The sequence below is a fragment of the Winogradskyella psychrotolerans RS-3 genome, from assembly GCF_000427335.1.
GTDB lineage: Bacteria > Bacteroidota > Bacteroidia > Flavobacteriales > Flavobacteriaceae > Winogradskyella > Winogradskyella psychrotolerans.
Window position 1 is genome coordinate 1 of record NZ_ATMR01000019.1, and the last position, 57671, is coordinate 57671.

Below are 57671 nucleotides of genomic sequence, written 5' to 3' on the forward strand. Positions count from 1 at the left end.
ATTTTTTTGGTTTTAGACGCAACCCTTTTGCGTTTTTCACATCTACAAGGTGAAATTGATTATTTTTAATTATGAAAAGATATGCCCTTTTAGTCTTTATTTTTATCTCAGCGTTTACGTCTTGTAGTCTTGATGATGACACTAATTATATTGGCACAGAAATTATACCAATAGAAAGTGTTGAAATACCAGATTATTTTGTCTTTGGTGAACGTTATGAAATTCTAATAACTTACAATCGCCCTTCTACCTGTTACCAATTTTATAATTTTTTTTACGATATTAATGAAAATGAACGGGTTGTAGCTATAATTAATTCTGTTTACTCAGATAATTCTTGTGTTGAAGAAGAAGAATCGGTTACTGTAACTTTAAATTTTGAAACCAGAGCAAACGAAACATATTTATTTAAATTTTACCAGGGAGTAGATGAGGAAGGAGAAGATCTCTATTATTTGGTAGAGGTGCCTGTTCTCACTGAAAGACCCACTTCTACTAGCACCCAGTTAGACTAATTATTAACTAATCCCTTAACTAATGTGAGTTTAGACAAGCTCATAGAAAATTGCATTAAACAAGATGCACAAGCTCAAAGCCAATTATACAAGCAATATGCAAGTAAATTATTTTCGCTTTGTCTTAAGTACTCTAAAAATTATGCAGAAGCAGAAGATAATCTGCATGATGCATTTTTAACTATTTTTAATAAAATACAGCAGTATAATAATAAAGGTTCTTTTGAAGGTTGGCTAAAACGCATTGCAATTAACACGGCATTGCAACGCTACAGAGAAGATGTTGGCGTATATGATATTGTTAACGAAGGCAATATTGAAGATGTTTCTGTAGATATCAATGATGATAATGTGAGTATTGATTTTTTATTAAAAATCATTCAAGAATTACCAGACAGATATAGATTAGTATTCAATTTATATGTTTTAGATGGCTATTCTCATGTTGAAATTAGTGAATTGATTCAAATTTCGACAGGTACCTCAAAATCTAATTTAGCACGAGCAAGATTGATTTTAAAACAAAAGATAGAAACTTACAACGCGAAGTCAAATTCGCAGAGTTTATAAGAATGAGTGATAAAAAAAACATAGATCGGCTTTTTCAAGAAAAGTTTAAAGACTTTGAAGTGGCACCTAATGATGCCCTTTGGGATCGTGTAAGCGAAAGTCTTCCTAATAAAAAGAAAAAGCGTAGAGTCATTGCACTTTGGTGGCAGATTGGTGGAGTAGCAGCAGCTATTGCGCTATTGTTCACTGTTGGTGTTACTGTTTTTAGTTCAGACGAAACTAATTTTAAAGAACTCCCTATTGTAAATACGGAAGGTGTAGATAACGAATCAGAAAAAGAAAACTCTTATTCTTCACCACTTAAAAATCAGAATAATCTTAAAACAGTAAAAGACCAAAATACCAAGATTGTTGATTCTAATTTAGACTCTGAACAAAAATCAAAAGTAAACGATACTGAAAATGAAACGTCTCACAAAGCGAATCCTTCAAATCAATTAACAACTCCTAAAAATTCGAATCAAAAATCGAATGCTGTTGCTAATAGCCCTAATAAGAACAAAGCAAATACGACTCAGAAGCAAAACAAAACATCAACTATTATTGATAAGACTGATGATGTACGCGTTGCAAATCAAACAAAAACATCTGACTCTAATTTAAAGACGGATACCAAAACACAATTGGCATCTGAAGCGGAACAAAAATCTGCTATTAAAAAGAGTATTGAAGATACTAAAACTATTGTAGCAGAAAACACAAGGCCTAAACTAGAGTCTCAGACGTCTATTTTAGAAACTAATAAAACAAATGGCATTGAACCTGAGAATTTAATAATTGAAAACCCAGAGCTACAAACCATTGAAAATGCTATTGCAGAAAACAACGAAACTATAGATGAAGAAGAAAAAGAAGATGAACGAAGCAGGTGGAGCATTGCACCAAATGTTGCGCCTGTTTATTTTAATTCCTTTGGTAAAGGTTCTTCTTTAGACAAGCAGTTTAATGAAAATAGCAAAAGCTCTGAGGTTAATATGAGCTATGGTATTGCTGGTAGTTATGCGGTGTCTAAAAAACTAAAAATTAGAGCTGGTGTTAATCGTGTTAACCTTAATCAAACAACCTCAGATGTCTTTGCTTTTGTAGGTGCAGAAACAGCCTCTAGAGGTGTTGATGCTTCTTTTAGTAATATCTCTTTTAGTTCAGACGAGCAGCAGGTATCTCTTATGAGTTCTAAATCGTTGAACATGTCTTCTACACCAGAATTATTCAACACTCAAATTACAGGGGAAATAGATCAGCGCTTTGGCTTTATAGAAATTCCTTTAGAATTAGAATATAGATTATTAGATACAAAATTTGGAATTAATGTTATAGGCGGATTTAGTACATTCTTTTTAAGTGAAAATGAAATTTATGCCGATATCAACGGAAGCACAACTTCAATTGGAGAAGCCAACAATATTAATGATACGAGTTTTAGTGCCAATTTTGGTTTAGGTATGGATTACAGTCTTTCAAGACAATGGAATATAAATCTTGAACCCACATTTAAGTATCAAATAAATACCTTCAATAATACAACAGGAGATTTTAAACCTTTCTTTATTGGAGTGTATACAGGATTAAGTTTTAAGTTTTAGGTTAATTTAAGTAAGGTTATTGCTAGTAATACGCTATGAAAAAGCAATGATGACAAAAGCTACTCTTGGTTAGAGTGGCTTTTTTTTGTGATTTGACTCGTCATTAATTCATCCCAAATTAACGTTCGTGCTTTATCATTTAACCCTTTAGTATCTACCGTAGCTAAACCATTTGTTGGTATAAACTGATGTACTTTTGCTCGCATTTTACCAGGACTACCACTAAAAAAAGTATAAGAAAAACGTTTTTTATTATCGTAGAATGTAATTGGCACTATCGGTATTTGGTGATTAATTGCTAAACGAAACGCTCCATCTTTAAATTCATCTAACAAAATATGCTCATCTGGCACTCCTCCTTCAGGAAAAATACAAATACTTACACCTTGTTTTAAACGTCGTTGTGCTCTTAAAAATACAGCTTGCCTACTTTTAGAACTACTTCTATCAACTAATATACAGGTACGCTTATAAAAGAATCCAAATAGTGGAATTTTTGCCAATTCTTGTTTCCCTACAAACACAAATGGGTTTTTAACAGTTACCAACATTAGCATAATATCTGCCATAGAAGTATGATTGGCCACAAACATGTAACTTTTATCAGGATCAGGTGTTTCTTCTCTTGTAATTTTATATCCAAAGCCCATGCCTATCAAAATAAATTTAGACCAAATGCGCGCTAACTTAAAAAAATACGGATACCATTCCTCTCTAGAAATAGAAATAATTAACAAAGGAAACATTATAATAATCGGAATCGCTACCAAAATGTAGAACCAAATACGATATAAAAGCCAGAATGGATATTTAAAAAATGCCATAGCACCAAAACTAGTTAATTAAATTAAGAACTCATTTATACTTTTTCTATTTGCTAAAAAATTGTTTTTTTTAAAATTATATTTTGTCTTTTTTATAATTCCGTAGCGATGCTATGCAATCCAAAAAACTCTTCATTTAACTTTAAAATTTCTAATTTTCGCTTAAACACAAAAAATATAAATGAGTTCAGAATGACTTCTTATAGTTCTACTAAAAAATTTACCTTTGCTTATATTTAAGTTTAATTTAAAGAGATACCTGCTTTCGCAGGTCATGTTATGGCAAGAATACTAACAGGAGTACAAAGTACAGGCACACCACATTTAGGAAATATTTTAGGCGCAATTATGCCTGCAATTGAACTATCTGAAAAAAGTGATAATGAATCGTATTTATTCATTGCGAATATGCACACATTAACTCAGATTAAAGATGCAGATGAATTAAGAAACCACACCTACTCTGTTGCTGCAACTTGGCTCGCTTTTGGATTAGATATTGAAAAAACAGTGTTTTATAGACAAAGTGATATTCCACAAGTCACAGAACTCTCTTGGTATTTAAGTTGTTTCTTTCCCTACCAACGTCTCACATTAGCGCATGGGTTTAAAGATAAGGCAGACCGCTTAGAAGATGTAAATTCTGGATTGTTTACCTACCCAATGTTAATGGCTGCAGATATCTTATTGTATGATGCTGAAATTATTCCGGTTGGAAAAGATCAATTACAACATATTGAAATGACACGTGATGTGGCGTCTCGTTTTCATGCTAAAATGGGTGAAACTTTTGTATTACCTGAAGGAAAAGTACAAGAGAACGGCATGCTAATTCCTGGAACCGATGGTGAAAAAATGAGCAAGAGTCGTGGTAATTTTATCAATATTTTTTTACCTGAAAAACAACTGCGTAAAAAAATAATGTCGATTGAAACTGACAGCACACCTCTCGAAGAACCAAAAGATTGGGCAACTTGTAACTGCTTTGCAGTTTATAGTTTATTAGCTTCTAATGCTCAAATTGCAGAAATGAAAGCCAATTACGAAGGTGGAAATTATGGTTATGGTCACGCTAAACAAGCCTTATATGAATTGGTTATAGAACGTTTTGCTGAACAAAGAGAACGTTACACTTATTATATGAATAATCTTGAAGAAGTTGATAGCGCTTTAGCTAAAGGTGCCGCAAAAGCTAAGCTTGTTGCTGATGCTGTTTTAAAACGTGTTAGAGAAAAAGTGGGGTATTAATTCGTTCTACTTTTTAAAAAATTTCAAAATAAAAAAGACCTCTATTATTTAAATAGAGGTCTTTTTAGTTCAACAATTAAGTGAATTAATCCTTAATTAATAATTTTCTTAGTTACAGTAACATTACCTTCTAAAGTAATCGTTGCTAAATAAACTCCTTTAGAAAACTGGAAGCTTTCACTCAACGTATTATTCTGACTGTTAGACGCATAAGAAATTACTTGTCTTCCGTTGATATCATATACTTTAACGTCTTTAATTACAGTACCAGATCTTACATTTAATGTACCATCTTTTACGTAAGCAAAAGTGTTAGACATTTCATTGTCATCAATTGATAAAGACATTATATAACGCAAGTTAAATCTATCATTAATTTTCCCTTGTACTCCAGAGAAAGCATATGGAGATGTTCTTAAATCATGCTCCGTATTTAAAACCGTATCTTCAAGATAAATACCTACACTAGTATCCGCAAATACACTACCATCTAAATCACCAATAGCAATTTTAAAAATACCATTTTCTGGTAATTCAACTCCTAAAGGCACTACATCAGCATTTTCAAATGGTAAAGGACGACCTTGAATAACCATTTCTTCATTATTAACTACAGAATAGATACGCATTGCGTTGTCATCAGAATAAGCATCAAAAAGTCTATCTTTTCCTAAAGTGGCTCCATCTACATAACCAACTAAAGTACTTGCTGAAACATCTGTAGCATCAATTAAACTTAACCACACGAGGTGCTTTTCTAAATCTTGAGCATCATTTGTTCCTCTGTAAAATTCAGAATTATCATGTGCTACATCAGCATCATTAGAACGCATAGCGTTTGTAAACGTTACTGAACCTTCAGTAGCACTCTCATCAACCTGCACAAAAAATCCTTGTCCAGAACCAATAAAACCATTTGTACTTTCTGGAGGATTCGCTCCTGTAAGGTTATAACTTACATACTGCTCGCCATAGTTGTAATTCAAATCTTGGTAAGCAGAACTCGTTAAAGGAGTTGTCGTATTTGGGATTGCTGTGTTATGCGCCCATAGTTTTACATTACCTTCTAATAACGTGTTATCTGCTAATAACTGATCCGCACTAATTGCAGAAGGATACGGGTTTCCAATAAGGTTTCTATGTCTAGCTTCAACATTAGGCTGATTTCCTGTTGATTTAAAAACATCTACAGAAATATCCCCATTATTAGGTTTTCCTACAAAACTAGCAGTAAATCCGGTTGAAACAAATTCAGTTGGTACATTAACAGCATAGCCTAAACCAGCGCTCATTGTGCCACTTGTAAGCGTCCAATCACCAGTAACACCATTGGTATTAGCTGTATTTACGCTCCAATTAAAAGCATTAGTTGCATGCGGAGCTGTAACATTAGATACATCAAAATTAGCTACAGGTGACGACCACAATACATAATCATTGTCGTGTAAATCTATAACATTACGTTTCACTTTAATTGACCCGCTATTTTCGTTACTTGTTACGATCTTAGTTTGAATTAAACTCGCACCATCTTCAAACGTTAATGACGCACCAGATTCTACTGTGACTTCACCATAAAGTTTAAGTGTAGATCCTGAATCGATGGTTACATTACTACCTGCAGGCACTAAACAATCACAACCTTCTATATCACCAGAGCTATTGTAATTAGAAGAAAACACTAAACCTCTATCTTTCGGCTCAACTACGATCCCTGCATTTTCATAAACTAAAGGTAATTGCCATTCAGAACCATTCCAATATACAGGAGTCCCACCAATTGATAAGCTTACAGGAACTACAACAGATCCAAAAGCATTTGTTACTCTTAATTTATAGCTTCCTAAGCTTTCTGCATCTATGTTACCAGGAATAGTGTAAGTACTACTATTAGCACCAAGAATTGGTTCATTGTATTTAGACCATTGGTAAGATAATGTTTCTTCTGGCGCACCAGTAGCGTTACCAGAAACTTCTGCAACGGCAGAGAATGTAATACTAGAGTCACTTGGTAAATTACATACATATCTCGCTAATGGATATTCTGTAACTACAGGTGTTTTTATATCAAAAGACCCTCTATTATAGGCAAGAAAAGCAAGATCGGCAGTACCACCAGCAACCATATTTATGTTGTTGATATCAATAATATTAGTATCATCAATTTGAAAATCTTCAAATTTAAAGGCTACCATACGTAATGGTCTTTCCTCATTATTAGAAAATGATCTTATTGTAGGTGTCGCAATTCCGTAATTAACACCAGGTAAAAAGCTATATAAGTCTAATCTCCATTTTGCTAATAATGCATCTCCATCATTATCAGTTTCTTCTGTAATGGTTATTTTTATAGGTCTCCCTACAACATTTTTGTCAGCATCTGCATAATAATAAATATCTGTACTACCCGCTGCAGCAATCTGTGAAATTAAGAAATCTGGGATATCATCTTCTAAAGCTCCTAATTGCCCTCCACTACTAAAAAACTCAACATCAGCAGTAGCATTAAAGTTGGTAATACCAGTTCCAATATCTAAACCGTTTACACCATCAGTAATAGCGTCAAACACGGTAGTTCCACTAATTTCTGGAGATGTTATTGCTGCTCCTTCTCCTGCTTGTCCATCAATCATATCTGCCATGGCTAAATAATTGTTGGGGTGTGTTATACCGTCAACACCATTAGTGGTATAAGCATAAAATAACTGTGAACTAAACGCAACACCATTATCTGTAAGTAATTGATCGTTAACACCTGTAGAATAGGTTACTCCATTATAAGTAAAAGCCAATACATCGTGACTTGTATTTGGTTTTAAACTATTATTGGTAGGATCTGCTTTCCATTGTGATGATCTCCAAAACCCATTATAAGTTGTAAAGATTTCAGTTATTTTAGTTACGTTACTCTCCGTACCATTTCTTAAAGTTTTTGGAGTAGGACTTATGTATTCCATGTTTTGCCCTGTTGCAGTACCGGCTAACATAAGTTCACCCGAAGTATCAACTGATCCTGAATGTGAAATTTTAAAAGTCATTTCCGTATCACTAACTAAAGTAATACTCGCATTATTAATACTTATACCACTTATACTAACTGATGTACTTTCTGTAAACCCAGTACCTAATACTGTAATTTGAGAATTTGTTGTAATCCGTGTTGGAAAAACTTGAGATACAAGTTCTGTTTGTGCTATTAAGCCATTTGATACGGTTAATAGCACTAGTAAAGCCGTCAACTTTATGGATTTAAGCATTTTAAAGTTTAAAGTAATTTTTGAGTTCATACATTAAGGTTTGGTTATAAAGCATGTTAGTTGATAGACTAATATGCCTTAAAGGTTAAAATTGTTGTGAAAAATTAAATGAGTTTGTAACTATTAATTAATTAGCTTTTTAGTTATCACACTGCCATTATCTAGTTTTATGGCAGCGATATAAATACCATTTGCGAATGCAAATTGTGTATCGAATGAATTTGTATGGCCTTCTATAGTGTAGTTTATAATTTGTTTACCATTCATATCAAAGATTTCAATAGAGTCTAAGTTACTATTAGACTTTACATGAAACATCGCATTACTAACATAAGCAAATGTCGTTGCCGCAGAATTCTCATTTACAGAAAGCGTTATAGATGGTGTATATCTTAAAACAAAACGATCGTTAAATTCACCTGCTTCTCCTGTAAAACTATAAGGTGCTCTTCTTAAATCATGAGTTACATTTGTATAGGTATCTTCCAAATATATACCTTGTTCTTGATCTACAAATAAGCTTCCTTTTACATTACCAATAGCAATAGTATAAATACCGCTTTCTGTTAACTCAACACCTAAAGGCACTGTGTTTGTATCTACAAATGGTAATGGCAATCCTTGGATGACTAATTTTTCGTCCTCTGTAATTAGAGAATATAAATTAAAGCCTTCATTATTAGTATAGGCATCGTACAGTCTGTCTTTTCCTTCAGTAGCACCTTCCGCATAACCGATTAATGTACTCATAGCATGATTATCTTCATTTGCTAAGCTCAGCCATACTAATTGCTTTTCTTGAGTTCCAGCTTGTTCAGAACTACTTCTGTAAAAATCTGAATTATCATATCCCTTTTCAGCACCATCATGACGCATTGCATTGGTGAAATTCACGGAGGACGTTGAACTTAGTGCCTCGTCATCAACTCTTACAAAAAAGGCCTGCCCTGACGCAATATATCCATCAGTAAATGTAGACGGTTCAGAAGAGCCTATCGCGTTATAGGTAATATATTGGTCCCCGTAATTCACTCCAAAATTATCGTAAAATGGATCGACTGCACCTGTAACATCAAACAGACCTGTATCATGAGTCCATATATCTACACGTCCCTCAAGATTTGTATTAGCAGTTAAAAAGGTTTCTGCATCTATTGCTGAAGGATAAGGATTACCTATCAAATTCCAACTACTATCATGATAATTACCCGTTGATTTAAAAACGTCAACACTAAACGGTCCATTATTTGGTTCTCCATAAAATTCTGTTGTAAAACCACTTAATTGACTATTAGCCACTCTAACAATATAACCTTCTCCTGGAGTCATCATAGAACTAGCCGCAGACACCCAATTTCCTACACCCGTATCATTACTTACGGCATCAACATCCCATTGGTATGTTGGTGTGTTGGAAATTCCTGAGATATTAAAATTTGCTACGGGAGATGCCCAATACACATAATCATATTGGTTAATTTCACTTGCATTCAATGCTCGTTTTACTTTAATTTCTCCGCTATTTACTACGTCATTAATTTGTACTAGACTAGCATCGTCTTCTAAAGTAAAGGTACCAGCATCAACACCCTCAACAATAATAACCACATTTCCATCAACAGTTTCTGTCTTTTCTAAGATTTCTGGCTCTACTGTAATTTCATTATAAATTAACATTGTTTTACCTTCAGGAATAATTACATTAGACCCTGAAGTTACTCGACAATCACATCCTACTAAAAAATCTTCTGATTGAGTTGTATAATTACCTGTATAAACCAAACCTCTTTCTTTCTCTTCTACTGCACCATACGGCGAACTCCAAGCTGTTCCATTCCAATAATAAGGCGTACCTCCTTCACTTAAGGTAACTGGTAATATTATAGTACCTCCATTCTCATTAGATATTTCTATTTTATACGTCGCTAAATCTGTAGATACTACTCCTACAATCTGAAAATCTTCAGTTGTAACTCCTGTATCTGAATTATATTTTTTCCATTTATACTTTAATTTCAAAGTATCATCTCCGGGAGGTGGATTTGTTATACCTCCTGCCCCATCATCTATACCAGCCTCAACACTAAAAGTTACACTTGTAGTCCCATCCGCTTTACAAACAAAACGAGGTAAGATTGGTCTTGCTATAGGCGCTTTAATATCAAAAGCAGATTGATTATAGGCAATAAACGCCATATCTGCCGCTCCACCAGCAACAGAATTTATATTCTTTACTGAACCAATATTTGTACTAGAGATATCAAAATCTTCTAAATTAAAAGCAACAATTTTAATTAACCTAGTTTCATTATTTCTAAATGTTCTAGATTGAGGGTTTGCGGTATTAATATCCGCACCACTAGGAAGTGAGTATAAATCTAGAGCCCACCTACCTAAATTGTTAGTACTATTATCCATATACAATTTTATAGGTGTCCCTATCACATTTCCTCTATCATCTGCGTAATAATAGGTATCCCAACTCCCAGAGTCAGCTATTTGCGTGATTAATAAATCTGGTACATTATCACTAATAGCACCAACTTGCCCGTTTCCACTAAAAAAACGAATAGAGGCTGATTGATTATAATTGGTAACTCCTGTGCCTAAATCTAAACCATTAACTCCATCAATCATTACTTGAAAAACGGTTAAATCGGAAATGTTAGGTGATGTAATAGTAGTACCTTCCCCAACAACACCGTCAACCAGATCACCTGTTGCTATAAAATTAGCTCCATTATTAATAGTTCCCGTAATTCCATTGGTCGAGTAGGCTTTAAAAACTTCCTTACTGTAAGTAAGTCCACTTATAGCATCAAGCAGCTCGTCATCTACTCCCGTAGAATAATAAACTCCATTATATTTAATAGCCAATAATTCATGGCTATCATTTGGATAAGTACTAGAAGTACCATAAGTATAATCTGTAGAAAATCTCCAAAACCCTTGACTATCGTAGTTCCAGTTCGTAATAATGTCTGTTACATGTGTAAAAGACTGATCTCCACTCGTACTATTATTTTTTTTCAATTTAGCACCTACATAATCAATTGTAACTTTGTTAACATCAGGATTCGCTGGATCATATGAACCTTTGTAAACTATTTGTGTACCTATTTTTAATGTACCTGAAGCATCTACTGTAGAGCCCCTAGTTATTTCAAAACTTAATTCTGTACCATCTGGAGTTTCATTAACCGAGCCTGTAGTAATACTTGTGACAGAGACGGTTGTTGCATTTGTAAATCCACTACCACCGGTAATAGTAACAATACTGCTCTGTGTTACTCTTGTTGGAAAAACATCAGTAACAACTATTTGTGCGTAAAAAGACATACTTAACAAAAGTAAAAACGTAGTCATTACTTTTTTAGATGAGACGAAAGATAAAATTGTAGTCATAGGTTATTTTATTATAATTCTTTTGAACTGACATTAACATCAAGACTAAGCCTAGTGATAAATATCAATTCAGTGTAAATTTGGGTTTAACACTGCAAAAATGATGCAGTCTAAGGGATACACAAAAAATATTAGTTGATGTGTAGGTAATTTCCTTTCAAGTGCACTATTTAACATTGTAACTCACACAATCGGTGTGTTTTATGATTAAAAAAATACGTTTTTTAGCCTTTAATTTAATAGTTATTTTTAGATTATTTAATTTTTTTTAGTAGAGCGTTCTCTTTACGCAACACTATAGTATTACTAGTTATAACTTATGTGGGAAATACATTATCAACAATCCTTGCTATTACTGTACATGGTAATATCAGAAATATGGCCAATACAAAAAACTGTAATACACCAAAATGCTCTGAAAGACGTGTAGATTGTAACTTCATAGGTTTTATAATTATTAAGTTTCACTAAAAAATCTAATTTGATGAAACCCTATTATTTAACGTATTTCTTTGAGGGAAGACAAATATTCTTGGAGGGAAGGCGAATATTATAAAATAAACTTGAATTAAAAAAATAAAAACACGATAAAATGTATTTAAAATTCGACAAACAGTAATTTTATGGCAATTTACAGCAATAATAACGAATTTAATAATGGAAATGGATAATAATTTTATCAGCGATAAAAGGAAGAAATTTATAAATAATGAATGGGGTTAAAACGTCTTTCTTTAAACTTGTGGATATAACATAGACCACCAAAAAAAATAGTTAGTGGCAGTATAATCTATACCTTCAAATTCTGTTACCAATAAAGTTTCACCAAAACTAAATGGCTTCAAATAACTTTCCAGGTAAAGGCCTAATGACTCCTTTCAATTCCATATTAAGCAGTAGTCCTGCTAATTTGTAGGTTGGCATTTCACATCTTAAGGCAATAACATCTAACATTGTTTTGTTATTCTCTTTTAGAAAATTATAAATAATTTTCTCATCGGGTTCTAATTCTACAAAGAGCTGCTGTTGTACCGCTGGCTTTTTATCCGAGTCTAATTCCCAATTCAATATATAAGGTACATCTAATGGATTAGATAATAAATGTGCTTTCTGAAATTTAATGAGATTATTACAACCCACACTTTGACTGTCTGTGGTTCTTCCTGGTACGGCAAAGACTTCTCTGTTATAAGAATTCGCTATATCAGCCGTAACCAAACTCCCACCTTTTTCTGCAGATTCTATGACGATTGTAGCTTCGCTTAAACCTGCAATAATTCGGTTTCGTTTTAAAAAATTGTTTCTATCAAATACATCTGTACTCCAGAAATCGGTATAAAAGCCTCCGTGGTTTTCTATATCCGCAACGTACTTTTTGTGCACTTTTGGATAAATCTGATTGAGACCATGAGCTAAACATCCAATAGTTTGCAAATTATGTTTTACAGCAGCCTTTTGAGCTGTAATATCCGTTCCGTATGCAAAACCAGAAACAATTATAGGATTAAATGGAGACATCGCTTCTACAAACTTTTCACAAAAGGCAATTCCACTAGTCGTTATTTTACGAGCTCCAACAATACTTATAATACGTTGATCTTTCAAATTAATATTCCCAGATTGAAATAATACAATAGGACCATCAATACAATGTTTTAAACGTTCGGGATAGCTATCTTCAGTAAAATAATGAGTAACGACGTTGTTGTCCTTAATAAATTTCAACTCCTGTTCGGCTTGTTCGAAATGGGTTTTATCAAAAAGTCCTTGAATCGTAATCGTACCGATACCATCAATTTTTAAAATTTTCGATTTCTTTTCTTTTAAAACTGCTTCAGCAGATCCGCAATGATTAATAAGTTTCTTGGCCGTTGTTGCACCTATTTTGGGTACGTGTTGCAAGGCTAAAGCGTAGATAAGTTGTTGATCTGTCATTGAATACTAAATACTTCAGAAAATTAATGAGCTTTATACGAATATAATTATTTAATTCTGAATGACCTTAAAACCATCTGAAATGAAAAGTACATGGTAGACTACTGAATAAATTTTATTAAAAAAAGACCGCATTATTTCGTAAAAAAATGCATTGTGAATTCCAAGAAAATCAAATACATAGAAAAATTTTTATTTTGATGTTAATAACTAAACCACACTTAATTTCATTCAGAAACAAAAATTTTTAACTTTGCCTTCATATGCAGTTAGAGACTTACATTAGCGACCTTTTATACCGTTACGATTGTGTTACTGTTCCAGAATTTGGAGCCTTTTTAACACGTCGTGTTTCGGCAAAAATACACGAATCCACACATACATTTTATCCTCCAAAAAAAGCTTTGTCTTTTAATGAGCAACTGCAGCAAAACGATGGCTTATTAGCTAATTATATTGCTGAGGTTGAAAAGATACCGTATGGCACAGCTTTAAATAAAATCTCTAAGCAGATAAAGTCTATTAAATCCTATTTAACTGAAGGTGAAACTATTGAACTCAAAAACATAGGAGAATTGGCATTAAATGCTGATGGTAAAATTCAGTTTGACCCATCTCGTCATATCAATTATCTTACGGATTCCTTTGGCTTATCTCACTTTTCATCTTCGGACGTTACGCGCGAAGTTTATAAAGAAACCGTTGAAGTTATTGAAGAAACTGCGCCTATTACATTAACGCCAGAAAAACGTTCTAATCGTAATTGGTTAAAATATGCCGCCGCCGCTGTTATCTTCTTAGGTTTAGGTGGTTTTGGTGCTGCAAATTATTACAATTCTTCTATTGAGGATCACAATCAATTAGCACAAGAGCAAGCCAATGAGCAACTCGATGCTAAAGTGCAAGAAGCGACTTTTATAATCAGCAACCCATTACCTGCTGCTACATTATCTTTAGAAAAGCAAAGCGGTAATTACCATATTGTTGCTGGTGCTTTTAGAGTGGAAGCTAATTCTGAAAAGAAAGTAAATCAATTAAGAGCGCAAGGTTTTAAAGCCCGTCAAATTGGTACGAATCGTTATGGTTTGCATGAAGTTGTCTATGGTAGTTTTGAAACAAGAGCTGAAGCACAAAATGAACTTTATAATATTCGTAGTGAGCACAACCGTGATGCGTGGTTGTTGATTAAGAACCTTAAATAGACTTTTAAGATTCATGTTTTACTAATGCTTGCGTATAGTTTAGCGTTAATTATTATTACACAGAGACTCACGGAGTTTGCGCGGAGATTCACATAGAAATAATTAGACAGACTTTCTATAGAAATTTTAATAGTTTAATCTATCCTTATTTTTCGCCGAGCCTTTTTTCACTTTTCACTTTTCACTTTTCACTTTTCACTTTTCACTTTTCACTTTTCACTTTTCACTTTTCACTTTTCACTTTTTACTTTTACTTTTTACTTATAATAATACTCCTGCATCCTAAAATCGCTCTATCTTTGCACAAATTTTAATATTCTATGCTATCTAGAACCGCATTTCAGTCTAAAACCATTAGTACCGATTTGGTATTACCAAGCGAAACTAACCCTCTCAATAACCTTTTTGGTGGTGAACTATTAGCACGTATGGATAGAGCAGCTAGTATTTCTGCAAGACGACACTCTAGACGTATTGTAGTGACAGCTTCCGTAAATCACGTCGCATTTAACAGAGCTGTTCCTTTAGGAAGTGTGGTAATGATTGAAGCTAAAGTATCACGTGCATTTTCATCTTCTATGGAAGTGTACATGGATGTTTGGATTGAAGACAGAGAGTCTGGTGACCGTGTTAAAGCTAATGAGGCTATTTACACCTTTGTTGCTGTAGATGAAACCGGGCGACCTGTAAAAGTGCCTGAGCTGGTTCCTGAAACTGAATTAGAAATACAACGTTTTGATGCCGCTCTACGTCGTAAACAATTAAGTTTGGTACTAGCTGGAAAAATGAAACCTGCTGATGCTACTGAACTAAAGGCACTTTTTGAGTAATCGTATTCTTTATTATTCTAGTGATAATCTTTGACTGGTTAAAAACAATACTGTTTTAACCCTCTTATTATAACCTAAAATTTAACTAACCAAGGTTCTGGGTTCATTACCTGATCATTTTTATAGATTCTAAAACCTAATAACGATTCTCCTTTTATTTTATTAGTAAATACTTTCCCTATAACTTGACCTGCAACAACTTTATCTCCCGCCTTGACATTAACCTGTGATAAGTTCATGTAAACACTAAAATAAATACCATGTCTAATAAATACTGCTGGATTTCCATTTTTAATTACTAAAATCCTTGAAACCTCGCCACTAAAAACAGATTTAACATCCGATCTTTCTTCTGTTGCAATATAAATACTCTTATAGTTTTGTGTTACTGTATTATCTACTAATGACCGTTGTTTTCCATACTTTACTTTAACAACTCCCCTAGATACTGGCCAACCTAATTTTCCTCTATTAGATTCAAAATTTGATGACAATAACTTTGCTTCAGGCGTTAATACAAATTTACCTTTAGATGATGTTGTTCCTGATTTTTTATTAGCAGCTGCTATTGTTTCTCTAATAATGCGATTGATTTCTTTATCCAATTTATCGGCTTCCTGCTTCTTTTGTTTAATCTGAGATGCAAATTTGCCCATATCAGACTTAATGGAAGCCATTAAAACTTCGCGCTGCTTTAACTCATCTTCTAATTCGCGTTTAGCAATTCGGTTTTCTTCAATTAGATTTTTCTTATTCTCTTTCTGCTTAGACAACTGAATATTTAAGTCTTGTAATTCTTTTGTTTTTGTCTTTATCGCTTCACCTTGCTCTTTTTGGTATTCGCGGTATTGCCTAATATATTGCAGTCTTTTATAAGCTTGTTGAAAATTGCTTGAAGACAACAAAAACATCACCTTGCTTTGTTCCGATTTACTTTTATACGATTTTACAACCATTGCAGAATAGTCATCCTTTAATTCTTGCAACTGGGTTCTTAGACTTGTAATTTCTTGTTGATTCGTATTGATTTCTCGAGTCAATAAATTGGCTTGTTCGTTAGTAATTCTGATTAAGTTTTTTCTAACGTTTACCTTATAATTGATATCTTCAATAAGTGTAATTGCAGATTTTTCCTCTTTCTTTTTGGTAAATAATAACGCATTAATTTGCTTAATCTCCCTCAACTTTTGCTGACGCTGAGCCTCTAACTCTTTTTGTCTGTCGCTTTGCGCGAATAACGAAACGCAAGACATTAAAAGTCCTATAATTAAAGTGATACAAAAACGGTAATTCATTTTATTATTTTCATGTTTTTACAAAAAAACTTTACTTCTCATTTAATTTGATCTGCTTCTCATAAAGTCAAAATCTAGTCTTGATACTTTGTTCCGAAAGCGAAGCGGTCTAATGTCTTATTTTATAACAATCTCTTTATATCCTGAAGGAATATTAAACGGGAAACGCACTTCATCATTCAAAGATACCGATTTAAATTCCATAGTTATAGCAATTTGGTCTGCACCTTCAACCGCTATAATACTTATGTTTTCTGGTATAATTTGTTTCTTCACTTCCTGATACGATGCATAATCTACTTGAAGCATTCGTTTTTTTAGAATTTGTTGCATTTGTAAACTATCCATCTTAAAATGTGAAGGATTAATTAAATAAAATAACTCTATCAATGCATTCTGATCTTTTGGACTAACAGCATAAGAATTATTATTAACAAAAACTTGGTGAGGTGCGTCATTAAGATCATTAATCGCTTGACCTAAAAGGATGTTTTGCACTTTCATAAAATCGAGATCTATGCCAACAACATCACTTAGTAGTTTATAGTCTCCGTCAAAATATTCGTTATCTAATTTATTGTAGAATCTTACTTTATCTGGAGTAATCATCATACGTGCCATACCAATTGGAGCACTCAACCAAATCACTTTGTCTTTTTCCATTCTAAAGCTAAACGTATAACCTTGCTCACTAGCACCTTGTGTTAATTCTATTTTAACCCTAGCATTCATGGTTTTAAAATCAGCATCGCTCTTTTTGTGCTGTTTTATCACTTGCTTAGCCGAAAGCTTATCGCTAGCCACACCTGAGGCTATTACGCTTTTGGCAGAATTACAACTAAAAGCTAAGACGAAAAATATAGCCGTGATTGTAACTTTTGGGTTGATATCTAATTGAAATACTTTCATTGACTATTACAGTTTTAAGGCTTTTGCCTTTTTAGCAAACGCTTCAGATTTGCTAATATTATTTAGGGCTTTGTAGGCAATACTTAGTTCAGAATAAAAATCGGCTTCCATATTAGGATTGTCAATTAAATAATCTAATCCCATTTCTAAATGATCAATAGCTTTTTTAGGTTCGCTCAGATTGTTATTAGCAACAGCATTTACTAAATATAAAATTGGCTGTGCAGGATATAATTCTAAAGCACGTTCGCTATCGACAATAACCGCATTATAATCCTTTATATCTAGTTGAAGCAGTAATACGTCCTTAATTAATTTGAAGTCATTAGAGCTTTGTTTTAAAGCTTCTTTAAAGTTTGATAACGCCTTGGCTTTGTCTCCTGCCTTTAAATAGTATTGTCCTAAATCGCTATGCGTTTGTGCATCTTTGTTGCCGTCTATAAGCGATGTAATATCAATAAGAACCGTTTCGTACTCAGGGTTACTAGCTACAAAGGCCACAAAATCCTTAAGAACTTTAGCCTTAGCGTCTGCATTTATTTCTGGACTTGTTAAAACGGTCTTCACAGAACTGATAGCATCATCCACCTTTTCATCTTGAAGATAAAACTTATACAACGCCAAATGCACAAACTTAGAATCTGGCTTAACTTTCAATAAATTCTGAGCCGCCTTATAAGCTTTTTTTTGATCTCCAGTTTGGCTGTATCTATAAATCAGCTTTAAGTGATTATCTTCATTACTAGGATTGTTGACAATACGTTGTTCTAAGTTTTCTATGCGATCATCGGCATTACCTGTGATACTATAAATATCATTTCGCATCCCGTCTCTAGATTCACTCAACCCATATTCCGCATCTAACTCGTCCAATAAATCCAAAGCGAGTTTGTACTTTTCTTCTCTTACATAAAGCGCTGCCAAATCTTCTTTATAATCCGGATGATATTTCACCAATTGCTTTATAGTTTTTAAAGCATTCTTAATATCATCTTGCTGAAAATACACATCGTAAAGCTCATCTAAAAACCAAACATTATCTGGCTGCATGCTTATAGCTTTTTTTAAATTCTCTTCAGCAGCTCCAAAGTTTTTAAGCTTATTATAGTTTTTACCGAGTTCAAAATAAATAACTGGTTTTTTGCTATCGAGATTCAAACATTTTTGAAGCGCCTCTACAGCACGATCATAATTTTCAATGCCTTTTTGTTTTAAGGCTTCAAAGAAATGCTCTTGAAATTCGTCTTCTACATTCCCCAAATCATCATCTGGTCGCTTATTAAAATCGACTTGGGCATAGGTAGTCTGCGGAACGATTATCATTCCGAAGAGAAAAATCAATATCAAAATCTTTTTTTATTCACTTTGTTCTTGCTTTAACAAGTCTTCAATCATTTCAAATTTATCTAACACCTCAAATTTTTCACAAGACGCCTTCATTGTATCTCTAAAATGATTGGCTTCTTCTGGTAAATTGGCACCAGTAGTATCAAACGTATTTTTATCAGGCCATTGTGCATAAGCAAAGAAGTTTAGTGGATCTTTTTTGTGCAATCTTGATCCTAAACTTCCTTCGTATTTGTAAATCAATGTTGTTAACCCTTTCCAAGCTTCAATAAAGTTGTCTTCTTGATTGGGTTTTATTATGATGTTGTATAATACGATATACATGATTGCTTGATTTATTAGATAGCTTTCAAAAGTTATTCCAAAAATAAGGTTCAAAACAAAATTTGAACTAAAAATCATGAGATTAGCTTCGCTGAATCTTCGATTTCCTGCCTACGCAGGAATTTTACTCAATTATAGTATAATCACCAATACTAATCTTAGTAAACTCACCATTGTATTTAACGTGGTTACCAATCATAGCTTCGTCTAAATTAGCGTTTTTAATAGTCGTTTGGTTTTGTATTAAGCTATTTTTAACGGTTGAGTTTTCAATAACACAATCTTTTCCGATTGATACATGAGGTCCAACAGTTGTATTTCTCAAAACGGTTCCTTTTCCGATATAACAAGGCTCAATAATTTTTGAGTTTTCTAAAACCACAGAATCATCAATTAATTGTTCTTCGTTATCTGCTTTTAAAAAGCCTAACATTCTAGCATTAGTTTCTAAAGTCACTGCTTTGTTACCGCAATCCATCCACTCGTCAACGGTTCCTGTTTTAAAGATTCTTCCATCTGCCATCATGCGTTTAATACCATCATTAATTTGGTATTCTCCACCATTCATAACGTTTTCATCTAATACTTCTTGTAGTTTATCTTTTAACAACGCAACGTCTTTAAAATAATAAATACCTATCACAGCTTGATCACTTACAAAGGTTTCAGGTTTCTCAACCAATTCAACAATGTTTTGGTCGTCATTTAGTTTTACAACTCCGTAGGCTTCAGGATTTGCAACACACTTTGTCCAAATAACACTATCTGCTGTTGGATCTAAATCAAACTCCGCTCTAATCAACGTATCTGCATAAGCAATCACAGCAGGACCAGATAATGAAGGTTTAGCACTCATTATAGCATGACCAGTTCCTAAGGGTTGATCTTGTCTGTAAATGGATGCTTTGGCACCTAAACCTTCAGCAAGTTCTGTTAAACTATCTACCACATCATCTCCAAAAAATGCTGGATCACCAAGAACGAAACCAATTTCTTCAATAGGTTGCTTTAAAACTTTAGCGATATCTTTAACTAAACGATGTACGATGGGTTGACCTGCAACTGGAATAAGTGGTTTTGGTACGGTTAAACTATGTGGTCTTAGGCGAGATCCTCGGCCTGCCATTGGTACTATTATTTTCATATCATATGCCTGCGAAAGCAGGTATCTTTTTGTGGTTAAACATAATTCCAGTGAAAACAGGAATCTTTTTAATATTTCCTTAGTTTATTACAATTCAGGTTCCAGTTAGTACTTATATCCGACCAACTAGGGTTCATTTCTTCTATTAATTCAATTTTCCAAACTCTTTTCCACCTTTTGAATTGTCTTTCTCGTTTTTCTGCTTCTTTTCCATCTTCAAACTCTTCAAAATACATCAATTTATCACAATTATATTTTGCAGTAAATGATTTAGGGTAAACTTTTAACTTATGCTCTTTTACTCTTTCTTCAATATTATTAGTTACTCCAATGTATAACACACCATCTCTTCTATTACTCATTATGTAAACATACCAATGGTCCATGCTTTTTTACTTTGAGATTCCTGCGTACGCAGGAATTGGTCACCTGACTCCCGTACTTCCAAAACCACCTTCTCCTCTATCGGTATCAGACAATTCAATAGAATCTACCCATTCGGCACGTTCGTGTTTTGCAATAACTAATTGTGCGATACGTTCACCACTGTTAATTGTAAAATTTTCGTTTGAGAGGTTGACTAAAATTACACCTATTTCCCCTCTATAATCGGCATCTATTGTTCCTGGTGCATTTAAAACAGTTATGCCTTGTTTTGCAGCTAACCCACTTCTTGGTCTTACTTGCGCTTCAATACCCACAGGTAATTCTATGAATAAACCCGTACCAACAATACTGCGTTCTAGCGGTTTTAAAATTCTAGATTCAGATATGTTAGCCCGTAAATCCATACCAGCAGATGCAATAGTTTCGTAATGTGGTAAATCGTGATTTGACTTGTTGATTATTTTAATTTTCATGAAGTATAGTGTATTCGTTCTATAGATAACAAATTAATTTCTTTTTAATAAAAGTGTCAATTCCTTTCTTTCAAGCTGAAAAACAAGGCTTAAAAATACGATTAATGCACCAATTCCTATAAAATAATTCCCTCTAAAAATATAGAAGTACAACATAGAAAACATTGTGGATAGTCCAAAATACAGGACTATCTTCTTAAGGTTATAAGGAATTGGATAGAATTTTCTTCCATAGTAAAAGGACAACAACATCATTATTAAATAGGCTGAAAGTGTTGCTATAGCTGAACCCTTAAAACCAATAATAGGAATTAACACATAATTTAATGCCAAGGTTGTAATCGCTCCAACTATGGAAATATAAGCACCATACTTAGTCCGATCTGTAATTTTATACCATACTGAAAGGTTGTGATAGATCCCTAAACAAAAGTTAGCTAAGAGTATAAAAGGTACAATCCACATGGCTTCATAATAGGCTTCACTTCTAATAATATATGGTTTTATAACATCTGCAAAAACAACAACGGTTAGTAGAATCACAGAACCAAAAGCCACAAAGTACTCTAAAATTTTAGCATAGTTTTTTTGCGGATTTTCTGTTTTAGAATGGCTAAAAAAGTAAGGTTCTATCCCTAAACGAAAAGCTGTAGCAAACAAGGTCATAAATAAGGCTAGCTTGTAACAGGCTGAGTACATTCCAACTTGAGCATCCGCAATATCAGCTGGTAATAATTTTTCTAACAAAATACGATCAAAGGTTTCATTGACTGAATATGCAATTCCTGCAATCAACACAGGCATAGCATAACGCATCATTTTTTTCCATAAAACGGCATCAAACGTCAGCTTGATTTTAGTGTAGAAAGGAAGTAATAACACAAGCGTTAATCCACTTGCAATTAAGTTAGAAATAAAGATGTAACTGATTTCAAAATCTGGTTTATAAATTTGATCTAAAACAGAATTACCTTCTGCTAAATCTTTTAAATACAGTAATAAGAAAACATTCAGGCCTAAATTAACCGCCACGTTTAATATCTTAAGAATTGCGTAGCGCATAGGTCTGGCAGTGGCCCGTAACCAAGCAAATGGAATGATGACTAAAGCATCTAAAAGTAAAATGATAAAAACTAAATTGAGATACTTAAGTTCTATATTGATGAGTGTTGAAATCTGATTTCTAAACAAAAAAGCAATTCCTAGTAACGCAAACGAGCTAAGTATTAATGAAATGGCAGAGGTGCTTGTTACTTTGTCTTGATTGTCTTCTTTATTAAAAAATCTAAAAAATGCAGTTTCCATGCCATAGGCTAAAACCACATTAAACAATACGAAATATGCGAATATAAAGGATATACGACCATATTCTTCAACAGAAAGCACTGCGGGATCGGTATAAAGTGGCACTAAAATAAAACTCAACATTCTAGGTAGCACAGTCGCTAAGCCATAAATAAATGTTTGTTTAAAAAGTGATTTGAATCCGCTCAATTTAATCGTGTTAATTTGGCTCAAAAGTATTGAAATATTATCAAAAGATTATCTATTTACATACGTGATTACTACAACGCATCAAGATAGTAATAAAGTGTAGGATGTTACTTCAACTTTTGACCATAAAAAAAGTCTTACTTAATCAGTAAGACTTTTATATATATTCTAAATAGCGTTTACTCCTTGTCTTCTTCTGTAAAGGCAACAACAGTTGAAGACGTAGCGTCGTTTATAGAAGGTGGGCCGTTTTCGTAATATGTACCAGCAACTTCGTTAAGATTAGTAGTTTTGTAGTATTTTGTTTCTCCGTTTTCTATAAAACTAATTGCACACTCAGATTGCGATAAATCAAAAGGATAATCATTCGATTTTTCGGCAATTGTAAAGGTGTAATTTGGCGAATTGCTTTTTAGTATGGCAACATATTTATCGTTTTTTTGAACGAGTTTACCTTTTAGATTTCTAAAGTAAATACTATCAATTACAATATCATCACTTTTATTTACCACAGGTACAAAAACATTTATTCCAGTACCTCCAACTTTAAGGCCAGCATACCATTCTTGAAAAACAATAGGTTCAACTTTAAACGTTGTGGATGATTCAAATTGAGAGGTTTCGACTTTTGAACTCGAGCACTGATAAGTGAACGAAAAGACAATAGCTAAGGCACTGACGTAGGACGCCTTTCTTAGTAGATTCATTTTTAATGTAGGTTAAGGTTTGGGGTGGCAATATAGAAAAAATAATGAAATAACACCTTTTAAGGTTATAGTAATCAGATTAAAAGATATTTTTTGTAAGAAATATAATATGTTTTTAATTGAATTCTTAAGTAATCATTTTGAATACGTTTTTAGACCATTATCTATTCCATAAGTTGTTTAATACTTAATAGCTCCTTTTGGATTTGCTTAAAAATTAAAACGACACCGACAGTAATAATGACAACTCCTGATACTCTAATGTAAGTATAAAACCCAATTGAAAGACTTGCTTCAAAAAATGGCATAAGCATGATAAAGCCAATTATATAACATAAAAGGATTACCGGTGTGAAAATATAATGTGTTCGAAGTCTCTTTTTATAATATGTTATAAACGTGTTTTTGAAACTCTGAGCGTCCTGAGGGTATTTAATTTGTTTTAGAGTATTGATACTCTTAAACTCTATTCCGATTCTAATAATTAATCCAGCTATCATTAAGATTAAAGCTATTGCCGCTTTAAGTTCTAAATAAGCACTTACGTAGAAAAAGAAAAAACCAATACGCCCACAGTTACACCTAATACAATGCTAGTAATTTTCTGCCCCTTTTTTAACTGGTTCGCTTTTTTAATAATTTCTTCAGTACCTTCTTTAGGGATCTGTATATCAGCCAAGTTTTCCCATTGTGATTTTATATCTTCAAAATTTTTCATTGTTTAACGCATTTAGTTAATTCGTTTTTAATTCTGTGAATTCGCACCCTTATAGCCTCGTGCGTTAGACCCATAATTTCTGCAATCTCCTTTTGTTGCAAACCTTCCAGTTCAAGCAAAATGATCGCCTTATTATCAACATTTAATTTATTAATACAAGCGTATAATTGTTTGAATTTGTCTTCTAGATTGTTTTTAGAATCATCTAATTTACTTTCTATATGACTTGGTATCTCTGAAGAAAACATGCGTTTTTTACTATTCCGTATATGAACTAAACAGGTATTTACCGTAATTCTATAAATCCATGTAGAAAGGCTAGCGTCTTGTCTAAACGTTTTTAAGTTATCCCAAACCTTTATGAACACCTCTTGAGCCAAATCTTTAGCTTGTGGTTCGTTTCCGTTGCAATAGCCTAAGCACAACCGCATAACTTTAGGATAATTATCGTCATATATATTCTTAAATTCCACGTGTTTCAATTCTAATTTAATTCCATTTTAATGGCTTCTAATAACCATTGTGGTTGATCATACATTATAAAATGTGCGGATTCTTCTGCAAACTTAATTTTATAACTACCATGATTCTTGTATTGCTCTTGGTATGTTTTTTTGGCGGTTTCTAATCCATAGGGCATTACTGCAGCAAGCACTAGAAGTGGAGTCGTTATTTTTGAAATATCAGTTCTCAAATCTAGTTTTAATAAATCGGTATAGCCATAAACATAAGTTTTTCTATCGGTTTCAACGATCCAATCCTTAATAGTTTCCTTCTTAGATTCATTAAGTACCATTCCCGATGCCATTTGAGTAGCCATAGCTTCAAAATTTTCATCGCTCATGTCTAATAACTGTTTGTTGTAAGGGTCATCATATACAATTGTTTTACTATCGAAATTAGGCATCATAAGCGCACCTATGGAAGGCAAAGCATCTACTGTTATAATAGTCTTTAGGTCTAAAGTCTTTTCAGTTCCCAACCATAAACTTAATGCACCACCCAAACTATGACCAATTAAAGTGATTTGTTTAAGATTGTTATCAAAAATATAAGTGATTATTTCTTCTTTAATTTTTGGTAACCAAGGGGTTGCAATGGCCGGTACATCTCCAAATCCTGCCAACGTAAAAACATGACATTCATTTGTCTTAGAAAGCTCTGTAACCACATCATCCCAGACAGCACCAGGACAGCTAAAACCAGGAAATAATAAAATAGGATCCCCCTTTCCGCTAATATTAACGTCAAAAGATGTGTGTTGCGAGTACATAAATCCCGAAACCATAAAGGTTAGGATTAAAAGTCTGTTTTTTAAGTTTTTCATGATATTCATTTTTAATTCGATTTTCCTTTTAGATACAAAATCTTAAAAATGTTACATGACGGCATAAAAAAACCTAACTATTTAAAGTTAGGTTTTAGATGTTATTGAGATTCTTCACTTTCGTTCAGAATGACAAATATTAGTTATTTAAAGCTTCAGCTCCACCAACAATCTCTAAGATCTCGTTAGTAATTGCTGCTTGTCTTGCTTTGTTGTAAGTTAATTTAAGTTGATCTCTTAACTCCGTTGCGTTATCTGTTGCTTTATGCATTGCTGTCATACGTGCACCATGCTCTGAAGCGAAAGAATCTCTAATACCTTTGTATAATTGTGTCTTTAAAGACTTCGGTATTAATTCTTCAATAATTTCTATCTTAGAGGGTTCAAAAACGTAATCTAAATTAACGTTATCATCACCTTCAATAGGCACAATTGGTAAAAACTGTTCCGTCATTACAATTTGTGTCGCTGCGTTTTTAAAGTGATTGTAAACTATTTCAATCTTATCAAATTCTCCAGCTACAAATTTTTCCATTAACATTTCTGCTATTTCAGAAACATTATCAAACGTTAAGTCTTCATACAAATCACTTTTATTTGCAATAACTTTATTCGTTTTTTTGAAGGCATCATTTGCCTTCTTTCCTATTGCTAAATAAGAAACATCTTTGCCTGCATAAGTACCATTAGTAAGCCTAGTTACCTGCTTAATGATATTAGAATTAAATGCACCAGCCAAACCTCTATTAGAGGTTACAACAACTAAAAGTACGTTTTCTACTTCGCGTTGAACAGAATATTTACTTCCAGAATCTTCATCTAAAGTTGCACTCAAACTCTGAAGCAATTCCGTTAACTTATTAGAATAAGGACGCATTGCTGTAATAGCATCTTGGGCTTTCTTTAACTTAGCAGCAGATACCATTTTCATGGCACTAGTAATCTGCATCGTTGATGATACCGATGATATTCTGTTTCTAATTTCCTTTAAATTCGCCATTCTTTATATGATAAAGACTCCTTGCATAGGCTCAGAGTGACATTAGTTTAATAATTAAAATTTAGAGTTATGAATACGCTTACTCATAACTCTAAACTTATAACTTTATGATCGATACTTAGCTGAAAGATCCTTAGCTACACTTGTAAGTGTATCAATAACCTCATCAGTTAATTTACCTGCTTTAAGTAAATCTAGAGTATCTCTATGCTTTGCATTTAAGAACTCTAAATAATCGCGTTCAAATTCTTTTACTTTCTCAACAGGAACATCTTTTAACAAGTTCTTAGAACCCGCATAAATGATAGCTACTTGATCTTCTACTTTGAAAGGATCGTTTTGTGCCTGCTTTAAGATTTCAACGTTACGCTTACCTTTGTTAATTACGTTTAAAGTAACGGCATCTAAATCGGATCCAAACTTAGCAAATGCTTCTAATTCACGGTACTGAGCTTGATCTAATTTTAATGTACCAGATACTTTTTTCATAGATTTAATCTGAGCATTACCACCAACACGAGATACAGAAATACCTACGTTAATTGCTGGACGAACACCAGAGTTAAATAAATCACCATCTAAGAAAATCTGACCATCTGTAATAGAAATCACGTTAGTTGGGATATATGCTGAAACGTCACCTGCTTGTGTTTCAATAATTGGTAATGCTGTTAATGAACCACCACCTTTAACCATCGGTTTTAAAACATCTGGAAGGTCATTCATTTCTTTAGCAATAGCATCATTATTAATGATTTTTGCAGAACGCTCTAATAATCTTGAGTGTAAATAAAATACATCACCAGGATAGGCCTCACGTCCTGGAGGACGTCTTAATAATAAAGATACCTCACGGTAAGCAACAGCTTGTTTTGATAAATCATCAAATACAATTAAAGCTGGTCTACCAGTATCTCTAAAATACTCACCAATAGATGCTCCTGTAAAAGGCGCATAAACTTGCATTGCAGCAGGATCTGATGCATTTGCAGCTACTATTGTTGTGTAAGCTAAAGCACCTTTTTCTTCTAAAGTCTTAGCAATTAAAGCTACAGTAGAAGCCTTTTGGCCAATAGCAACATATATACAATATACAGGTTCACCTGCATCGTAAAATTCTTTTTGATTTAAGATCGCATCGATACAAACAGCTGTCTTACCAGTCTGTCTATCGCCAATTACCAACTCACGCTGACCTCTACCAACTGGGATCATAGCATCAATAGCTTTAATACCTGTTTGTAACGGCTCAGTTACTGGCTCTCTGTAGATAACACCTGGTGCTTTACGCTCTAAAGGCATCTCATAAGTTGTTCCAGCTATTGGTCCTTTACCATCAATTGGGTTCCCTAAAGTATCAACCACACGGCCAACAATACCTTCACCTACTTTTACAGATGCGATACGTTCCGTACGTTTAACTGTAGAACCTTCTTTAATACCTACTGAAGTTCCTAGCAATACAATACCTACATTATCTTCTTCAAGGTTAAGTACGATTCCTTCTGCACCACCATCAAATTCAACTAATTCGCCATATTGCACATTAGCTAATCCGTAAGCACGTACAATACCATCACCTACAGTTAATACTGTTCCTACTTCGTCTAATGAAGCACCTGCTTCAAAACCTGAAAGTTGTTGTTTTAAGATTGCTGATATCTCAGCTGGTTTTACTTCTGCCATCTCTTTTAGTCTTTAGCTTTTAGCTGTTAGCCTTTAGGGCTTATCTAAAACTATATTAATTTAGTGTAAATTCTCTTTTTAATTTATCAAGTTTGTTTGAAATACTAGCATTATACTGAATATCACCAACTCTTAATATGAAACCACCTAAAATGCTTTCATCTATAATATTTTCTACTTCTGCGTCTTTTCCTGTAAGTTCTTTAACCTTAGCTAATACTTTAGTTTTTAAATCTTCAGTAAGTGGAATTGCCGTTGTAACGGTTGCTACTTGGCTACCTCTTAACTCATCATATAAATGAACATAACTTAAAGCTACATCATTTAGTAATGGTAACCTTTTGTTAGTGATTAAAGTATCGAATAAGTTAGTCGTTGCCACATTCGCATCTTTGAATACAGCTAATAATACCGCTTTTTTATCCGAAGATCTTACAACAGGACTTTGAAGCATCTGATTTAAATCTTCACTCTCAGCGATGGCTTTAGCGATTGATTTCATATCACTATTTACCACCTCAGCAGATTTTTGATCTGTTGCTAAGCTTAAAACCGCTTTAGCATATCGTATTGCCGCTCTTGATCCTGACATCTCTTACTAGTTTAAAGTTGCTTCTGCTAACATAGACTCAACTAATTCTAGTTGTTTGTCTTTGTTAGATAATTCGTTACGCACTACTTTTTCAGCGATTTCTATAGATAAACCTGCAACATGACTTTTTAATTCTGCCATAGCTGCTTTCTTTTCACTAGTAATAGCTTCTTGTGCTTGTGCAATCATTTTATTTGCTTGCGTTTTAGCTTCCGCTTCAGCATCTGCAATCATTTTGCTTTTAAGCTCACGAGCTTCTTTAAGCATTGATTCTCTTTCTAATCTTGCTTCTTGCAATAATCTTTGATTATCTGCTTGAAGGTTTGCCATTTCACGTTTCGCTTTTTCAGCTGCGTCTAAAGCACTTTGAATACCTTCTTCTCTTTCATGTAATGACGTAAGAATTGGTTTCCATGCAAACTTCACCATTAACGCTATTAATGCCAACAACAATATTGTTGATACTACAAATAATCCTGGTGAAAAATCGTTTAATAATGTTTCCATCCTATTAACTAATTAGGTGTTATTCTTTTTTAATTTAAAAACACGTCCTGCAACCAACCGTTACAGGATAGTGTTTTTGTAAATTTGATTTGGTTCTTATTTTCCTAAGAATAAAGCACCAAATGCTAAACCTTCTAAAAGTGCTGCAACAATAATCATTGCTGTTTGGATTTTACCTGCTGCTTCTGGTTGACGAGCAATACCTTCCATTGCTTTACCACCGATTTGACCAAGTCCAATACCTGCTCCGATTACGATTAATCCTGCTCCAATTAAATTGTAAGTTACTGGTTCCATAAAAATTGATATATAAAATTAAATTAAAAAAATTCTTATTAAATAAAATCTCCTCTAACGTCCTCTACGTCCGATGAAATTTCATGATCATGATCGTGTTCATGATCGTGTTCTGCTACAGCCATACCAATAAATAAAGCTGACAACATTGTAAAAATATACGCTTGTAAAAACGCTACTAATAATTCGATTAATAAAAGGAAAAATGATAATACAAATGATAAGCTTGTTGCACCAACAACACCTAAAGATTCTTTAAGCGTAAACATAATAGCAATTAAACTCATTAATACAATGTGTCCTGCAGAAATGTTTGCAAACAAACGCACTAATAATGAGAATGGCTTAATAATAAAAGCACCTACCAATTCAATTACAGCTAATATTGGCTTAACGAATATTGGGACACCTGGCATCCATAAAATATGCATCCAGTAATCTTTATTACCACTTATAGTATAAATAATTAAAGTAAATATAGCTAAACATGCTGTTACTGCTAATTGACCTGTAACATTAAAACCTAAAGGTGTTAAGCCTGCCATGTTTAAAATCCATATAAAGAAAAATACGGTTAAAAGATACCCTGTAAACCTACGGTAGTGCTTTTCTCCAATATTTGGTCTTGCAATTTCGTCTCTTACGTAAAGCACTAATGGCTCTAGTATACGGCCAAAACCTGTTGGGATTTGTTTTTTCTTATATTGTTTCGCTAATCTAGAGAACCAAAATAACATTAAAAGACCAATTAATAAGATCCCAACGACACTTTTAGTAATTGAAAAATCTAAAACCTTGGTACCATTAGTTGCATGATGATCAGCATCAAAACTAACAGCCGTGGCTCCTTTTTCTAATTCGTAAATTTTTGAGTGAATCTTTGTAAACTTAAGACCGTCTTTTTCAACAATAACTTGTCCGTTATCATCATGGTGAAACTCCGAAGACATAAACGTCACTAATCCTTCAGAAGACCAAAGAATTACAGGTAACGCCACACCAAAATGTTTACGCTCTCCAGAATCATCTGTATACGAAAACAAATTAAAATCGTGAGAGTCTTTTAGGTGGTGAACTATATATTCCTCTACCTGTTGTTTACCAGAAACTTGACCTCCATCTCCGCCAGCGTTGAACGCTGAAATAGACGATGGTAAAAACATCAAAACTGCTAATACTAAAAACTTAAAACTGTGCTGAACTATCTTCATTCTAATAAAATAAAAAAAACCTCTTCTCAAATTCCGTGCAAAAGTACGCAATTTATTAAAATAACAATATGTTTTTTGAGTCTAATATTTAAACCCCATTTTAGATATAATTTTAACCACAAAAAACACCTCCATTCCTAGAAACAAGAGTAATGGAATTAAAATGTTCAATTCTTCGGTAGTATTTAAAACCTCAATATTAAAAACAGAATCTTTAAACGCTACATAAAATAGCACCCCTTTTATAAAAAGGGTAGGTAAATAGATAAATCCGAGTTGAGTCTCTAAACTTTTAATTAGGGAAAAAAATTGAAAATGAACACATATCATCAATGATGCCACAGCAAAAAAGATATTAGTATCCCAAAGACTAAACCGGACAGAACTATTAAGTGTACTCAAAATATAATCTTGTGAAAAATGAATAACCAAAAATAATATTGAAAATGACACTATATATATAGCAAGAGATTTAATCATCTTCTTTAGACATTTTTAAAACTTGAGAAATCACCAAATACATTGAAACAAAAATTGAAAGTAGTGTTATGGTCGTTTCCAAATAATCTGTACTAAACTTGGTATCTAACCATTGCCCTAAATAATTACCAAGAAAAATGGTGCCTCCCATTTGAAACGCAACAGACGTAAACCTAATAAACTTATTAGGGCCTTTATTTGCTTTGGACACTTTGAGCTTGTGTAGATTGGGCATTAACAGGCTCATTAGACAGTGATTTAACCGTCCCTTTCATACTACATGTAGCATTGAATGTCGCACCAGGCTCAACAGCCAACTTATTAATATGCACTTCCCCTTCAATATGAGCTGTAGCCTTTAAAGATAATGTACCAGACAGAATAAGCTTTCCTGAAAATTTACCTTCAAAATCCGCATTTTCACCTTGTAAAGTTCCTTTAATATAACCCGATTTACCGACCACTATTTTGCCCGAAGTTTTAACGTTACCTTCTATTGTACCGTCAATTCTAAATGGCCCTTGGCTAGCTATGTCACCTACAATTTTAGTGCCTTGTGCTATAATATTTTGTTGTGTCGTTGCTTCCATAGTTGATTGGTCTTTTGTTTTTTTCTGTCTGGAGAAAACATAATGATCTGATTTTTAAATTACTGTAACTCTAAATACGCATTTAAGTTTTTATGTCGCTGAATAATTGCATAGTTCGGCGAAGAAATTGCAAAATATGGTCGGGTAATTTTTGGTTTTAATAGTCGTCCTCTTTTATCTTTCTCTCCCGTCTTAAGTAATTCTCCAAAGCCTTTTGCTCCACCGATACTTTTTAATCCATGTACCACAACAAAGGTAGTATTGTCGTCGTATAGATCTTTTGATGTGGTGAGATCAAAGTATTTTATTTTCGCAACTTCTTCGTTTAGGGTTGTGATAAAGGTTTCAATATCCTCACCCGAATTATTTTCAAATTGAAATATAACATTAAATTTATCGACATCATCATCTGAAACAAATTCCTTTTTAGCCAACACAGGAATCGCATCTTTTAAGATTTCTTGTGCTTTTTTGCCTTCTTCCGTATTAGCATAGGTTAATGCTATATAGTTAATCCCTTCTTTATAAGCTTCAAAACCATAAAGCCTTCCTTTTGCTGATGCTTTTAAAATTTCGAATTTAGGAACAAAATCATCACCTTCTAAGCGCTTAATCTGTACTTCGGCTTCTGCTATTACAGCAGCATAAGCTTCATTCTCAAATTGCCTATAGAGTTTGGTGTAGATCGCTTCAGGACTATTTTCGTCCTTAGATAATTCGGACTGTGGATTTAATAGAATTTCAGCATATCTCGAATCTGGATAATTTAAGACAATTGCATTTTTCATCGCTTCTGCCTTTTGGTTCAATCCTAATTCGATATAAATACGATACAGATTATATTTTGAAGGTAAAATTAATCGGTCTTCAGGGTCATTTTCTAACAAATTTTCAAACCTGTTTTTCGATAACTGAAATTCTTTGAACTTTTCCTTGTAGATAATTCCTAATTGATAATAAGCATAATTTCGTTCTGTAGCAATACTATCAATTTCGCTTTGATTTGTTGGCAGAGACGCTAAATACGTTTCAGGATTAAAACGCTCATCTTCGACTAAAGAAGCGACCAAATCATCATCTTTTGTAGTATTTACAATATCTGCTCGTTGGCTAGAATGCCTCCAATTATCTTGAAGTTTGCGATCTCCCCAAAGTTTTAAAAATTCATTTTTACCATAAGCTACAGTAGTAGCGTTGTAGAAATAAAAACTACTAGCACCATTTGCAGAATTACCCGTTTGAATCTGTCTAGACATTCCTGGTGGAGTAAGCTTACTTTTTAAATTTCCTTGACTATTTTGGAGTGATTGCGTTGCCGGCGTCGTTTGGCTTTGTTGTTTTTTTAAAGCCTCTTCTTGTTGTTTCTGATCTTCGATAGCTTTAATTCGAAGCTCATCCGTATATTTTGTGTAAATCGCTAGTTGCTCTGATTCTGGAAGCTTAACCATTCGCAGAATACTGTCGTTAGTTTGCGCTATACCTTCGTAATATATTACATCATCTAAATTTTCGCGCTTTCTTTTAATGATTCTATATGGCTTAGTATTAGCAACCATTGCCGTCATCGTACTATCATAATATGCACCTGCCGTTTTATAAATGTTTCTATCAAAATACATGTTCCCCAAAGTCTCATAACTAAGTGATCTTAGATACTTATCAGAGGTTGTTTTTCTAAGCGATTTATTATAGTAGACCTCAGAAAGACTATCTGATGCGTTACTACGATGATATTCTGCAATGCGATAATAAATCTTATCTAAAAACGGTCTGTTTTCTCTGTTCTCTTCTAAATCTGTAAGGTATTCTTCAAACTCAATTTGATCACCGTTTAATACATCAAAGTTGTTAGATTTTTCGATATGTGCATTGATGTAAAAAGATCTTGGTATTTGACGATGCATATCTATAATCGCATCGAATTCTATATTTGCACTGTCCTTTTTACCAAATTCGTTATATAATTGTCCTTTAATAAAATGATAACGTGCTTTTTCTCTTTTAACCGTTGTGTTTTCTGCCGCAATCGCTAGTTGCGCTATGGCGCTATCTTTAGATTTTGTATTGATATAAGCTTGAGCCAAAGCTGCTGCAGCATCTGCCAAATCCTGACCTTCAATCTCTTCTTCGCGTAACAGACGTTTTAGCTTATCAATAGCTCCTTGATTATTATCTAAACGCATATTTGTTTTTTCGCGCCAGATTTTAACCTGATTAATTTTATCGCTAGTTGGATATTTATTTAAAATATTGTTGAAAGCAGCCATAGCTGGTACAAAGCGTTGATCAAAATAACGGGCTTGACCTAACAATAAATACGCTTCGTCTATCTGAGGATTTTTTTCCTTTCCATCGATATTCATGCCATGTACCTGAATTGCCTTAATGGCTTTTTCTTCGGCACGATCAAAATCGGCATTTTTGGTTTGTCCTGGTAGAAATATGTCTTCAGAGACATTCATTCTTTCAACAGGAAGCATCTGCCAGAAATTTTCTGTAAACTCATTATTAACTCCATCTTTTCCGCGCTCTAATGCGATATTGCCATTATAAAGCACATTGTATTTTGTGCCCATAGCATGGAAGTTTCTGTTAATGAATTTATCTTTTTTACGCGAGCAACTTTGGGTAAGCATTACCACGCAACATAGAGATACTATAATTTTGTAATAGGTTTTCAAACGTTGGTTCTATTTAATATTGACACCAATTAAACACTTAATTATGGCTTATAATTTAATGCTAAATAAGTATTATAGATAACTTAAAAACACTCTGTTTAGTGTGTTATGTGGTAAAAATAAGGATCTTTTTGAATTTGAGGCTGAATTTTAGAAGATATTAGACTGCTTCGCTGTTAGAATCAAGAATAAAGACTTGATTGTAGTTTGTTTGAGATTGTTAAATGAATTAAAAAATTAATATTCACGCAAAGTCGCGAAGATGCAAAGGCTCACTCCTGCATAAAAAAAATTGGCATGAAAATGATTTTCATGCCAATTTGAATTGTTTTGAAATTTAATAATGCTTTGCTATAACACGCAAATTATATGTTGCACGGACAAGTCGCGACTTGTCCCTACGGGGATTTCAATTTTATTCTTTTTATTCTTCCTCTTGTGATGCCATTGCTGAGCTTCCAAAATGCGCTTCTAATTCTCTCAAAGTTGCTGGATTGGTTTCTAAATCTTTAATCACATTTCCTTTTTCTAACACAACGATACGCTCACAAACATCTGTAACATGCGTTAAATCGTGACTAGATACTAAAACAGTAACTCCTTGCTTTTCAGCTAAATCTTTTATGATTTGTTTTAGTCGTATTTGGGTTGTTGGATCTAAATTAGCAAAGGGTTCATCTAAAATAATAACTTCAGGATGACCAATAAGTGCCGCAACAATACCTGCTTTCTTTTGGTTTCCTTTACTTAAGTCTCTCAAGTATTTTTTCTTACCGATGATTTCACCATTAAAGAAATCTTCAAACTTTGAGGTTAACGTATCTACATCGGCTTTATTCTGACCACGAAGTTCGCCTATAAAATAGAAATATTCTTCTGGTGTTAAATAACCAATTAAGAAACTTTCGTCAATAAATGAGGATGTAAATGGTTTCCAATCTTCACTTTCACTTACAACAACTCCATTGCTTGTTATGCTTCCTGTGGTTGGCTGAATTAAATCGAGTAACAAACTGAAATACGTTGTTTTTCCTGCTCCGTTATTTCCTACTAAACCAAAACTTTGGCCTTTAGGAATGGATAATTCTTCAATATTAAGTACGGTTGTTCCGTTATATGTTTTTGAAAGGTCTTTTGTATATATCATAATGAGATGTGTTATTAGTTATTAACTATCTTGACTAAAAGCGTTAATCATTTTGTATTTTGAATCGAGATATTTTTTGGTAATGCCTTTCATTAATTTTTTATGAAATACAATACCTGCAATTCCGAGAACAATTAAAAAGGCTATCGCAGCTCCAAAACCTACTAACCAATTAATAAGGGCAAATACTCCCATAGGCACTATCATTAATGGAATACCAATTAACCATTGTACAGCTCCTGTCCCTTGATAATTAAATGCTGCTTTTTTATCTAAATCTATTTTTTACGGTTAAAAGATCCTCCCCAAAGTATCACATGTGTATTCACACCAATATTATAAATGGCTGCTGCAAAATGTGCAATTAAGATTTTATAACCAAAATACACATAAGGGATTCCTAATATAAAAAGAAGGACCACACTTATTACCATTAATATAAATTTTGAACGTAAATATTGCTCGTATTTAATATTCTGGCTCATTAAAAGTTTGTAATAACCACTATCCCAAGCTGGAATGAATTGCCCAAAGTTGATGAGGAAAAATCCTGTAGAGAATATCCCAATAAATGCTGACATAAAGGTCATTTCTCTATACATAGGCTGTGGATAGAAAAACAAACCGTAAAGCACACCAATCAATAATAACATGGCCATTGATTTGGTACGTTTATTTCTCCAAATGAGTTTTAAATCGAGTTTCATAAATGGTGCTATGTCACCAAAACGCTCTGTCCACGATAAGTCTGAAGCATTAACTTCGGTAACTTTAGTTTTTAATGAGCTGTCTAAATACAGTTTCTTTCTTAAGATTTTAAAGTTGAAACCATAGCACAATGCTAAAATTGCGATTGGAATTAAAATAAGAATTGGATTATTCGCAATGCCCAAAAATCCGCTTCCTATTAATGTTGTCATTGGTACAATTTCAAAATAATTTAAACCAAACAAAACACTCACTACTACTATTATAGGCAGAAAGGACAATTCTGATTCTGCAGAAAAGGCTTCGATTATAAAATTTAAAAAATTAATAATCAGTACTGTAATAATCAGCGCAAACAACCAAATTAAAATTTCAGAAGCTACATAACCATCTCCTATTAACATTATACTAAACGGTATGATGGCAAATAGTGGTAAAAAATTAAAAAATGACAATACAGATTTTCCTAATACATAGTTAACAACAGTAGATCGTTTAATAGGAAGTGTTAGCAAAGGTTTTACACTCATTACTGGTAATTTTTGCAAAAAGAAACGCATTAATAAATCGCCGATAATCCAGTAAAATAAAAATCCATTGGCTGCTACAAATGGGTCTTGCTCAGGGTACATTTCTTTAAGAATAAAAAGAAGGCCAAATCCTAAGCCTAAAAACATGGCAACAAAATAAAGAGCAAAAAATACCATTAAGATATTGATAGCTATATTTTTCTGCCAATACGACGAACGAAAATATTGTTTCCATTCGAGATTGAGAAAGTGTTTTATCATAGTGTAATGATGGGTTGGTTTATGTAGTAAGTATGAAAAAACAGAAATTTGTTACAAACTAAATTCTGGGTAAGTCTCATTTAGCAATTTTTCGGCTTTGTTTGGAATCACTTCTAAGCTAATATAATTAACCAAAGCGATAACTGTAAATGCTAAAGAGAAAAGCACTAAAAAATAAGTGTTACCTGCATAATTCTCTGGTATTTTATACACATTAAATAATTGAGACATAAATATAAACATGGTACTTCCGGCTTGTTTAAAGATCATTTCTTCCAACATCCATTTTTTGTTAGAAAACTCTTTTCTGCGCCTAAACTGCCTATTAAGTTGAATACTTTTATAAGTACACCAAACTGTTATAATCCCAAAGAAAACTAAAGCTAAAGTTGCTATATACACTGTTGAAAACGTGATGTAAAACAATAAAAACAAGGCAATAGTTGAAATAATTTGTGGTAGCTCAAACCATTTCTTAAGTTCTGTCCACATGTAACGCATATAACGCTTATTCATGGCTTTCGCTTTTTGGTCAATGGCATCCATAAAACCAAAAATTCCGAATTTTTTGAAGGCTTTGTTTTTAGCGTCTTCAAAACTGAGTTTGGGTTGGTTTTGCCATTGCTCTTCAATATCGTTGGCTAAATGATCTACGAGTTCGGTTTGTAAGTCGTAGTGCTCTACAAAATGTTGCCTTGTAAAAGCGTAGAGGTCTTGTATTTGAGATTCAGTGGGTTTCATTTATAAAAACTTAAGGTTAAAAGTTTTCTTATTCTCTTTATATACGTTCTGATACACTTCAATATTGGCTCTAATCATAGGGTAAAATAAGCACGCTACAATAACAAAGAAACCATGAGGCATATTTACAACATTCTCATAACTATCCTTTAAGATATAAAACGAAAGATTATATAACGACCACACTGCCATCGCAGAACTTGTAGCCATAGCAAAATTTAATGATTTTCGAGTAGACTTATCTTTTAAAGAATAATACGCAGAATATATTGTAGGTAGAATTAACACTAATAAACCGATGAGAAAACATGCTTTAGGCTTAAATTGATAAATGGAAATAAATGACAAAATAACAGCCAAATACTCTAACCAGAACTTAAAGGTGGAAAACTTAGCTTTAAGATGGTTCCATGTCATTTTTCGGTATTTCCTACCCAATTCTTTCTGTTTATTTCTCGTGAACTTCTTAAACCCAATATTACTTTGATATAGTCCGCTTTCAAACATTTTGATTTTAGGGACGCCGAATTCTATAAATTGGTTTCCAAAGCCTCTATGCACCTGAAGTAAAGCTTCATTAAAAGAAATACCATCTTTAGTTATTTTCTCTTCAACCGCAGAAACAATATGATCTAACAATTCTAAACGCACATCCCAATACTTCACCTCGTTTTTAATGAGATAATTGTCTATGAATTGTATTTCTTCTTTGGTTAGTTTCATTGCTTATGCTAGAGTTTTATATTGCTTTTCGTAACTCTTAAATAATTTTATGCTAACACAAACCAAGACCAACATCAAAGTTAAAACCAAACTTACAATTCCGACAATCCAAAGTACTGTCGCTAAATTTTTAGCTTGGTAGCTAAAATTAAAAATAATATTGGGTATTTGATAAAACACCCAAAAAGGCATCGCTAAACGTTCTACGACCGAAAATCGTTTTAAATTTTTTGCTTTGTGATAAACAACATAGGTTAACAGAAACCCAGATAATCCAATTAAGGGAACATAAGAGATAATTAACCTAAATGTTTCTATATTGAAATTTAGGTATAAAAAGTAAAATCCAAAAAAAGATGTCAAAAATATAAGTGGTGTTAATGGACTTACTAATCCTTTTAAAAACGCCTTCCAAATTTTCATATCAGCAGACTTTAAAAATTGTCTATTATCCTTCAATAGTTGAGCCTTGTTCTGAACCATATAATCTTTGAACACATTATAGAAGTCAGTAGTATTACTTGCACTCATTCTATCTTCGATATCAGAAGCCACATGGTCTACTATTTCCATTCGGATGTCTGCAAAAACCACATCAGAATTCTCTAAGTAAGTATCTATAAATTGTATGTCTTCTTTGGTTAGTTTCATTTTAAGTTTTAATACCTACAAGGTTTTTGAAACCTTGCAGGATAAGCAATAAATTCTTTAGACCTGCTAGGTTTTTAAAACCTGCTAGGTCTAAGCTAGCTTTGGATTCACTAAAGCTTGCATCGTTTTAATATACTCAGCTAATTCTTCTAATTTATTAACGGTTTCTTTAGTTCCTGTTTCGGTGAGTTTATAATATTTACGCAATCGGTTGTCTACTTTTGCGACCTCAACATCTAACAAACCTTCAGCCTCTAATTTGTGTAACGCAGGATATAATGCGCCTTCTGTAATTTTAAGTTCACCTTTAGTTAATTCCTTTACCCTTTGGGTAATTTCGTAACCATACATTTTATCGTTCTCATTTAATAACTTTAAAATGATGGTGGTTAAACTCCCTTTATATAATTTTGAATTGCTCATCGTACTACAAATATATACATAATTTTCTTATGTATAAGAATCTTATGTATGATCGATATTCAAAAAAAGCTAAACGCTTTTCAATTGGACTCACTTCAACTTCGCTCAGTGACCAACGATTAGCCAAGAAAAAAACCTATCAGGTCTGTAAGAGATTGTTTATCTTTGCAAAAAATTATTTTTAATGGCACATTTTCATTCACTCACTATAAAATCAGTAGATAAAGTAACAGACAGTTCTGTTGCGATAACCTTTGATATTCCCGAAAATCTTAAAGAACAATTCAGCTTTAAAGCCGGACAATACATCACCTTAAAAACGACTATTAATGGCGAACACATCCGTAGAGATTATTCTATTTGTGCTTCTCAGAATAGTGGCAACGTTACTGTAGCCGTAAAAGCGGTTGAAAACGGAACATTTTCTGTTTACGCCAACACTACCTTAAAAGCAGGTGACGTCTTAGAGGTGGCAGAACCAAACGGACGTTTTGTATTTGAAGCTAATGCTGCCAAAACAAGAACAATTGCAGCCTTTGCTGCTGGAAGTGGAATTACTCCAGTGCTTAGTATTGCTAAAACGCTTTTGGAAGAAGAACCGTTTAGCAACTTTATATTAGTTTACGGTAATAAAACCTTAGCTGACGCCATGTTTGTTGATGAATTATTGCAACTAAAAAACAATACGATAACCGTTTTCATGCGCATTTTATATACAGTCAGTCTCAAGAAACAGATGCTTTATTTGGACGTATTGAAAAAAGCACAGTGAACCTCATCGTTAAAAATAAGTACAAAGGTGTTAGCATTGAAAATTTCTACCTCTGCGGACCTGAGCAAATGATTCATACAGTAAAAGATGTATTGATCGAAAATGGTGTAAAGGAAAAAGCGATTAAGTTTGAATTGTTTACTGCTCCTGTTGAAGCCGGTACTGATGCTACTACTGTCACAGCTTCTGGTGAAACCAAAATTAAAGTCGTGGTTGATGAGGAAGAGTTTGAATTTAACATGTCACAAAAACAAACCATTCTTGAAGCCGCATTAAAGCAAGATATCGACGCGCCTTATTCTTGTCAAGGAGGAATTTGTAGTAGTTGTATTGCAAAACTTACTGAGGGTACAGCAGAAATGCGTCAGAATAACATTTTAACAGATAGTGAAGTTGCTCAAGGTTTAATATTGACTTGCCAAGCGCATCCTACTTCGGCTACTGTTGCTGTTGATTATGATGATGTTTAAAAAGAACCAAGAGTCTAGATCGCTTCGCTTTTAGATTTAAGACAAAAAGACCTATCAGAATTAAAATTCTGATAGGTCTTTTATTTTCGATAGGTTCTCGATACAAAATTCTAAAAAACGAATGTCACTTCGAGTGATTTTTGAGGTACGAAAAAATTGTATCGAGAAGTTTTATATAACCGCTTTAATTTTTGAAACAATCACCGCTTCAGAAACACTACTTGCCGCCTTCTCGTAACCTTCAGGAAATTTATTACCGTAAATGGACGTTGGTATTAATGGGAACTGTGTTCTGTCTGCAGTAAGTGCAAAATCTATAGGTTGATTAAAAGGTGCAAATCCAGCAAAAGGATGTGTTACTCCCCAAACTGTAATTACTTTTTTGCCCAACATTGCCGCCATATGTGCATTACCAGAATCCATAGCTAGCATGAGGTCTAAATTTGAAATAAGAATTAATTCTTCCTCTAAATTCAATTTTCCTGCAACGGATGTTACCTTATTATATTTGGTTTCAAGCTGATTTAAAAGCGCTACTTCTTTAGCTCCACCTCCAAATAAAATAACATTGTAATCTTTAGAAAGCTCCTCAATTACAGTTTCCATTTGCTCTAAGGGATACATTTTACTTTCGTGTGCCGCAAAAGGAGCAATGCCTATAGTTTTGAAACTTTTGTTTGAAATAAAAGCATTTAGCTTTTCAGTTAAAGCCTTTGGTTTTGGAAATGTTGGATTGGATAAATCTATATTAAAACCTAAATCTTCAAAAACATCAGCATAACGCTGGTGTGTGGTTTTTAGTTGCTTAAAAGATCCACCTGATGTCAGTGCTTTCTTTTCGTCTCTACCTTTATCTAATTGGACTACTTTTTTTTCGAGGAAGAATAATTTCAAGATTTTACTACGTAAAACGTTGTGTAGATCTGCAACCGCATCAAACCCAAGCTTTTTTAATTCCTTAGACAGTTTATAGAGTCCTAAAACGCCTTTGTGTTTACCTTTTAAATCCGCCTCATAGAAGCTTACATTTTCTAAATCTTTAAAAAAAGGTCTAAAAAATGCTCTGGTAACTACTGTAATTTTTAATTCGGGATATTGCGTTGTGAGTGCTCGTAAAACAGGAACTGTCATAGCCACGTCTCCCATTGCAGAAAACCTAAGGACGAGTATGTGTTTTGGTTTTGGCATAATTTTGTACAAACCTGTCAGGTTTTAAGAACCTAACAGGTTCACGAACTATTTCTGTCCTCTCAAAACAGGGTTTAGTTCATTATCATTGTACATTTTCATTTGCTTATACACTTTCATGTACTTATCACCATTTGAAATATCAGTAAGCATATCGTCTATTGCAGAACTTAAATCTACACGTTGTTCTAATAAAACATTAAGCTTTGTTTGGCAAGTCGCTTTGTGCGCATCACTAGCATCATCTCTTACCGTTTCTAGATGCATGTGATAAATCTTTAATGCTAAAATAGATAATCTGTCTATTGCCCAAGCCGGACTTTCAGAGTTGATTTTAGCATCCGGTTTTACGGTGACGTCTTTGTATTTATTTAAAAAATAACTATCGATATATTCAACCGTATCCGTTCTATCTTGGTTAGAGGCATCAATCATTCGTTTCAACTTTAAAGCTGCAACCGGATCAATGTTTGGATCTCTAATAATATCTTCGTAAGCCCACTGAACAGTATCAATCCACGATTTTCTATATAACAAATGCGCGATAAGATCATCGTTTTCATCGTACTTGTTAGTAAAAGGCTGATCTACTGTATTTAAAACTTTATAGGTTTTAATAACCTCTTGAAAAATAGCGTTTGCTTTTTGTGAAAACATAATGAAATTGATTTAATGTTTACAAATATAGTAGGAATTATTAACTTTAACGACTGAACCAATTCCCATAATATGCAAATTCACAACCTTTCTGATACACCTTCAATTTTAAACACCTTTATGTCTGAATTAAGAGATAAAACGGTTCAGAAAGACAGCATGCGCTTCCGAAGAAATATAGAACGTATTGGTGAAATTATGGGTTATGAATTGAGTAAATCACTTCAATTTAATCCACATACCATTGCAACTCCTTTAGGTAGTTCTGAAACTGTTTTACATCAAAAAGATATTGTGTTATGTTCTATTCTACGAGCAGGTGTACCACTCCATAATGGTTTACTCAATTATTTTGATGCCGCTGAAAATGCATTTATCTCGGCATACAGACAACACAAACACAATCCGGAAAGTTTTGAAATTGTAGTTGAGTATTTAGCTTGTCCGAGTTTAGAAGGTAAAACCCTAATTTTAGCTGATCCGATGCTTGCCACAGGACAATCTATGGTGGCTACTTATGAGGCCTTGAAACCATTTGGAACACCTAAAGAAATTCATTTAGTAAGTGTTATTGGAGCACAAGAAGGTGTTGATTATGTTTCTAAAGCATTTGGTGCTGATGTAAAACTATGGATTGCTGCCATAGATGACAACTTAAATGAAAAAGGTTATATTATTCCGGGATTAGGCGATGCTGGTGATTTAGCTTTTGGAAACAAATTACAACATTAAACCTATAATTTGCACTATAATAAAAAGGGCTATAAAAACTTCTTTAAACCAACGTTCTGAAATCACTTCGATATAATTGGCCATAATAATTGAAAATGGCGCAAATAAAAATAGAAACTCACTACCGTTTTTAGTAGGAGCAATAATAGCAACTAAAATAGCAATTACTGAAGCCCAAGCAATTAAGAAATAGGAGGGCTTTAATTTTTTATTCTTATCAGGAATATTTTTAAAATAATAGATAAGCGTCCATACATAGGATGTAAATAACACTGTAAACTTTAATATATTTTCCTTGCTGTTATAGGCTGTAAAATCTAAGCTTGCGTAACGTTTAAAATTTGTAGGTTTGAGATAGACATCGTCTACAATAATATTATAGACCAAGAGTAATATAACAACCGTTGTAACTCCCATAAACGGAATAATAACATTCTTAAAATCATTTTGAGAATGATAAATCAAAGCGACAATCACTAAAGCAAAAAACAGCATTGACCAGAAGTAGAATAAAGCCGCTAGTGCAATCCAAAAAGCCGCATCAAACAACTTCTTTTTAATATGTAGATTAGAATGTAAACTTATTAAACGTCTCAAAGCAAAGATAATAAACAGATTAGCCAGCAATAAGTTTGTATGCTTCATTACGTCTGGAAACATACCAAACAGCAGACCAAAGGTCATAATAGCATAACTATTTCTTTGTGTTAAGTTATTTTTAGAAATAATAAAGTCAATTAAAAAACTAAAAACAAGGTCACTGCCCACTTAAAAAGCGTTGCTAGAGAACTATTTAGATCCGAAAAAAGTAGAGAATAGTTGGTTACTACAAATAGCAGACAAACATAAACTGCAACAAATATGAAGTTTATAGGCTTAGATTTACTAAAAATACTTGTTATCATTAACTCTTTTTGTATTTTTGCTGCTCAATCCCAATTCGAAATTAGAATTGGTGTAAATTTATAAAGTTATGAATGATTTCTTTAACGGAATAGCGGATTTATTTGTAAATGTGTTATTTGCACCATTTGATGCACTTAAAGCATTAGAATTAGAAAGCTGGTTTTCAGCTAACATAATGTCATGGATATTTATGGCTATTGGCGTGGTTGCATTTGTATATTGGATGTTACAACTTAAAAAATACAATGAGAACGGAGAAGAAGACAAAAGTATCTCTTCTCATTCCTATTTATAATTCAGTTTATAGGTCAAAACCTATATCCTTACGGTAATTCATCTTATCAAAATGTAGTTTTTCTATACTTTGATAGGATTTTTTTATGGCCTCTGGATACGTATTTCCATATGACGTAATTGCCATTACGCGACCACCATAGGTAACCACTTTACCATCTTTTTCAATTGCTCCTGCATGAAATACGATAGAGTCTGAAATAGTTTCTAATCCTGTAATTTCTTTGCCTTTCTCGTAAGCTTCAGGATATCCGCCAGAAACTAACATTATTGTTGTTGCTGCACGCTCATCAATATCAATAGTCACTTCACTTAAAGTTTGATTTGCCATCGCTTCAAAAACAGTAACTAAATCGGTTTTTAGTCGTGGTAACACCACTTCTGTTTCAGGGTCACCCATTCTAACATTGTACTCAATCACTTTTGGATCGTCTCCAACTTTAATTAAACCAATAAAAATAAACCCAACATAAGGCAAATTATCTTTCTTTAAACCTTCAACCGTAGGTTTTACAACTTGATTTTCAATTTTGTCTAAAAATTCTTTAGTAGCAAATGGTACTGGAGAAACTGCTCCCATACCTCCTGTATTTAAACCTGTATCTCCTTCACCAATACGTTTATAATCTTTCGCTGTTGGTAGAATTTTATAGTCTTTCCCGTCCGTTAATACAAAACAGCTTAATTCAATACCGTCTAAAAATTCTTCGATAACCACTTTGGTACTGGCATCTCCAAATTTTGCATCAACCAACATACTTTTTAATTCGTCTTTTGCTTCTTGTAAATCATTCAAGATTAAAACACCTTTACCAGCTGCTAATCCGTCAGCTTTTAAAACATATGGTGGACTTAGCGTTTCTAAAAACTTGTATCCTTGTTCTACATTCTCTTTAGTAAAGCTCTCATAAGCTGCTGTTGGAATGTTATGACGCATCATAAACTCTTTAGCAAACTCCTTACTGCCTTCTAATTCTGCAGCTGCTTTTTGTGGTCCGATAACAGCCACATTTTTTAAAGCCTCATCTTCTAAAAAGAAATCGTGAATACCTTGTACCAATGGATCTTCTGGTCCGACAACCACCAAATCAATTTTATGTTCTAAAACTGCTGATTTAATGGCCTCAAAATCAGTAACACCAATATTTAAATTGGTTGCAATTGATTGGGTTCCTGAGTTTCCTGGAGCTACAAAAAGCGCCTTACAACGGTCGCTTTGTGCTAATTTCCATGCAAATGTGTGTTCTCTTCCGCCAGAGCCAAGTACTAAAATATTCATCTTTAAAATTTTTAAGAACTCATCTCAACTTTTCCTTTTTCCTGCAATCATACATTTTGCACTCTAATTTTACCATTTTTAGCTTCCGTAACTTTTGGCTATGCAACCAAAAAATGATTTTATTAGAACACAAAAGCCATAATTTTCGGATTAAAATTAAAAGTCGAAATGAGTTCTCTGCAAAAATAATTGGTTTTAAGTTTAAAAAACAATTAATTTACGGAAACCTTAAAGGCAAAAAACACTTTGCGATTATTCGATTTTTCTTTGAAAGTAAATGGCTTTGACATTGATAAGGCTAAAACGGCGTTAACCCAAATTCAGGCAAAAACTGATTTTGAGTTTGAAACTTATGTTGAAGCTCAAAAAAAAGCCATCGTTTCTTATCATCTAGAACATAATTTCTTTTATAAAACCTTAGGGAAATCTATTGATCTTAACGATTGGAATTCTGTACCCATTATTACCAAACGTCATTTACAACAACCTTTAGAACAACGTTTAAGTGATAATTTTACACCTAAAAATGTTTATGTAAATAAAACGTCTGGCAGTTCTGGTGATCCCTTTATTTTTGCTAAAGACAAATGGTGTCATGCGTTAACTTGGGCAGAAATAATGAACCGGTTTGGGTGGTATGGCATAGATTTCAATAGCTCTAAACAAGCGCGTTTTTACGGAATTCCACTAGACAAAAAAGGCTATTACAAAGAACGGTTGAAGGATTATTTTAGTAACCGATTCCGTTTTTCAGTATTTGATTTGAGTGATAGTGCTTTTGAAACCGCTTTAACCAAATTTAAAACGACACACTTCGATTTCATTAATGGATACACCAGTTCCATTGTTCAGTTTGCAAAATATCTGAAGCGTCATAACATTATTTTAAAATCAGTTTGCCCGAGCTTAAAAGCCTGCATTGTAACATCAGAAATGTTATTTGATGACGATAAACTATTACTCGAAACTCAATTTGGGCTTCCTGTAATAAACGAATATGGAGCTTCAGAATTAGATCTTATTGCGTTTCAGAATACAAAGGATGAATGGCAAGTGAATAGTGAAACCCTCTATGTTGAAATTTTAGATGAAAACAATACAGTTTTACCTTATGGTGAAGAAGGTAGAGTCGTTATTACATCGCTATACAACAAAGCCCATCCTTTTATCAGATACGATATTGGTGATAATGGTGTGTTATCTGAAAATAGTACCATTAGAAAACCTATTCTTAAAAAACTGATTGGAAGAACAAATAGTATTGTTGTATTACCGAGCGGAAAAAAAGCTGCAGGATTAACTTTTTATTATATCACTAAAAGTGTGATTGAAAATGATGGTAATGTTTCAGAATTTATTGTTGAGCAATCTCGTATAGATCATTTTATAATTCGCTTTGTCAGTAACAAAGAACTAGACTCGGATAAAAAAGACGTTATTACTGAAGAAATGAAACGCTATTTAGAAACAGGAATCACCGTTAGTTTTGAACGTGTAGAACAATTAAAACGCACTAAAGCAGGAAAATTAAAGCAATTTATTTCGAAGCTATAGGTTGAATTAAACGTTTTTTTACAAATAAATGTTCGAATAGAAACTGTATTAAATAGGCTAACGATTTTAATTTAGAAAAACCTAAGCCTTTACGATACACATTAAAATTATGCTTTATTAAATTGGTTTTATTAGAAGATAATGAGCCCTCTGTAATGCGATAATAAGCAATTGTCTCTTGAATACCTATTGCGGGTTTATCACTTCTCTTTAAAGCCTCTAACCACAATAACCAATCTTGTCGTTTCTTTAAATCCTTAGTGTATATTTTACCTAATTTTTCAGAATTATACATTCCTGTTAAATTCCCTATATAATTTGCCTTTAACAACTTTCCGAACTCCAACTGTGGCAAAGCGTGTACTTTTTTGTTTAGTGCTTGATTTTCTTCATCAATCCATTCGTAACTCCCAAAACTAACATCAGTGATATTATTTTGCAGTTGAGCGACCTGTAATTGAAGTTTATTCGCTGCCCAAAGGTCGTCTGCATCTAAGAAGGCAATATAATTTCCTGTAGCCATTTTAGTTCCCAAATTCCTAGCCTCTGCTGCACCTTTATTTTCTTTGTGAGTAAATAGCTTAATTCTGGAATCGCTCTCTGTAAATGGCTTTAAGATGGCCTTTATTTGATCTGAAGAGGCATCGTCTACCAAAAGTAATTCCCAATGAGCATAGGTTTGATTAAGTACACTATTAATCGTTTTTTTTATAACATTGGCATTGTTATACATTGGTGTTATAATAGAAACTAGTGGTTGCATATAATTAATAAGCTTTATCGTCGCCTTTAACAACATTAATTATAGTCTGTCCAATGATTTTTAGATCTAATAAAAGCGACCAATTTTCTATGTAAAAATTGTCATATTTAACTCTATTTATAATATCCTTATCGTGTTTCACTTCACCTCTATATCCTTTAATTTGGGCCAAACCTGTAACACCTGGCTTAACATTATGTCTAAAGATAAAACTATACTTGTTAATTTTCTTAGAATAATCATCAGTATATGTAAGCATATGTGGTCTTGGACCAACTACAGACATTTCTCCCTTTAGAACATTAATAAACTGCGGTAATTCATCTACACTTGTTCTCCTTATAAACTTACCTATAGCAGTGACCCGTTTATCGTTTTGGCTCACGTACGTTCCTTTAGACTCTTGGGTTGTAGTAAGTGATCTGTATTTATAACAATAGAATGCTTTATAATTTATCCCTGTTCTTTTATGCTTATAATATAGAGGTCCTTTTGACTCTAGCTTAATTAAAATAAATAAGATAATAGAGAGCCATGGTAATACAAAAACTATTATTAATATAGAAAAAACAATATCGAATGCTCGTTTAAAAAATTTGTTTACTTCGTTATTAAGAGCGACTTCTTGAATAGATAAAACTGGAATATAATTGTAGTAATCTATTTTATAACGTTTAGTAATAAGCTTTTTTGTGTTTGGAATAAATTTAATGTTGCAGTGATTTATATTGGCATACCTCACATACTCATTAAGTTCTTTCTCTGATAAATCTGAAATTGAACAGTAAATCTCATCTATATTATCATTATTTGTCTCTAAATAAGCAAAACTATCTTCAACATCACCAGAACTATTTACATCTTGTGAATTACTGAAAACGGCTTTTATATTATAGCCCAGCTCTTTCTTTTCACGAAATATTTTTTTTAATGCGTTTACACTTTCCCCACCACCAATAACAATAATATTCCTTAAGTTTCCTTTTAGATAAACTCTTATAGTTTTTAAAATATAATAACTTAACAGCTTAATGAAGCTAATAGCCAAAAAAGTATATACTAAGTAATTTAAAGTTACAGTGACCTCTATATTGATACTTCTAAAAAAACCTTCAAATGCATAGACAAGAAAACTGTATACAAAAAATTGCTTAAGAATAAGTGATAGTATATTTAATACTGAAGTGTATCTATAAACTTTATAAAAACGCAGGAAATGTGTTGATAAAAGCCAAAATATTATGGAATAAATTAGGTATAATATATTTTTATTATTGAATAACTCATTGGAGAAAAAGTATAATTCTTGACTATTAAAGTTTAATAAATAAAAAGCAAGAAAATTTATAACAAAGAGATCATATATAATCAATAATGGTCTTAAAACCCATGAATATCTTCCTCGTATAAATTCCATATATTTTTTAATCTAATTGAAAGGTGCCTTGGCGATTTTGATAGACGTTAATTTGAAAAACCTCTATTAGGTTAATGATAAATATTATTTAATAGGCTTTATCTTCTCCTTTTACAGCATTAACGAAGGTTTGAATTATAATTTTAATATCTAAAAGCAATGACCAGTTTTCAATATAAAATATATCATACTTCACTCTACCAATAATGTCTTTATCCGTCTCTACCTCACCTCTAAACCCACTAGTTTGTGCCAAACCTGTAATGCCAGGTTTAACAAAATGTCTAACCATAAATTTATCTATTTTCTTAGCGTACATTATAGTGTGACTAACCATATGGGGTCTCGGTCCTACGACAGACATATCTCCAAAAAGAACATTAAAAAACTGTGGTAATTCATCAATACTTGTTTTTCTAATAAATTTACCAACTTTAGTAACTCTTTGGTCACCTCTTGTTGCTTGGTTTGCGTGCGCATTTTTATTTGGCATCATAGACCTAAACTTAAAACAATCAAATTCTTTATAATTAAAACCATTTCTAGACTGTTTAAAAAATATAGGTCCTTTAGATTCTAACTTTATTAAGATGCCGATTATTGGGGTTAACCATGATAAAATAAAAACGATTACAAAACAAGAGAACAAAATATCAAAAACTCGTTTTATTAATGTGTTCACAGACTCTTCTAGAGGAATCGTTCTAAGTGTAAGAATAGGAATATAATCGTAATACTCATATCTTAATTTTTTTGAATAGATCTCTTTACTATCTGGAATAAACTTTAAAATTTTAAGATTATTATCTGCAAAATTTACAATATCAGCTATCTGTGTATTACTTAATTCTGATATAGAACAGTAAATCTCATCTATACCTTCTTTTATCACAAATTGAAAGCAACCTTCTAGAGAATCTGTTTTATTTTTTAAATTGAAAGTCTTTTTATGAGAATATCCATATTCTGGATTCTTATTAAAAAATTTATCTAAGGCAAGCGTCTTTTTATTAACCCCGATAATAACTGTTGTCCTAAAATTTCCACCAAACGAAATTCTATATTTCTGTAATAAGTAATATATGGTATATTTTAAAATAGTAATGAAAAGAAAACATAATAAAGCATATATAAATAATGGCTTTGGGTACATATTAAGCTCATGATACAAACCTGAAAAAGCAAAAATAACAAGCAGGAATAAAATAAATTGTTTTACAATAAGCGATAGAATGCTTATCGGTCTTGTATACCTATATACCTCATAAAAATGCGAATAAACAGATAAAAAAAACCAACTTATCGATATTAACGCCAAAAACGCAAATGGATAACTCTCTTTAAATAAATAAAAAACAGCTATTACATTAAGTATTAATAAATCTATAATGTAAGAGATAGGCCTCAAATACCCTGAATATCTTCCTTGCTTAAATAAACTCAATTTTGTGCTTTATTATTTAATAAAATTATTAATACTACTTTTTTAGATGTTCACTATAAATTTTTTCTAGCTTAAAAATATTCTTATTAATATTAAATTTACTATTAAACAGTTTTAACGAGTTTTGAGAAAACTTAACATTTATTTCATTCGTATTAATCAACTTAATTATGCCTTCAGAAAACTTAAACTTATCTTCATTTTGAATAAGGTAACCATTATAATTATTCTCTACCAAATCTCTATTTCCATCAGCATCAGTTGCCACTATAGCTTTTTTCAGAGCTAAACTTTCTATTACAGAATAGGGCAACCCTTCATATCTTGCTGTAGAAATATATAGTTGAGAGCTTTTAACAATATTAAATATATCATTTCGTGATGTCCATTCTAAAAGCGTAACATTAGTATCTAAATTTTGTTGTTTAATTATTTCTTTAACCGTGTTAAGACTTGGTGAGTGATAACCAACACCCATTAGTACAAGATGAACTTGTGGCAGCGTTTTTTTTACCTCAACCAATACATCTAGCATAAGCTCAATGTTTTTTTGGTAAGAAGGACGGCCAACAGAACAAATATAATAATCTGGCCACGTTTTTTTAATAGACAAATCTTCTATATCAGAGATTGGATTAATTGAATTATTAAATAACAATACATTCTCTTTTTTATAGCCCACCTCTTCAATGGCTCTATTTTTTTCAGAAACAGAAGATGCCAAAATTTTATTATTAAAACCTCTAAAGCATCGCTCAACAAAAAGGTATAAGCGTTGCTTAAAACTAGTTTCTGCACTTAAATAAGAATAAGCTTGAGGTGTGTGTAAGACAGGTATTTTTAATATGAAACCTACTATCTTCCCAATGATACCTCCTTTTGCACTATGAGCGTGTATAACTTGTGGTTTCTCCTTTCTTAAAATTTTTAATGTATTAAAAATGGCAGCAAAGTCTTTAAATACACTAATCTCCCTATTGATTGGTAGTTTATAATCTTTAATAGGGTTCTCAGCATTATCCAAATATGGAACTTTTGTATCATCATTACTATGAATAACAATATTTTCAAATTTAGAACTATCAATATTCGTTAAAATTAAACGTAATGAGACATCTACCCCTCCAACTGAATTAAGAATATGTGCTATTTTTATTTTATTCATTAAAGGAAAAATAATTAATTTTTAGAATAATAACGAGCCTGAATTAATAGTTAACAAATATAATTTATTTAGCTACTAAAGTAAATACTAATTAATTTAATTCCTTTTGAACTTAATTCTTCAATTTTAAATCATAAGCTTTAAGAAAAGTACCTATTATTTTAATGAAGGGTTATTGTGATTTTATACTTTAGAGGAAATCATTGTAGAAAAAACTAATGTTAGAGCAAACAACTCTCCTCCCATTTGTCTCGTTAAAACGTTCTCTACTGAACAAAAAAGAATTAGAGATAACAGCAAAATAAAAGAATAATAACTTTTGTAATCTAGCTTGAGCCAAAGCACAAAAAAGATGATAAACATTAAAAACATCAAAACACCAGAGCTTAACAAGAAATTGATAAATTGATTATGAGTATTAAATTTACTTCTTACAAAAAAATCTTGTTGCTTTTCATCTGCAAAATCTAACCTGTTTACATAGCAGTTTTCTAATTCGTTGTTAATGTTAACGAAGCCGCTCCCTGCAAAATAACTTTTATTCTGAAAAAAAATATCATTTGCACAGCTCCATATAAAATATCTAGGCTCAAACTTAATCATCTGTTCAAGACTATAGTTAGTATTAGATATGAAAAAACGCTTTTTTAAACTTGGGTTAATAGAAAACATAACAACGCTAAAAAAGCAAAGTGTAATGATTATCAATCCTGCTTTTTTTCTGTTTTTAGTATAACAGAAATAAGCTAAAACTCCTATAATAATTGAAATCAACGAAATTCTTGCGGAAATAATTAATAAAAAGATTAGAAATAATAGGGCTAGAATATAATATAGAATTTTTGCTTTAGAAACTTGAGTCGCAACATACAAACACATACAAAAGCTTAATACATATACATACCCAATATATGGTCTATCTCCTAACAAAATTGATGATACATGATCACCTACTGTCATATTAAACTGCCCTGATAATTTGTAGTGAATAACTAAATTTATAGCAGATATAATAAGTAAAGCTAATGATCCGTAAATAAATGAAAGAATTGGAACTAGCTTATTCTTAATTGGTATAGATGAGATTAAAATAAGTACGACTAACCATAAATTATTGACATATTTAAAATCTTCCCACCGCTTAAATATAACTAACTGAATCGTTAATAAAAAAATAAAAGGTATAGGGTGTAGAATCTCTTATCTAAAATTTTTTTCCAATTTTGTTTTTGAACTACGAAAGGAAATAAAGCGATTAAGACTATTAATATTATATTAGGAATTGCTTCACCTAAATCTGTAAAAGGAACTACAGCACAAAAAAGCGAAAAAACAGTTAGATAGATATATTCAAGATTCTTTTTCAATTTTTATTAATAATTTTTTTTATATAAGTTGTAAAATCTCTCGGTGCTAGTAACAGGATATAATTTCTAATTAGACCATAAATAGGATAAAATCCGAAATAAAAATGTGATTTTAAAATACTAATTCTAGCTTTAACTTGCTCTACTCGTCTTGTACTAGAAAGTGAGTTTGGGTCCACTACGTAATCTAATAAAACCTCAGGCATATTCGCTACTTTAAATTTTTTAATCACATTAAAGAAAAAGGCAAAATCCTCACCATTTCTATGATATTTTTCGGGAAACAATCCTACGTCTTTTAAAATATCTACATAGTAAATAACACTTGAATTTACGAAAGTACTATTCAAATGTATCTTTTTAATTATTGAGTCGTAGGTCGTTGGGTGCTTTAACACAAAAAGTAATTTCCCATTTGTGTCAACCATATTAACAAAAGTCCCTACTAACTTAATTTCGGGATGTTCTCTAAGGTAAGTGATTTGCTTTGAATACTTATCAGTATGATTTGTATCCCCACAGTCTAATCGTCCTGTAAACTCATAATTCATTTTTAGGATGGCTTCAAGTCCATGATTAGTAGCCATACCAACTCCCATGTTTTTAGGCAATATTTCTAAAAAGATATCACCTCCTTTATATTTTTCTTTTAAAGAAGCTAAGTTTGGTTTTTCTATACTACCATCATCAACAATTAAAATATCTACTTCAATTGACTCATTAATAGACAATATAGAGGCATTTAAACCTTCTAAATTATTATAATGACATATAAGAATAATTAATTTGTTCTGATTATTTACCATTTTACATTATTTCCTAAATTACCAATTCTCCTTAAACATATAAGCATAGCTAACCCTAGCCAAAATATATATATTCTAAATGAATCTATTTGTAGCCACATCAAAAGAGTTCCGAAAAAAACGACATAAAGTGTTATACCAATATAATTATAACCTTCATTAGAATTAAGGAATTTATAAGTATAATAAAAGATTAACGATAGAAACATTATAAAAAATATAAAACCAATAATTCCGGTTTCAGCAAGTATCCTTATATAGAGATTATACCCAGGAGGAAAGGATTTAACTTCTTCATTTAAATAGTACGCCTTAAATTCATAATTACCTTTTGTGGCCCACTCCGGATATAATTCTTTCGATTCAAATGCCTGCTGTCCCCAACCTATACCTGTAATTGGATATTTTTTAAAAACCTGAAAATTCGCATACTGTATTCCAAACCTTGATTGATTAGATCTAGCATTGTCAGATTTTGTATCTGTAAAATTTAAAGATTCAATTCTTTCATTAATCGTATCATATATAATATCTCCTTTGAGCATTAATACCACAGGGAGAATGCACACTAAAAGAATGACTATTTTTCTAAAAATATTTCTAAATAGGTAATAATTCTTATATGAAAAATACCCTAAAAATATAAGCTGTAAAAACACAGTTACTAAAGCTGTGCGTGATTTAGAAACAACACTTAAAAAAATCACAAGTAAAAAAGGAATAAACCTATACCATTTCTTATTTGTAAGGATATAACTAAATATAAAACCTGATATACTTATTACGTATATACCTAAATCTGGAGGCCTCCAAGCTGTAGCATTAACTCTTTTTAATTCAAAATATAAAGTAGGTCTTGTAAATGGTAAATAATCAAATAATTGATAAACCCCTATGAGCTGAGTAACGCCCGAATAAATTAGAAACTGAATAAGCCCAACAATAAAAACCACGATAAGACTCCAGAACATCGTCTTTCTTACAATAAAGAATGTTTTTATCACCCCCAAATTGATACAAACATTATAAAATAAGTAAAACAGCATAAAATATGCGAGTATTACAGAAATCAATTGTTTTAGATAACGAACCCAACCAGATGTATACTTAAAATAGTATTCTGATATATTAAAAAAATTAAAAAAGGCAGCAACCACTATAAAAATAAAAAATATGAAGAATGCCTGATAAATGGGATGTGTAAATGGTAAGGATATTTTAAACCTCAACAAATCATGAATGAATAATACTATAAACGCTATAAGAAAAAATATTGGAGCCGAGTCGGAACTATATTCCCCCAAAAAGCTCATAAAACCAGGTACTTCAGAATTAAATGGCAGAAAAAATATTCCTAATAAAAAATAAAAATATAGGTTTTTTTTATTAAATCCATATTAAAAAATTTTTCTATAATATATATAATTCATCAAATTGGCTGTTATAAAGGCAAATAACAAAGTTAATACAAACCCCATGTCATTAAACAAAGTAATTAATACAACTCCGAATATAATCATAGAAATCGCTCCAAATAGATGTGAATAAAACAATGGATAAGTAACTTCTTTAGCCTTTAAAGCAATCGAAATTGGTTTCGTAGACATCGCAATCAATTGAGCGAACCAAACGATTAAAATATAGGCTATACCTTCACCATATTTGTCTTGATATAAAAAACAGTACACGATATACATTACAGGAATTGAAACAATATAGATAAGCACTAAGGGTTTGGTATAGCGCTTATAGAAATCTTTCATAACAACTGGAATCAAATTTTCAGATTCTAATGCTTTCATGGAAAAGGTAGGTGTCAAAAAATTATCCATTCCTATCAATAAAATTGTAAAAACGCCAAATAGATTTTGAATAATTCTCAATTTACTTATTGCAAAATCAGATACGCCAAAAGCTTTGCCAAAAAATATAAATACCCTGTGTATAAACCCAAAAAGAAACAGCACCTGCCAGAATCCATTTGGCATATTTAAAGTGGGTGAAAAATACGGAAGTATAAAAATCCTTATTAAAAATACTTAAAACGGATAATTCTTTTTTAATATCCGTTTTATAATATATAATAATTACAAAAAATAGACTTGCAAGTAAATAAGCAACCCAATAAACTACCAAGATTAGATTTAAACTTAAGGCATCTTTATAGACATATATACCACTGAAAAAAACGATATTCATCAGCAATGAACTAACAGGCGCAAACCCCGTAGAAATTACTTTATTTGAAAAAATAAATCTTTTAAAAATCTCTACTAATGTCAATCCAAAATTCATCAGTAAGAAATTCAATAAAAAAATCTGAGTTACCTGAATTCTTAAAAAGAAAAAAGATATTATTGAAAATACGATATTGAAAATTGTGAAACAGATAATATTAACACTCAAATAGTTATATTTTTCACTATCCCATTTCTTAATACCAAAAACCAGTATCGGTGCAGAAAAAACTGTAGTCAGTATTATATTTATAAGTGTAGAATAACTGTACAGAACTACAAATTCACTAAAAACAGTTTCATTTAAAACTGTTGATAATACGAGAACAGAACCAAAGTTCATTAAAGAGGTTAATACTTGGTCAGTTAAAATAAAATATTTATTATTAAAAAAATTACTACGGAAATTCATGTAATATTATAGTATAAACTCTTTTACTAATTGCCGAAAGTAGTTAATAAATGTTGTAGCCGAAAATAATAATGAAAATTGTAGATTTAAAAACTTGAAGCATAAAAAATAATGATACTTTTGGAGATAATTTAATGTATTAATTTAATAATTACATGAAATTTTTCATAAAGAAAATTTTTAAAGAAAATAAAAAATCCAAAATTTACCAGATCAGTTCTTGGGTTTACAAACGCTATTTTCCTTATGTCAATGTTGTAACAAACATGTTTTATGACACCTTTTTTTATTCTAAACACTCAAACGTATTTAAGGTTAACACATTAAATAAAATTGAAGCTAAAATAATCTTAGACTACCATTCAATAGAAAAAGGACTCTTATTTTCTCAAACAAAATATGGCTTTGCTAAAGATAAAATAAAAAGACTTAACAAGTATCTAAAAAACCAAAAAGTACTCACTAATTCTAATAAGTCTCAAATAA

General features: G+C 32.3%; 54 protein-coding genes and 2 pseudogenes (1 of these 56 running past the window's edge). 11 read left to right on the top strand and 45 right to left on the bottom strand.

Annotation, left to right across the window (positions count from 1 at the left end; translation table 11 throughout):
* The first annotated feature begins 71 nt into the window (after positions 1-71).
* From ADIWIN_RS01570 to ADIWIN_RS01580, 3 genes are read left to right on the top strand one after another with little or no spacing between them, the layout of a single operon-like run.
* Entirely contained in the window at positions 72-515 is a 444-nt protein-coding gene (locus ADIWIN_RS01570; protein WP_020896326.1) for a hypothetical protein, read from the top strand.
* A gap of 24 nt (positions 516-539) precedes the next feature.
* Positions 540-1085, top strand: a complete 546-nt coding sequence (locus ADIWIN_RS01575) for an RNA polymerase sigma factor (RefSeq protein WP_020896327.1) — start codon at positions 540-542, stop codon at positions 1083-1085.
* A 2-nt stretch (positions 1086-1087) separates the two neighbouring features.
* On the top strand, positions 1088-2668 hold the full coding sequence (locus ADIWIN_RS01580) for a putative outer membrane beta-barrel protein (protein ID WP_020896328.1): 1581 nt from the start codon (positions 1088-1090) through the stop codon (positions 2666-2668).
* Between the two features lie 59 nt (positions 2669-2727).
* Here the strand turns inward: ADIWIN_RS01580 and ADIWIN_RS01585 are convergent, their stop codons facing one another.
* Positions 2728-3492 carry a lysophospholipid acyltransferase family protein gene (locus ADIWIN_RS01585; RefSeq protein ID WP_020896329.1) on the bottom strand — a complete coding sequence of 255 codons (765 nt, stop codon included), beginning with the start codon at positions 3490-3492 and terminating at the stop codon, positions 2728-2730.
* Between the two features lie 279 nt (positions 3493-3771).
* Between ADIWIN_RS01585 and trpS the strand changes: the two genes are divergently transcribed.
* The gene (gene trpS, locus ADIWIN_RS01590; protein WP_020896330.1) at positions 3772-4740 is read left to right on the top strand and encodes a tryptophan--tRNA ligase; all 969 of its coding nucleotides are present in this window, start codon (positions 3772-3774) and stop codon (positions 4738-4740) included.
* A 92-nt stretch (positions 4741-4832) separates the two neighbouring features.
* Here trpS and ADIWIN_RS01595 read toward each other — a convergent pair whose 3' ends face one another.
* From ADIWIN_RS01595 to dprA, 3 genes are all read right to left on the bottom strand, one after another.
* On the bottom strand, positions 4833-8027 hold the full coding sequence (locus ADIWIN_RS01595) for a RemA C-terminal-like gliding motility protein (protein WP_040756236.1): 3195 nt from the start codon (positions 8025-8027) through the stop codon (positions 4833-4835).
* Between the two features lie 93 nt (positions 8028-8120).
* Positions 8121-11402: a RemA C-terminal-like gliding motility protein gene (locus ADIWIN_RS01600; protein ID WP_020896332.1), complete on the bottom strand. Its 3282-nt coding sequence runs from the start codon at positions 11400-11402 to the stop codon at positions 8121-8123.
* 831 nt (positions 11403-12233) lie between these two features.
* On the bottom strand, positions 12234-13337 hold the full coding sequence (dprA, locus tag ADIWIN_RS01605; protein ID WP_020896333.1) for a DNA-processing protein DprA: 1104 nt from the start codon (positions 13335-13337) through the stop codon (positions 12234-12236).
* Between the two features lie 263 nt (positions 13338-13600).
* Between dprA and ADIWIN_RS01610 the strand changes: the two genes are divergently transcribed.
* Both ADIWIN_RS01610 and ADIWIN_RS01615 read left to right on the top strand, forming a co-directional pair.
* Positions 13601-14539: an HU domain-containing protein gene (locus ADIWIN_RS01610; RefSeq protein WP_020896334.1), complete on the top strand. Its 939-nt coding sequence runs from the start codon at positions 13601-13603 to the stop codon at positions 14537-14539.
* A 320-nt stretch (positions 14540-14859) separates the two neighbouring features.
* The gene (locus ADIWIN_RS01615; protein WP_020896335.1) at positions 14860-15369 is read left to right on the top strand and encodes an acyl-CoA thioesterase; all 510 of its coding nucleotides are present in this window, start codon (positions 14860-14862) and stop codon (positions 15367-15369) included.
* Between the two features lie 74 nt (positions 15370-15443).
* Here ADIWIN_RS01615 and ADIWIN_RS01620 read toward each other — a convergent pair whose 3' ends face one another.
* The 28 genes and pseudogenes from ADIWIN_RS01620 to ADIWIN_RS01755 form a co-directional block, all read right to left on the bottom strand.
* Positions 15444-16664: a murein hydrolase activator EnvC family protein gene (locus ADIWIN_RS01620; protein ID WP_040756238.1), complete on the bottom strand. Its 1221-nt coding sequence runs from the start codon at positions 16662-16664 to the stop codon at positions 15444-15446.
* A gap of 117 nt (positions 16665-16781) precedes the next feature.
* Positions 16782-17573 carry a lipoprotein insertase outer membrane protein LolB1 gene (lolB1, locus tag ADIWIN_RS01625; protein ID WP_020896337.1) on the bottom strand — a complete coding sequence of 264 codons (792 nt, stop codon included), beginning with the start codon at positions 17571-17573 and terminating at the stop codon, positions 16782-16784.
* A 6-nt stretch (positions 17574-17579) separates the two neighbouring features.
* Entirely contained in the window at positions 17580-18914 is a 1335-nt protein-coding gene (locus tag ADIWIN_RS01630; RefSeq protein WP_235046957.1) for a tetratricopeptide repeat protein, read from the bottom strand.
* Between the two features lie 15 nt (positions 18915-18929).
* The gene (locus ADIWIN_RS19290) at positions 18930-19244 is read right to left on the bottom strand and encodes an antibiotic biosynthesis monooxygenase family protein (RefSeq protein WP_020896339.1); all 315 of its coding nucleotides are present in this window, start codon (positions 19242-19244) and stop codon (positions 18930-18932) included.
* 124 nt (positions 19245-19368) lie between these two features.
* Entirely contained in the window at positions 19369-20388 is a 1020-nt protein-coding gene (locus ADIWIN_RS01640; RefSeq protein WP_040756240.1) for a sugar phosphate nucleotidyltransferase, read from the bottom strand.
* Positions 20389-20456: 68 nt separating this feature from the next.
* The gene (locus tag ADIWIN_RS01645) at positions 20457-20774 is read right to left on the bottom strand and encodes a GIY-YIG nuclease family protein (protein ID WP_040756241.1); all 318 of its coding nucleotides are present in this window, start codon (positions 20772-20774) and stop codon (positions 20457-20459) included.
* 39 nt (positions 20775-20813) lie between these two features.
* The gene (gene dut, locus ADIWIN_RS01650) at positions 20814-21248 is read right to left on the bottom strand and encodes a dUTP diphosphatase (RefSeq protein ID WP_020896342.1); all 435 of its coding nucleotides are present in this window, start codon (positions 21246-21248) and stop codon (positions 20814-20816) included.
* A 33-nt stretch (positions 21249-21281) separates the two neighbouring features.
* Complete coding sequence (locus ADIWIN_RS01655; protein ID WP_020896343.1) at positions 21282-22742, bottom strand: oligosaccharide flippase family protein; 1461 nt, start codon at positions 22740-22742, stop codon at positions 21282-21284.
* A 179-nt stretch (positions 22743-22921) separates the two neighbouring features.
* On the bottom strand, positions 22922-23449 hold the full coding sequence (locus ADIWIN_RS01660; protein WP_040756242.1) for a hypothetical protein: 528 nt from the start codon (positions 23447-23449) through the stop codon (positions 22922-22924).
* 541 nt (positions 23450-23990) lie between these two features.
* Positions 23991-24167, bottom strand: coding sequence for a hypothetical protein (locus ADIWIN_RS20465; protein ID WP_020896346.1), 177 nt, complete (start codon positions 24165-24167; stop codon positions 23991-23993).
* Positions 24164-24640, bottom strand: coding sequence for an RNA polymerase sigma factor (locus tag ADIWIN_RS01670; protein ID WP_020896347.1), 477 nt, complete (start codon positions 24638-24640; stop codon positions 24164-24166). The genes ADIWIN_RS20465 and ADIWIN_RS01670 overlap by 4 nt, the downstream gene beginning before the upstream one ends.
* Before the next feature lie 11 nt (positions 24641-24651).
* Complete coding sequence (locus ADIWIN_RS01675) at positions 24652-25494, bottom strand: alpha/beta fold hydrolase (protein ID WP_020896348.1); 843 nt, start codon at positions 25492-25494, stop codon at positions 24652-24654.
* 139 nt (positions 25495-25633) lie between these two features.
* On the bottom strand, positions 25634-26494 hold the full coding sequence (gene atpG, locus ADIWIN_RS01680; protein WP_040756245.1) for an ATP synthase F1 subunit gamma: 861 nt from the start codon (positions 26492-26494) through the stop codon (positions 25634-25636).
* A 105-nt stretch (positions 26495-26599) separates the two neighbouring features.
* Complete coding sequence (atpA, locus tag ADIWIN_RS01685) at positions 26600-28180, bottom strand: F0F1 ATP synthase subunit alpha (RefSeq protein WP_020896350.1); 1581 nt, start codon at positions 28178-28180, stop codon at positions 26600-26602.
* Between the two features lie 55 nt (positions 28181-28235).
* Positions 28236-28772 carry an ATP synthase F1 subunit delta gene (gene atpH, locus ADIWIN_RS01690; RefSeq protein WP_020896351.1) on the bottom strand — a complete coding sequence of 179 codons (537 nt, stop codon included), beginning with the start codon at positions 28770-28772 and terminating at the stop codon, positions 28236-28238.
* A gap of 6 nt (positions 28773-28778) precedes the next feature.
* Positions 28779-29279, bottom strand: a complete 501-nt coding sequence (locus ADIWIN_RS01695; protein WP_020896352.1) for a F0F1 ATP synthase subunit B — start codon at positions 29277-29279, stop codon at positions 28779-28781.
* A 96-nt stretch (positions 29280-29375) separates the two neighbouring features.
* Positions 29376-29576, bottom strand: a complete 201-nt coding sequence (gene atpE, locus ADIWIN_RS01700) for an ATP synthase F0 subunit C (RefSeq protein ID WP_020896353.1) — start codon at positions 29574-29576, stop codon at positions 29376-29378.
* Positions 29577-29614: 38 nt separating this feature from the next.
* Entirely contained in the window at positions 29615-30787 is a 1173-nt protein-coding gene (gene atpB / locus ADIWIN_RS01705; RefSeq protein WP_040756247.1) for a F0F1 ATP synthase subunit A, read from the bottom strand.
* Positions 30788-30868: 81 nt separating this feature from the next.
* Entirely contained in the window at positions 30869-31267 is a 399-nt protein-coding gene (locus tag ADIWIN_RS01710; RefSeq protein ID WP_040756249.1) for a DUF6168 family protein, read from the bottom strand.
* Entirely contained in the window at positions 31260-31478 is a 219-nt protein-coding gene (locus ADIWIN_RS01715) for an AtpZ/AtpI family protein (protein WP_235046959.1), read from the bottom strand. Before ADIWIN_RS01715 ends, ADIWIN_RS01710 begins: the two co-directional genes overlap by 8 nt.
* Positions 31462-31857 (bottom strand): bactofilin family protein, encoded by a 396-nt coding sequence (locus tag ADIWIN_RS01720; RefSeq protein WP_020896357.1) that lies wholly within the window; start codon positions 31855-31857, stop codon positions 31462-31464. Before ADIWIN_RS01720 ends, ADIWIN_RS01715 begins: the two co-directional genes overlap by 17 nt.
* A 59-nt stretch (positions 31858-31916) precedes the next feature.
* Complete coding sequence (porW, locus tag ADIWIN_RS01725; RefSeq protein WP_051155388.1) at positions 31917-34493, bottom strand: type IX secretion system periplasmic lipoprotein PorW/SprE; 2577 nt, start codon at positions 34491-34493, stop codon at positions 31917-31919.
* A 469-nt stretch (positions 34494-34962) separates the two neighbouring features.
* The gene (locus tag ADIWIN_RS01730) at positions 34963-35685 is read right to left on the bottom strand and encodes an ABC transporter ATP-binding protein (RefSeq protein WP_020896359.1); all 723 of its coding nucleotides are present in this window, start codon (positions 35683-35685) and stop codon (positions 34963-34965) included.
* Positions 35686-35706: 21 nt separating this feature from the next.
* Positions 35707-37184, bottom strand: a pseudogene (locus tag ADIWIN_RS01735) (DUF5687 family protein).
* Positions 37185-37235: 51 nt separating this feature from the next.
* Positions 37236-37925 carry a hypothetical protein gene (locus ADIWIN_RS01740; protein WP_020896362.1) on the bottom strand — a complete coding sequence of 230 codons (690 nt, stop codon included), beginning with the start codon at positions 37923-37925 and terminating at the stop codon, positions 37236-37238.
* Complete coding sequence (locus ADIWIN_RS01745; RefSeq protein WP_020896363.1) at positions 37926-38648, bottom strand: hypothetical protein; 723 nt, start codon at positions 38646-38648, stop codon at positions 37926-37928.
* A gap of 3 nt (positions 38649-38651) precedes the next feature.
* Positions 38652-39299: a hypothetical protein gene (locus ADIWIN_RS01750; protein WP_020896364.1), complete on the bottom strand. Its 648-nt coding sequence runs from the start codon at positions 39297-39299 to the stop codon at positions 38652-38654.
* Between the two features lie 90 nt (positions 39300-39389).
* Positions 39390-39722, bottom strand: a complete 333-nt coding sequence (locus ADIWIN_RS01755; protein WP_020896365.1) for a PadR family transcriptional regulator — start codon at positions 39720-39722, stop codon at positions 39390-39392.
* Positions 39723-39906: 184 nt separating this feature from the next.
* On the opposite strand from ADIWIN_RS01755, the pseudogene ADIWIN_RS01760 reads away from it, so the two are divergent.
* Positions 39907-40964 (top strand): annotated as a pseudogene (locus ADIWIN_RS01760) (2Fe-2S iron-sulfur cluster-binding protein).
* A 171-nt stretch (positions 40965-41135) separates the two neighbouring features.
* On the opposite strand, the gene ADIWIN_RS01765 reads toward ADIWIN_RS01760, so the two are convergent.
* On the bottom strand, positions 41136-42152 hold the full coding sequence (locus ADIWIN_RS01765) for a glycosyltransferase family 9 protein (RefSeq protein WP_235046961.1): 1017 nt from the start codon (positions 42150-42152) through the stop codon (positions 41136-41138).
* A 48-nt stretch (positions 42153-42200) separates the two neighbouring features.
* On the bottom strand, positions 42201-42809 hold the full coding sequence (locus tag ADIWIN_RS01770; RefSeq protein WP_020896369.1) for a DUF4254 domain-containing protein: 609 nt from the start codon (positions 42807-42809) through the stop codon (positions 42201-42203).
* Between the two features lie 72 nt (positions 42810-42881).
* Here ADIWIN_RS01770 and upp point away from each other — a divergent pair, with 72 nt between their 5' ends.
* Positions 42882-43541, top strand: coding sequence for a uracil phosphoribosyltransferase (gene upp / locus ADIWIN_RS01775; protein WP_020896370.1), 660 nt, complete (start codon positions 42882-42884; stop codon positions 43539-43541).
* Here the strand turns inward: upp and ADIWIN_RS01780 are convergent.
* Positions 43530-44309 carry a DUF6427 family protein gene (locus tag ADIWIN_RS01780; RefSeq protein ID WP_020896371.1) on the bottom strand — a complete coding sequence of 260 codons (780 nt, stop codon included), beginning with the start codon at positions 44307-44309 and terminating at the stop codon, positions 43530-43532. The two genes, upp and ADIWIN_RS01780, sit on opposite strands and share 12 nt — an antisense overlap.
* A gap of 205 nt (positions 44310-44514) precedes the next feature.
* Between ADIWIN_RS01780 and ADIWIN_RS01785 the strand changes: the two genes are divergently transcribed.
* Positions 44515-44742 (top strand): DUF6341 family protein, encoded by a 228-nt coding sequence (locus ADIWIN_RS01785; protein ID WP_020896372.1) that lies wholly within the window; start codon positions 44515-44517, stop codon positions 44740-44742.
* A 6-nt stretch (positions 44743-44748) separates the two neighbouring features.
* On the opposite strand, the gene purD is transcribed toward ADIWIN_RS01785, so the two are convergent.
* A complete protein-coding gene (gene purD, locus ADIWIN_RS01790; protein ID WP_020896373.1) occupies positions 44749-46020 on the bottom strand; it encodes a phosphoribosylamine--glycine ligase in 1272 nt (423 codons plus the stop codon).
* Positions 46021-46266: 246 nt separating this feature from the next.
* Between purD and ADIWIN_RS01795 the strand changes: the two genes are divergently transcribed.
* Positions 46267-47574, top strand: coding sequence for a phenylacetate--CoA ligase family protein (locus ADIWIN_RS01795; RefSeq protein ID WP_020896375.1), 1308 nt, complete (start codon positions 46267-46269; stop codon positions 47572-47574).
* Here ADIWIN_RS01795 and ADIWIN_RS01800 read toward each other — a convergent pair.
* From ADIWIN_RS01800 to ADIWIN_RS01845, 9 genes are all read right to left on the bottom strand, one after another.
* Positions 47558-48337 (bottom strand): glycosyltransferase family 2 protein, encoded by a 780-nt coding sequence (locus ADIWIN_RS01800; RefSeq protein WP_020896376.1) that lies wholly within the window; start codon positions 48335-48337, stop codon positions 47558-47560. The two genes, ADIWIN_RS01795 and ADIWIN_RS01800, sit on opposite strands and share 17 nt — an antisense overlap.
* 4 nt (positions 48338-48341) lie before the next feature.
* Entirely contained in the window at positions 48342-49754 is a 1413-nt protein-coding gene (locus ADIWIN_RS01805; RefSeq protein WP_020896377.1) for an exopolysaccharide biosynthesis polyprenyl glycosylphosphotransferase, read from the bottom strand.
* 88 nt (positions 49755-49842) lie between these two features.
* Positions 49843-51162 carry an undecaprenyl-phosphate glucose phosphotransferase gene (locus ADIWIN_RS01810; protein WP_438874646.1) on the bottom strand — a complete coding sequence of 440 codons (1320 nt, stop codon included), beginning with the start codon at positions 51160-51162 and terminating at the stop codon, positions 49843-49845.
* A 70-nt stretch (positions 51163-51232) separates the two neighbouring features.
* Positions 51233-52363, bottom strand: a complete 1131-nt coding sequence (locus ADIWIN_RS01815) for a glycosyltransferase (protein ID WP_020896379.1) — start codon at positions 52361-52363, stop codon at positions 51233-51235.
* Between the two features lie 183 nt (positions 52364-52546).
* Positions 52547-53323 (bottom strand): O-antigen ligase family protein, encoded by a 777-nt coding sequence (locus tag ADIWIN_RS22065; RefSeq protein WP_040756257.1) that lies wholly within the window; start codon positions 53321-53323, stop codon positions 52547-52549.
* A gap of 403 nt (positions 53324-53726) precedes the next feature.
* A complete protein-coding gene (locus ADIWIN_RS01830; protein WP_020896381.1) occupies positions 53727-54536 on the bottom strand; it encodes a glycosyltransferase in 810 nt (269 codons plus the stop codon).
* Positions 54530-55540 (bottom strand): O-antigen ligase family protein, encoded by a 1011-nt coding sequence (locus tag ADIWIN_RS01835; RefSeq protein WP_161624656.1) that lies wholly within the window; start codon positions 55538-55540, stop codon positions 54530-54532. The genes ADIWIN_RS01830 and ADIWIN_RS01835 overlap by 7 nt, the downstream gene beginning before the upstream one ends.
* A 393-nt stretch (positions 55541-55933) precedes the next feature.
* The gene (locus tag ADIWIN_RS01840; protein ID WP_161624657.1) at positions 55934-56338 is read right to left on the bottom strand and encodes a hypothetical protein; all 405 of its coding nucleotides are present in this window, start codon (positions 56336-56338) and stop codon (positions 55934-55936) included.
* A 97-nt stretch (positions 56339-56435) separates the two neighbouring features.
* On the bottom strand, positions 56436-57185 hold the full coding sequence (locus tag ADIWIN_RS01845; protein WP_040756261.1) for a hypothetical protein: 750 nt from the start codon (positions 57183-57185) through the stop codon (positions 56436-56438).
* Positions 57186-57340: 155 nt separating this feature from the next.
* Between ADIWIN_RS01845 and ADIWIN_RS01850 the strand changes: the two genes are divergently transcribed.
* Positions 57341-57671, top strand: the 5' end (the start) of a protein-coding gene (locus ADIWIN_RS01850; RefSeq protein ID WP_020896385.1) for a nitroreductase family protein. 710 nt of this gene lie beyond the right edge of the window; 331 of the gene's 1041 nt are visible here — the first part of the coding sequence; its start codon is at positions 57341-57343; its stop codon lies beyond the right edge, outside the window.

Excerpts from the sequence above, each read along its gene's own strand:
- ADIWIN_RS01750 (WP_020896364.1), bottom strand. The coding sequence starts at position 39,299 with ATGAAACTAACCAAAGAAGACATACAATTTATAGATACTTACTTAGAG.
- ADIWIN_RS01640 (WP_040756240.1), bottom strand. The coding sequence starts at position 20,388 with ATGAAAATAATAGTACCAATGGCAGGCCGAGGATCTCGCCTAAGACCA.
- atpA (WP_020896350.1), bottom strand. The coding sequence starts at position 28,180 with ATGGCAGAAGTAAAACCAGCTGAGATATCAGCAATCTTAAAACAACAA.
- ADIWIN_RS01610 (WP_020896334.1), top strand. The coding sequence starts at position 13,601 with ATGCAGTTAGAGACTTACATTAGCGACCTTTTATACCGTTACGATTGT.
- atpB (WP_040756247.1), bottom strand. The coding sequence starts at position 30,787 with ATGAAGATAGTTCAGCACAGTTTTAAGTTTTTAGTATTAGCAGTTTTG.
- ADIWIN_RS01720 (WP_020896357.1), bottom strand. The coding sequence starts at position 31,857 with ATGGAAGCAACGACACAACAAAATATTATAGCACAAGGCACTAAAATT.
- atpE (WP_020896353.1), bottom strand. The coding sequence starts at position 29,576 with ATGGAACCAGTAACTTACAATTTAATTGGAGCAGGATTAATCGTAATC.
- ADIWIN_RS19290 (WP_020896339.1), bottom strand. The coding sequence starts at position 19,244 with ATGTATATCGTATTATACAACATCATAATAAAACCCAATCAAGAAGAC.
- atpH (WP_020896351.1), bottom strand. The coding sequence starts at position 28,772 with ATGTCAGGATCAAGAGCGGCAATACGATATGCTAAAGCGGTTTTAAGC.
- ADIWIN_RS01645 (WP_040756241.1), bottom strand. The coding sequence starts at position 20,774 with ATGGACCATTGGTATGTTTACATAATGAGTAATAGAAGAGATGGTGTG.
- ADIWIN_RS01840 (WP_161624657.1), bottom strand. The coding sequence starts at position 56,338 with ATGAAAGCATTAGAATCTGAAAATTTGATTCCAGTTGTTATGAAAGAT.
- ADIWIN_RS01805 (WP_020896377.1), bottom strand. The coding sequence starts at position 49,754 with ATGGAATTTATACGAGGAAGATATTCATGGGTTTTAAGACCATTATTG.
- ADIWIN_RS01585 (WP_020896329.1), bottom strand. The coding sequence starts at position 3,492 with ATGGCATTTTTTAAATATCCATTCTGGCTTTTATATCGTATTTGGTTC.
- ADIWIN_RS01595 (WP_040756236.1), bottom strand. The coding sequence starts at position 8,027 with ATGAACTCAAAAATTACTTTAAACTTTAAAATGCTTAAATCCATAAAG.
- ADIWIN_RS01695 (WP_020896352.1), bottom strand. The coding sequence starts at position 29,279 with ATGGAAACATTATTAAACGATTTTTCACCAGGATTATTTGTAGTATCA.
- ADIWIN_RS01800 (WP_020896376.1), bottom strand. The coding sequence starts at position 48,337 with ATGCAACCACTAGTTTCTATTATAACACCAATGTATAACAATGCCAAT.
- ADIWIN_RS01770 (WP_020896369.1), bottom strand. The coding sequence starts at position 42,809 with ATGTTTTCACAAAAAGCAAACGCTATTTTTCAAGAGGTTATTAAAACC.
- ADIWIN_RS01765 (WP_235046961.1), bottom strand. The coding sequence starts at position 42,152 with ATGCCAAAACCAAAACACATACTCGTCCTTAGGTTTTCTGCAATGGGA.
- ADIWIN_RS01815 (WP_020896379.1), bottom strand. The coding sequence starts at position 52,363 with ATGAATAAAATAAAAATAGCACATATTCTTAATTCAGTTGGAGGGGTA.
- ADIWIN_RS20465 (WP_020896346.1), bottom strand. The coding sequence starts at position 24,167 with ATGAAAAATTTTGAAGATATAAAATCACAATGGGAAAACTTGGCTGAT.
- ADIWIN_RS01730 (WP_020896359.1), bottom strand. The coding sequence starts at position 35,685 with ATGATATATACAAAAGACCTTTCAAAAACATATAACGGAACAACCGTA.
- dprA (WP_020896333.1), bottom strand. The coding sequence starts at position 13,337 with ATGACAGATCAACAACTTATCTACGCTTTAGCCTTGCAACACGTACCC.
- ADIWIN_RS01570 (WP_020896326.1), top strand. The coding sequence starts at position 72 with ATGAAAAGATATGCCCTTTTAGTCTTTATTTTTATCTCAGCGTTTACG.
- ADIWIN_RS01745 (WP_020896363.1), bottom strand. The coding sequence starts at position 38,648 with ATGAAACTAACCAAAGAAGAAATACAATTCATAGACAATTATCTCATT.
- atpG (WP_040756245.1), bottom strand. The coding sequence starts at position 26,494 with ATGGCGAATTTAAAGGAAATTAGAAACAGAATATCATCGGTATCATCA.
- ADIWIN_RS01615 (WP_020896335.1), top strand. The coding sequence starts at position 14,860 with ATGCTATCTAGAACCGCATTTCAGTCTAAAACCATTAGTACCGATTTG.
- ADIWIN_RS01660 (WP_040756242.1), bottom strand. The coding sequence starts at position 23,449 with ATGAATCTACTAAGAAAGGCGTCCTACGTCAGTGCCTTAGCTATTGTC.
- porW (WP_051155388.1), bottom strand. The coding sequence starts at position 34,493 with ATGCTTACCCAAAGTTGCTCGCGTAAAAAAGATAAATTCATTAACAGA.
- upp (WP_020896370.1), top strand. The coding sequence starts at position 42,882 with ATGCAAATTCACAACCTTTCTGATACACCTTCAATTTTAAACACCTTT.
- dut (WP_020896342.1), bottom strand. The coding sequence starts at position 21,248 with ATGAAAATTAAAATAATCAACAAGTCAAATCACGATTTACCACATTAC.
- ADIWIN_RS01740 (WP_020896362.1), bottom strand. The coding sequence starts at position 37,925 with ATGAAACCCACTGAATCTCAAATACAAGACCTCTACGCTTTTACAAGG.
- ADIWIN_RS01755 (WP_020896365.1), bottom strand. The coding sequence starts at position 39,722 with ATGAGCAATTCAAAATTATATAAAGGGAGTTTAACCACCATCATTTTA.
- ADIWIN_RS01620 (WP_040756238.1), bottom strand. The coding sequence starts at position 16,664 with ATGAATTACCGTTTTTGTATCACTTTAATTATAGGACTTTTAATGTCT.
- ADIWIN_RS01785 (WP_020896372.1), top strand. The coding sequence starts at position 44,515 with ATGAATGATTTCTTTAACGGAATAGCGGATTTATTTGTAAATGTGTTA.
- ADIWIN_RS01710 (WP_040756249.1), bottom strand. The coding sequence starts at position 31,267 with ATGATTAAATCTCTTGCTATATATATAGTGTCATTTTCAATATTATTT.
- purD (WP_020896373.1), bottom strand. The coding sequence starts at position 46,020 with ATGAATATTTTAGTACTTGGCTCTGGCGGAAGAGAACACACATTTGCA.
- ADIWIN_RS01600 (WP_020896332.1), bottom strand. The coding sequence starts at position 11,402 with ATGACTACAATTTTATCTTTCGTCTCATCTAAAAAAGTAATGACTACG.
- trpS (WP_020896330.1), top strand. The coding sequence starts at position 3,772 with ATGGCAAGAATACTAACAGGAGTACAAAGTACAGGCACACCACATTTA.
- ADIWIN_RS01675 (WP_020896348.1), bottom strand. The coding sequence starts at position 25,494 with ATGAAAAACTTAAAAAACAGACTTTTAATCCTAACCTTTATGGTTTCG.
- ADIWIN_RS01845 (WP_040756261.1), bottom strand. The coding sequence starts at position 57,185 with ATGAATTTCCGTAGTAATTTTTTTAATAATAAATATTTTATTTTAACT.
- lolB1 (WP_020896337.1), bottom strand. The coding sequence starts at position 17,573 with ATGAAAGTATTTCAATTAGATATCAACCCAAAAGTTACAATCACGGCT.
- ADIWIN_RS01830 (WP_020896381.1), bottom strand. The coding sequence starts at position 54,536 with ATGGTAAATAATCAGAACAAATTAATTATTCTTATATGTCATTATAAT.
- ADIWIN_RS22065 (WP_040756257.1), bottom strand. The coding sequence starts at position 53,323 with ATGACAGTAGGTGATCATGTATCATCAATTTTGTTAGGAGATAGACCA.
- ADIWIN_RS01580 (WP_020896328.1), top strand. The coding sequence starts at position 1,088 with ATGAGTGATAAAAAAAACATAGATCGGCTTTTTCAAGAAAAGTTTAAA.